This is a genomic window from Flavobacterium sp., assembly GCF_044357305.1.
GTDB lineage: Bacteria > Bacteroidota > Bacteroidia > Flavobacteriales > Flavobacteriaceae > Flavobacterium.
On record NZ_JBIKPS010000019.1, the window covers coordinates 1 to 57,671 of the forward strand.

At 32.7% G+C, this 57,671-nt stretch carries 54 protein-coding genes (1 of these 54 running past the window's edge); 34 read left to right on the plus strand and 20 right to left on the minus strand.

Features of this window, described 5'->3' with window-relative positions:
- From ACIQ2J_RS11130 to ACIQ2J_RS11175, 10 genes are all read left to right on the plus strand, one after another.
- On the plus strand, positions 1-909 hold a 909-nt coding region (locus ACIQ2J_RS11130), incomplete at its 5' end, for a gliding motility-associated C-terminal domain-containing protein (protein WP_396169728.1).
- A 58-nt stretch (positions 910-967) separates the two neighbouring features.
- Positions 968-1,876, plus strand: a complete 909-nt coding sequence (locus ACIQ2J_RS11135) for a type IX secretion system membrane protein PorP/SprF (protein WP_396169730.1) — start codon at positions 968-970, stop codon at positions 1,874-1,876.
- Positions 1,877-1,932: 56 nt separating this feature from the next.
- On the plus strand, positions 1,933-3,879 hold the full coding sequence (locus tag ACIQ2J_RS11140) for an OmpA family protein (RefSeq protein WP_396169733.1): 1,947 nt from the start codon (positions 1,933-1,935) through the stop codon (positions 3,877-3,879).
- 148 nt (positions 3,880-4,027) lie between these two features.
- Positions 4,028-5,035 carry a 3-oxoacyl-ACP synthase III family protein gene (locus tag ACIQ2J_RS11145; protein ID WP_396169735.1) on the plus strand — a complete coding sequence of 336 codons (1,008 nt, stop codon included), beginning with the start codon at positions 4,028-4,030 and terminating at the stop codon, positions 5,033-5,035.
- A 130-nt stretch (positions 5,036-5,165) separates the two neighbouring features.
- A complete protein-coding gene (argS, locus tag ACIQ2J_RS11150) occupies positions 5,166-6,968 on the plus strand; it encodes an arginine--tRNA ligase (RefSeq protein WP_396169737.1) in 1,803 nt (600 codons plus the stop codon).
- A gap of 195 nt (positions 6,969-7,163) precedes the next feature.
- Positions 7,164-7,625 (plus strand): hypothetical protein, encoded by a 462-nt coding sequence (locus ACIQ2J_RS11155; protein ID WP_396169739.1) that lies wholly within the window; start codon positions 7,164-7,166, stop codon positions 7,623-7,625.
- 126 nt (positions 7,626-7,751) lie between these two features.
- The gene (gene ffh, locus ACIQ2J_RS11160; RefSeq protein ID WP_396169741.1) at positions 7,752-9,098 is read left to right on the plus strand and encodes a signal recognition particle protein; all 1,347 of its coding nucleotides are present in this window, start codon (positions 7,752-7,754) and stop codon (positions 9,096-9,098) included.
- Positions 9,099-9,159: 61 nt separating this feature from the next.
- Positions 9,160-9,600 (plus strand): DUF4844 domain-containing protein, encoded by a 441-nt coding sequence (locus ACIQ2J_RS11165; RefSeq protein WP_396169744.1) that lies wholly within the window; start codon positions 9,160-9,162, stop codon positions 9,598-9,600.
- Between the two features lie 179 nt (positions 9,601-9,779).
- Positions 9,780-10,664 carry a bifunctional 5,10-methylenetetrahydrofolate dehydrogenase/5,10-methenyltetrahydrofolate cyclohydrolase gene (locus ACIQ2J_RS11170; RefSeq protein ID WP_396169746.1) on the plus strand — a complete coding sequence of 295 codons (885 nt, stop codon included), beginning with the start codon at positions 9,780-9,782 and terminating at the stop codon, positions 10,662-10,664.
- Between the two features lies 1 nt (position 10,665).
- Positions 10,666-11,157 carry a GNAT family N-acetyltransferase gene (locus ACIQ2J_RS11175; RefSeq protein WP_396169748.1) on the plus strand — a complete coding sequence of 164 codons (492 nt, stop codon included), beginning with the start codon at positions 10,666-10,668 and terminating at the stop codon, positions 11,155-11,157.
- A gap of 147 nt (positions 11,158-11,304) precedes the next feature.
- Here ACIQ2J_RS11175 and ACIQ2J_RS11180 read toward each other — a convergent pair whose 3' ends face one another.
- The 6 genes from ACIQ2J_RS11180 to ACIQ2J_RS11205 form a co-directional block, all read right to left on the minus strand.
- Positions 11,305-11,838, minus strand: a complete 534-nt coding sequence (locus tag ACIQ2J_RS11180) for a hypothetical protein (RefSeq protein ID WP_396169750.1) — start codon at positions 11,836-11,838, stop codon at positions 11,305-11,307.
- 6 nt (positions 11,839-11,844) lie between these two features.
- Entirely contained in the window at positions 11,845-12,633 is a 789-nt protein-coding gene (gene rluF / locus ACIQ2J_RS11185) for a 23S rRNA pseudouridine(2604) synthase RluF (protein WP_396169752.1), read from the minus strand.
- A gap of 78 nt (positions 12,634-12,711) precedes the next feature.
- Entirely contained in the window at positions 12,712-13,551 is an 840-nt protein-coding gene (locus ACIQ2J_RS11190; protein ID WP_396169754.1) for an alpha/beta fold hydrolase, read from the minus strand.
- A 33-nt stretch (positions 13,552-13,584) separates the two neighbouring features.
- Positions 13,585-14,364 (minus strand): zinc ribbon domain-containing protein, encoded by a 780-nt coding sequence (locus ACIQ2J_RS11195; RefSeq protein ID WP_396169756.1) that lies wholly within the window; start codon positions 14,362-14,364, stop codon positions 13,585-13,587.
- A 3-nt stretch (positions 14,365-14,367) separates the two neighbouring features.
- Positions 14,368-15,462, minus strand: coding sequence for a Nif3-like dinuclear metal center hexameric protein (locus tag ACIQ2J_RS11200; protein WP_396169758.1), 1,095 nt, complete (start codon positions 15,460-15,462; stop codon positions 14,368-14,370).
- A 57-nt stretch (positions 15,463-15,519) separates the two neighbouring features.
- Positions 15,520-16,083 carry a hypothetical protein gene (locus ACIQ2J_RS11205; protein ID WP_396169761.1) on the minus strand — a complete coding sequence of 188 codons (564 nt, stop codon included), beginning with the start codon at positions 16,081-16,083 and terminating at the stop codon, positions 15,520-15,522.
- 113 nt (positions 16,084-16,196) lie between these two features.
- On the opposite strand from ACIQ2J_RS11205, the gene ACIQ2J_RS11210 reads away from it, so the two are divergent.
- The 7 genes from ACIQ2J_RS11210 (at position 16,197) to ACIQ2J_RS11240 (ending at position 20,072) form a co-directional block, all read left to right on the plus strand.
- Positions 16,197-16,442: a DUF2683 family protein gene (locus ACIQ2J_RS11210; protein WP_396169763.1), complete on the plus strand. Its 246-nt coding sequence runs from the start codon at positions 16,197-16,199 to the stop codon at positions 16,440-16,442.
- On the plus strand, positions 16,424-16,705 hold the full coding sequence (locus ACIQ2J_RS11215; protein WP_396169765.1) for a Txe/YoeB family addiction module toxin: 282 nt from the start codon (positions 16,424-16,426) through the stop codon (positions 16,703-16,705). The genes ACIQ2J_RS11210 and ACIQ2J_RS11215 overlap by 19 nt, the downstream gene beginning before the upstream one ends.
- 70 nt (positions 16,706-16,775) lie before the next feature.
- On the plus strand, positions 16,776-17,015 hold the full coding sequence (locus tag ACIQ2J_RS11220; protein WP_396169767.1) for a DUF2683 family protein: 240 nt from the start codon (positions 16,776-16,778) through the stop codon (positions 17,013-17,015).
- A complete protein-coding gene (locus ACIQ2J_RS11225) occupies positions 17,000-17,281 on the plus strand; it encodes a Txe/YoeB family addiction module toxin (protein WP_396169769.1) in 282 nt (93 codons plus the stop codon). Before ACIQ2J_RS11220 ends, ACIQ2J_RS11225 begins: the two co-directional genes overlap by 16 nt.
- A 3-nt stretch (positions 17,282-17,284) precedes the next feature.
- Complete coding sequence (gene lpxK, locus ACIQ2J_RS11230; protein WP_396169771.1) at positions 17,285-18,283, plus strand: tetraacyldisaccharide 4'-kinase; 999 nt, start codon at positions 17,285-17,287, stop codon at positions 18,281-18,283.
- Positions 18,284-18,409: 126 nt separating this feature from the next.
- Positions 18,410-19,024: a hypothetical protein gene (locus ACIQ2J_RS11235; RefSeq protein ID WP_396169773.1), complete on the plus strand. Its 615-nt coding sequence runs from the start codon at positions 18,410-18,412 to the stop codon at positions 19,022-19,024.
- Between the two features lie 235 nt (positions 19,025-19,259).
- Positions 19,260-20,072, plus strand: coding sequence for a purine-nucleoside phosphorylase (locus ACIQ2J_RS11240; RefSeq protein ID WP_396169775.1), 813 nt, complete (start codon positions 19,260-19,262; stop codon positions 20,070-20,072).
- A gap of 157 nt (positions 20,073-20,229) precedes the next feature.
- Here the strand turns inward: ACIQ2J_RS11240 and gap (ACIQ2J_RS11245) are convergent, their stop codons facing one another.
- From gap (ACIQ2J_RS11245) to hutI, 8 genes are all read right to left on the minus strand, one after another.
- Positions 20,230-21,219 (minus strand): type I glyceraldehyde-3-phosphate dehydrogenase, encoded by a 990-nt coding sequence (gap, locus tag ACIQ2J_RS11245; RefSeq protein WP_396169777.1) that lies wholly within the window; start codon positions 21,217-21,219, stop codon positions 20,230-20,232.
- 12 nt (positions 21,220-21,231) lie between these two features.
- Positions 21,232-22,101, minus strand: a complete 870-nt coding sequence (lipA, locus tag ACIQ2J_RS11250; RefSeq protein ID WP_396169780.1) for a lipoyl synthase — start codon at positions 22,099-22,101, stop codon at positions 21,232-21,234.
- A gap of 154 nt (positions 22,102-22,255) precedes the next feature.
- Positions 22,256-23,056 carry an energy transducer TonB gene (locus ACIQ2J_RS11255; RefSeq protein WP_396169782.1) on the minus strand — a complete coding sequence of 267 codons (801 nt, stop codon included), beginning with the start codon at positions 23,054-23,056 and terminating at the stop codon, positions 22,256-22,258.
- A 408-nt stretch (positions 23,057-23,464) separates the two neighbouring features.
- Entirely contained in the window at positions 23,465-24,016 is a 552-nt protein-coding gene (locus ACIQ2J_RS11260) for an RNA polymerase sigma factor (protein WP_396169784.1), read from the minus strand.
- Positions 24,007-25,113 (minus strand): glycosyltransferase, encoded by a 1,107-nt coding sequence (locus ACIQ2J_RS11265; RefSeq protein WP_396169786.1) that lies wholly within the window; start codon positions 25,111-25,113, stop codon positions 24,007-24,009. The genes ACIQ2J_RS11260 and ACIQ2J_RS11265 overlap by 10 nt, the downstream gene beginning before the upstream one ends.
- A gap of 125 nt (positions 25,114-25,238) precedes the next feature.
- Complete coding sequence (locus tag ACIQ2J_RS11270) at positions 25,239-26,468, minus strand: ATP-binding protein (RefSeq protein ID WP_396169788.1); 1,230 nt, start codon at positions 26,466-26,468, stop codon at positions 25,239-25,241.
- A gap of 157 nt (positions 26,469-26,625) precedes the next feature.
- Positions 26,626-27,639 (minus strand): UDP-N-acetylmuramate dehydrogenase, encoded by a 1,014-nt coding sequence (gene murB, locus ACIQ2J_RS11275; RefSeq protein WP_396169790.1) that lies wholly within the window; start codon positions 27,637-27,639, stop codon positions 26,626-26,628.
- 64 nt (positions 27,640-27,703) lie between these two features.
- On the minus strand, positions 27,704-28,942 hold the full coding sequence (hutI, locus tag ACIQ2J_RS11280; protein ID WP_396169794.1) for an imidazolonepropionase: 1,239 nt from the start codon (positions 28,940-28,942) through the stop codon (positions 27,704-27,706).
- A 68-nt stretch (positions 28,943-29,010) separates the two neighbouring features.
- Between hutI and corA the strand changes: the two genes are divergently transcribed.
- Together corA and ACIQ2J_RS11290 are read left to right on the plus strand one after the other, a co-directional pair.
- The gene (gene corA, locus ACIQ2J_RS11285; protein WP_396169796.1) at positions 29,011-30,081 is read left to right on the plus strand and encodes a magnesium/cobalt transporter CorA; all 1,071 of its coding nucleotides are present in this window, start codon (positions 29,011-29,013) and stop codon (positions 30,079-30,081) included.
- A gap of 99 nt (positions 30,082-30,180) precedes the next feature.
- Positions 30,181-30,348 (plus strand): hypothetical protein, encoded by a 168-nt coding sequence (locus tag ACIQ2J_RS11290; protein ID WP_396169798.1) that lies wholly within the window; start codon positions 30,181-30,183, stop codon positions 30,346-30,348.
- 76 nt (positions 30,349-30,424) lie between these two features.
- Here the strand turns inward: ACIQ2J_RS11290 and pheT are convergent, their stop codons facing one another.
- Positions 30,425-32,845, minus strand: a complete 2,421-nt coding sequence (gene pheT / locus ACIQ2J_RS11295) for a phenylalanine--tRNA ligase subunit beta (protein ID WP_396169800.1) — start codon at positions 32,843-32,845, stop codon at positions 30,425-30,427.
- 250 nt (positions 32,846-33,095) lie between these two features.
- Here pheT and ACIQ2J_RS11300 point away from each other — a divergent pair, with 250 nt between their 5' ends.
- Positions 33,096-34,601, plus strand: coding sequence for an aldehyde dehydrogenase family protein (locus ACIQ2J_RS11300; protein ID WP_396169802.1), 1,506 nt, complete (start codon positions 33,096-33,098; stop codon positions 34,599-34,601).
- A 190-nt stretch (positions 34,602-34,791) separates the two neighbouring features.
- On the opposite strand, the gene lpxD (ACIQ2J_RS11305) is transcribed toward ACIQ2J_RS11300, so the two are convergent.
- Entirely contained in the window at positions 34,792-35,781 is a 990-nt protein-coding gene (lpxD, locus tag ACIQ2J_RS11305; RefSeq protein WP_396169804.1) for a UDP-3-O-(3-hydroxymyristoyl)glucosamine N-acyltransferase, read from the minus strand.
- Between the two features lie 400 nt (positions 35,782-36,181).
- Between lpxD (ACIQ2J_RS11305) and ACIQ2J_RS11310 the strand changes: the two genes are divergently transcribed.
- From ACIQ2J_RS11310 to sucD, 8 genes are all read left to right on the plus strand, one after another.
- Positions 36,182-37,417: an HD domain-containing protein gene (locus ACIQ2J_RS11310; RefSeq protein ID WP_396169807.1), complete on the plus strand. Its 1,236-nt coding sequence runs from the start codon at positions 36,182-36,184 to the stop codon at positions 37,415-37,417.
- 110 nt (positions 37,418-37,527) lie between these two features.
- A complete protein-coding gene (lpxD, locus tag ACIQ2J_RS11315; RefSeq protein WP_396169809.1) occupies positions 37,528-38,547 on the plus strand; it encodes a UDP-3-O-(3-hydroxymyristoyl)glucosamine N-acyltransferase in 1,020 nt (339 codons plus the stop codon).
- Positions 38,548-38,570: 23 nt separating this feature from the next.
- A complete protein-coding gene (locus ACIQ2J_RS11320) occupies positions 38,571-39,959 on the plus strand; it encodes a bifunctional UDP-3-O-[3-hydroxymyristoyl] N-acetylglucosamine deacetylase/3-hydroxyacyl-ACP dehydratase (RefSeq protein ID WP_396169811.1) in 1,389 nt (462 codons plus the stop codon).
- Between the two features lie 75 nt (positions 39,960-40,034).
- Positions 40,035-40,820 carry an acyl-ACP--UDP-N-acetylglucosamine O-acyltransferase gene (gene lpxA, locus ACIQ2J_RS11325; protein ID WP_396169814.1) on the plus strand — a complete coding sequence of 262 codons (786 nt, stop codon included), beginning with the start codon at positions 40,035-40,037 and terminating at the stop codon, positions 40,818-40,820.
- Between the two features lie 109 nt (positions 40,821-40,929).
- Positions 40,930-41,496, plus strand: coding sequence for an elongation factor P (gene efp / locus ACIQ2J_RS11330; protein ID WP_396169816.1), 567 nt, complete (start codon positions 40,930-40,932; stop codon positions 41,494-41,496).
- Between the two features lie 62 nt (positions 41,497-41,558).
- A complete protein-coding gene (locus ACIQ2J_RS11335) occupies positions 41,559-42,488 on the plus strand; it encodes a UDP-3-O-(3-hydroxymyristoyl)glucosamine N-acyltransferase (RefSeq protein ID WP_396169818.1) in 930 nt (309 codons plus the stop codon).
- Positions 42,488-42,850 (plus strand): nuclear transport factor 2 family protein, encoded by a 363-nt coding sequence (locus ACIQ2J_RS11340; protein WP_396169820.1) that lies wholly within the window; start codon positions 42,488-42,490, stop codon positions 42,848-42,850. The genes ACIQ2J_RS11335 and ACIQ2J_RS11340 overlap by 1 nt, the downstream gene beginning before the upstream one ends.
- Before the next feature lie 119 nt (positions 42,851-42,969).
- A complete protein-coding gene (sucD, locus tag ACIQ2J_RS11345; protein ID WP_396169823.1) occupies positions 42,970-43,842 on the plus strand; it encodes a succinate--CoA ligase subunit alpha in 873 nt (290 codons plus the stop codon).
- An 81-nt stretch (positions 43,843-43,923) separates the two neighbouring features.
- Here sucD and ACIQ2J_RS11350 read toward each other — a convergent pair whose 3' ends face one another.
- The 4 genes from ACIQ2J_RS11350 to ACIQ2J_RS11365 form a co-directional block, all read right to left on the minus strand.
- Complete coding sequence (locus ACIQ2J_RS11350) at positions 43,924-44,775, minus strand: BadF/BadG/BcrA/BcrD ATPase family protein (protein WP_396169825.1); 852 nt, start codon at positions 44,773-44,775, stop codon at positions 43,924-43,926.
- A 75-nt stretch (positions 44,776-44,850) separates the two neighbouring features.
- Complete coding sequence (gene gap / locus ACIQ2J_RS11355) at positions 44,851-45,852, minus strand: type I glyceraldehyde-3-phosphate dehydrogenase (RefSeq protein ID WP_396169827.1); 1,002 nt, start codon at positions 45,850-45,852, stop codon at positions 44,851-44,853.
- 154 nt (positions 45,853-46,006) lie between these two features.
- Positions 46,007-46,993, minus strand: a complete 987-nt coding sequence (pfkA, locus tag ACIQ2J_RS11360; RefSeq protein WP_396169829.1) for a 6-phosphofructokinase — start codon at positions 46,991-46,993, stop codon at positions 46,007-46,009.
- Between the two features lie 152 nt (positions 46,994-47,145).
- The gene (locus ACIQ2J_RS11365; protein WP_396169831.1) at positions 47,146-51,672 is read right to left on the minus strand and encodes a translocation/assembly module TamB domain-containing protein; all 4,527 of its coding nucleotides are present in this window, start codon (positions 51,670-51,672) and stop codon (positions 47,146-47,148) included.
- Between the two features lie 198 nt (positions 51,673-51,870).
- On the opposite strand from ACIQ2J_RS11365, the gene tsaD reads away from it, so the two are divergent.
- The 6 genes in view from tsaD to ACIQ2J_RS11395 are tightly spaced (at most 4 nt apart) and all read left to right on the plus strand, a layout consistent with a single transcriptional unit that may run on beyond the window.
- Complete coding sequence (gene tsaD, locus ACIQ2J_RS11370) at positions 51,871-52,893, plus strand: tRNA (adenosine(37)-N6)-threonylcarbamoyltransferase complex transferase subunit TsaD (protein ID WP_396169834.1); 1,023 nt, start codon at positions 51,871-51,873, stop codon at positions 52,891-52,893.
- A 1-nt stretch (position 52,894) separates the two neighbouring features.
- Complete coding sequence (locus ACIQ2J_RS11375; RefSeq protein ID WP_396169837.1) at positions 52,895-53,599, plus strand: 16S rRNA (uracil(1498)-N(3))-methyltransferase; 705 nt, start codon at positions 52,895-52,897, stop codon at positions 53,597-53,599.
- A 2-nt stretch (positions 53,600-53,601) separates the two neighbouring features.
- On the plus strand, positions 53,602-54,789 hold the full coding sequence (locus ACIQ2J_RS11380) for a thioredoxin family protein (protein ID WP_396169841.1): 1,188 nt from the start codon (positions 53,602-53,604) through the stop codon (positions 54,787-54,789).
- Between the two features lie 4 nt (positions 54,790-54,793).
- Positions 54,794-55,435 carry a DUF4159 domain-containing protein gene (locus ACIQ2J_RS11385; protein ID WP_396169843.1) on the plus strand — a complete coding sequence of 214 codons (642 nt, stop codon included), beginning with the start codon at positions 54,794-54,796 and terminating at the stop codon, positions 55,433-55,435.
- Between the two features lie 4 nt (positions 55,436-55,439).
- The gene (locus ACIQ2J_RS11390; RefSeq protein ID WP_396169845.1) at positions 55,440-56,528 is read left to right on the plus strand and encodes an AI-2E family transporter; all 1,089 of its coding nucleotides are present in this window, start codon (positions 55,440-55,442) and stop codon (positions 56,526-56,528) included.
- Positions 56,529-57,671 carry the 5' portion of a class I SAM-dependent methyltransferase gene (locus ACIQ2J_RS11395; protein ID WP_396169847.1) on the plus strand. 60 nt of this gene lie beyond the right edge of the window, so only the first 1,143 of its 1,203 coding nucleotides appear in the window; the start codon lies at positions 56,529-56,531; its stop codon lies beyond the right edge, outside the window. It abuts the gene before it with no gap.

Genomic DNA, 57,671 nt, shown 5'->3' on the forward strand with positions numbered 1-57,671 from the left:
ACATTGAGTGTTGTAACCCAACCGACATGTAGTGTTGCTTCAGGAAGTTTCACAATTACTAATTACAATGTAGCTAATACCTATAATGTGACTCCAACAACAGGAGTAACAATAGTTGGTAATACAGTAACAGCACCATCAGGAATTTACACAGTAAATGCTTCATCAGGTGCTTGTACTTCTCCAGCATCTGCACCAGCAGTTATTAATTTATTTAATAATACTTCTTGCGCAAGTATTGCATTAATCAAAACAGCACATCACGATGATTTTAATCATGATGGATTTGCCCAAGCAGGGGAGAATATTATTTATACATTTGTAATTACAAATACAGGTTTGGTTCCATTAACTAATATTACAATTAATGATCCATTACCAGGGGTCATTATGTCAGGTGGTCCAATTTCTTTAGGTGTAGGTGGAGTTGATTCAACTTCTTTCACAGGAGTTTATACAATAACTACACAAGATGTAATTAATGAAAGTGTAACTAATCAAGCTACAGTTTACGGAACTTCTCCAACAGGAGGTATTGTAAATGACTTGTCTGATAGTACTAGTATAACTGGAGATAATGGAACTGTATTGCCTATTAAAGCATGTAAAGTGGATGTTTTTAATGCTGTAACTCCAAATAATGACGGAAATAACGATTATTTGTTTATTAAAGGTTTAGATTGTTATACTGATAATTCAATTGAAATATACAATCGTTGGGGAGTAAAAGTATATGAAACTCAAGGTTATGATAATAGTATTAGAGTATTTAGAGGTTATTCTGAAGGCAGAGTTACAATAAACAAATCAGAGCCTTTGCCAAATGGAACTTACTATTATGTTCTAAAATATAAAGACTTTAATGGAAATGGTTTAACTAAAACGGGATTCCTTTATTTAACTCTATAAGATAATTATTAAAATATCTGAGTAGTTATAAAAAACTACTCAGATTAAAATAAACAATATGAAAACAAAATTTTTTATTTTCGCTTTAATGTTAGCGGGTTTGGTGAGTTATTCGCAACAAGATGCACAATACACGCAATACATGTACAACACTATTAACGTGAATCCTGCTTATGCAGGCTCCAGAGGAGTGATGAGTATTTTTGGATTGCATAGAAACCAATGGGTAGGCTTAGATGGAGCTCCAGTAACTAATACTGTCTCTATTAATACTCCCATAGAAAATACAAATTTAGGTATTGGTTTGTCTTTTATAAATGATCGACTAGGACCTACTGATGAGAATAATATTTCCATGGATTTATCCTATACAATTAAAATATCAGAAACGTATAAATTATCTTTTGGAGTTAAAGGTTCTGCTGATTTATTTAGTTTTGATTCAACAAAACTGAATATTTATAGCCCAGATAATTCATTACAAAGTTATACTAATAAATTTTCTCCAAATATTGGGGCCGGTGCTTATTTACATTCTGATAATTCTTATTTTGGTCTTTCTGTGCCTAATTTTTTTGAAACAAAACGCTATAGTGATAATGACTACGCTGTTTATAAAGAAAAAATGAATTTTTATTTAATTGGAGGTCACGTTTTTGATTTAAGTACTAATTTAAAATTTAAACCTGCATTTCTAGGAAAAATGGTACAAGGCGCACCTTTACAATTAGATGTTTCAGCAAATTTCTTATTTAATGATAAATTTGTTTTAGGAGCAGCTTGGAGATGGAGTGCAGCAGGAAGTTTAATGGCTGGATTTCAAGTTAATGATGGACTTTATATTGGTTATGGATATGATTTAGATTCAACCAAACTAGCACATTATAATTCAGGTTCACATGAAATATTTTTACGTTTTGAATTGTTTAAGAGACAAAGCAGGATAGTATCTCCAAGATTTTTCTAAATACAGTCAACATGATGAAATTAAATATTATTAAATTTTTTAAAAATAATAAAGTTGTGAGAAATTATAAAAAAATATCCTTAGTAATTGTGTGCATTGCTTCATTAAGCATGTTTTCACAAAAAGTAAAAGAAGCTAAAGCAGATAAGTCTTATGATAAGTTTGCTTATGTAGATGCTATAAAAACCTATGAACGTGTCGTTGCTAAAGGATACAAATCACAAGATTTATTACAAAAGCTTGGTAATGCATATTATTTTAAAGCAGATTTAGTTAAAGCAGCAAAATGGTATGGCGAATTATTTACTTTTAGCCAAAATATTGAGCCAGAGTATTACTATAGATATTCACAATCGCTTAAGGAAGTTAATGATTATGCTAAAGCAGATGATATGATGGCTAAGTTTAAGGAATTAAAAGGAACTGATTTAAGAGCTATATTGGCTATTAATCAAAAAGATTATTTAGCACGCATTAAGAAAAACTCAGGACGTTACAAGGTTGAAAATGCAGGAATAAATTCAAAATATTCTGATTTTGGAAGTGCTTTTTTAAATAACAAAATTGTTTTCGCTTCTGCCCGTGATACCGGTAGTTTTTCAAATAGACGTCACTCTTGGACTGGAGAAGGATTTACAAATTTATACAAAGCAGATATTATAGCTGAAGGTACTTTATATAAAGCAGAAAAATTTAGTTCGGATATTAACTCCAAAGTAAATGAGTCTTCACCAGTTTTTACTAAAGATGGCAAAACCGTTTATTTTACTAGAAATAATTTTATTAATGGTAAATTAGGGAAAGACACAGAAAAAACTACTTTACTTAAATTATATAAAGCAACTTTAGAGGGTGAAAAATGGACCAATATTAAAGAGATGCCTTTCAATAGTAATAATTATAGTGTTGCACATCCAGCTTTAAGTGCTGATGAGAGTACCTTATATTTTGCATCCGACATGCCAGGAACTTTAGGACAATCCGATTTATATAAAATTGCAATAAATTTGGATGGTTCTTTCGGGGCGCCAACGAATCTTGGGAATAAAATAAATACAGAAGGGAGAGAAACATTTCCAATGGTAACTTCAGATGGAGAATTGTATTTTGCATCCGATGGTCATCCAGGGCTTGGAGGTTTAGATATTTTTGTTTCCAAAATGGATAAAGAAGGCCATTTTGGTGAAGTAGTAAACGTTGGAGAACCAGTAAATAGTTCTTATGATGATTTTGCTTTTTTAATTAATGATAAAACTCGATATGGCTATTTTACGTCTAATAGATTAGGTGGAAAAGGTGGAGATGATATATATAAATTGAAAGAAACTCAAAAATTAATAACTAAATGTGAACAAAATTTATCTGGATTAGTTACTGATAAAGAAACAGGATTGCCTCTAGCAGATGCTAAAGTTACTTTGTTAGATGCGGATTTTAAAACTCTAAAAGAAGTAATGTCCGACAAAGACGGAAAATTTGATTTTGGATTAAAAGGGTGTAAAACTGTTTTTTATATTAAAGTTGAAAAACAAGAATTCGCTCCAACCCAAACAAAAGCTATAACAATTAAGGAGGATGAGTCAAGTTATGTTGAAATTCCGTTAGAAAAACCTGCCCAAATAATTAAGAAAGGCGATGATTTAATGAAAAAATTTAATATTACTTTAATACATTTTGATTTAGGAAAATACAATATTCGTCCTGATGCTGAAATAGAATTAGCGAAAATATTAGATGTTTTAGAACAATATCCTCAAATGGAAATTGATATTCGTTCTCATACGGATAGTCGTCAATCTGCAGAAAAAAACAGAATACTTTCTCAAAATAGAGCATCTTCAACTATGGAGTGGTTGATTAAAAAAGGAATTACTCAAAACAGATTAACTGCTAAAGGGTATGGAGAATCACAGTTACTTAATAAATGTGCAGATGGTGTAAAATGCTCAGAAGAAGAACATCAAGCCAATAGACGAAGTGAATTTATTGTTACTAAAATCTAAATCAAGATAGTTTTTTATAAATCCATTTTAAATAAAGCAGTTACAAGTAATTATTGTAACTGCTTTTTTATTTTATTTAAATGTTTTGTTGATTCAAGATGAATATTTATTAATTTTATAGCATCAATTTTGCTAAAAAAAATAAGAAATGTTTCAAACTAAAATAAGTGGGTTAGGTTATTTTGTTCCTGAAAATATTGTCACCAACGATGATCTTTCAAAAATCATGGATACTTCCGATGAATGGATTCAAGAACGAACGGGAATAAAAGAAAGGCGTCATATAATAAAAGGAGAAGACACCACAACTTCCATGGGAGTTAAAGCCGCTAAAATTGCTATAGAACGATCAGGGGTAGCAAATCAAGATATTGATTTTATAGTTTTTGCAACCATTTCACCAGATTACTATTTTCCGGGTCCAGGAGTTGCATTGCAACACGAACTTGGTTTGAAAACTGTGGGAGCTTTAGATATTAGAAATCAATGTTCCGGTTTTGTTTATGCTTTGTCAGTGGCAGATCAATTTATTAAAACGGGTATGTATAAAAACATACTTGTAGTGGCTTCCGAAGTGCAATCGTTAGGTTTAGATATGACTAATCGAGGTCGTGGAGTTTCTGTTATTTTTGGAGATGGAGCTGGAGCAGCCGTTTTAAGCAGAGAAGAAAATAGTACCAAAGGAATACTTTCTACCCATTTACATTCCGAGGGAGAACATGCCAAACAGTTGGCCGTTTTGGCTCCTGGTATGGGGGGGAGATGGATTACCGATATCTTAGCAGATAATAATCCAGAAGATGAAAGTTATTTTCCACACATGAACGGGCAATTTGTATTTAAAAATGCTGTAGTTCGATTTACTGAAGTTATTAACGAAGCTTTGCAAGCCAATAATCTGCAAGTTTCCGATATTGACATGTTAATTCCGCATCAGGCCAATTTAAGAATCTCTCAATTCATTCAGAAAAAATTTGGATTGGAAGATCACCAGGTATTTAATAATATTCAAAAATATGGTAATACCACAGCAGCATCTATTCCGATTGCTTTGACTGAAGCATGGGAATTAGGTAAAATCAAAGAAGGAGATACCATCGTTTTAGCCGCTTTTGGTAGTGGTTTCACTTGGGCAAGTGCCATTATAAAGTGGTAATTTTGTAATCCTAATTATTATTAAAACTCGAAAATTTTCTTTCGAGTTTTTTTTATACCTTTTTTGATTCGAAGGAAAGGTGCAGTTTTCCTAATAAAATTCTATCTTTGCATCTTTAAAAATCACTACAATGACTTTACAAGAAATCTTATCTCCAGCCATTTTTGAAGCAATTCAACAGCAATTCAGTACAACCATAGATAAAATTGAATTTCAGGCAACTAGGAAAGATTTTGAAGGAGATATTACCGTAGTAATTTTCCCTTTATTGAAAGTTATTAAAGGAAACCCTGTAGATATTGGAACTAAAATTGGAAACTTTTTAGTAGAAAATGTAAAAGAAGTAGAAAAATTCAATGTTGTTGCAGGATTTTTAAACATTGTAATTTCAGATAGTTATTATATTAATTTTTTCAATTCTATAAAAGACAACGCTACTTTTGGCTTTGTTTCTGCTTCCGCAAATGATACTCAAGTTGAAAAAAAGGCGGTTATGGTGGAATATTCTTCTCCAAATACTAATAAACCCTTGCACCTTGGGCATGTCCGAAATAATCTATTAGGTTATTCGGTTGCAGAAATCATAAAGGCTTCTGGTAAAAAAGTATATAAAACCCAAATCATCAACGACAGAGGAATTCATATTTGTAAGTCGATGTTGGCTTGGCAGAAATTTGGTGAAGGACAAACTCCTGAAAGTACGGGTTTGAAAGGAGATAAATTGGTTGGAAATTTCTACGTTCAATTTGATAAAGTTTATAAATCGGAAATTGCCACTCTAATGGCACAAGGAAAAACCGAAGATGAAGCAAAAAAACAGGCGCCAATTATCCTTGAAGCACAACAAATGCTTCTCGATTGGGAAGCCGGAAAACCAGAAGTTATGCAACTTTGGAAGACCATGAACCAATGGGTGTACGATGGTTTTGAACAAACGTATAAAAATTTAGGAGTTAATTTTGATTCCTATTATTACGAATCCAATACCTATTTATTAGGAAAAGAAGTAGTTCAATTAGGTTTGGAAAAAGGAATTTTTGAAAAAGATCCCGATGGTTCTGTTTGGATTGACTTAACGCCGGATGGTTTAGATAGAAAAATTGTTCTCCGTTCGGATGGAACTGCGGTTTACATGACGCAAGATATCGGAACCGCAATTCAACGTGTTAAAGATTTTCCGGATGTTGGTGGAATGGTTTACACGGTCGGTAACGAACAAGATTACCACTTTAAAGTATTGTTCTTAATTCTGAAAAAATTAGGTTTTGAATGGGCTGCCAATTTATATCATTTATCTTACGGAATGGTTGAATTGCCTACTGGAAAAATGAAATCCCGTGAAGGAACTGTGGTGGATGCTGATGATTTGATGGAAGAAATGACCACAACGGCAAAAACTATTTCTGAAGAATTAGGGAAATTAGAAGGTTATTCGGATGCCGAAAAAGCCAAATTATACAAAACAATCGGACTTGGAGCATTGAAATATTATATGCTAAAAGTAGATCCTAAAAAATCAATGATGTTCAATCCAGAGGAGTCCGTAGATTTTGCTGGAAATACAGGCCCATTCATTCAATATACTTACGCCAGAATTCAATCCATTTTGCGTAAAGCAGATTTTGATTTTAAATCTGTAATTTTTAACGCTATCGAAGAGACGTTGCATCCTAAAGAAAAAGAACTTTTAAAACAAGTTGCTCTTTTTCCAGAAATCATTCAAGATGCTGCTCGCAATCATAGTCCCGCTTTAGTTGCCAATTATACTTATGAATTAGTAAAAGAATACAATTCGTTTTACCAAACGGTTTCTATTCTTGGAGAAGAAAATCAAACTAAAAAAATATTCCGAGTGCAATTGTCTCAAAAAGTAGCCGACACTATAAAATTAGCATTTCAACTTTTAGGAATTGAAGTTCCTGAAAGAATGTAATAATAAATCTAAATTAGAAATTATTAATCTGTCATTTTTAAAGTTATAAAATATTCAATTTAATTGTGCTAAAAACAGTTGGCATTTATTAAATTTTGATTTTTAGTAGGTTATAAAAAAAATAGCAATACTTTTATAAAATTTTTTTTTACAAATTGTTTGCATATTATCCCAAATCTAATAAAAACCTAATCAATGAAAAACCTAAAATTAATTCCAATTTTACTTTGCATATTCATGCTAAATGTAGCTTCTATGTGTAGTTCAGATGATGACAATTCATCAACTAATGTGTCACAAACAGAAGTATTTAATACTGTTTCATCTGGAACTTGGCGAATTACACTTTATAACGATTCTGGCACAATAAAAACATCAAATTTTACAGGATATAACTTTACTTTTTCAGCAAGTGGTATTTTGACAGCAGCAAATGTTGCAAATACTTATTCTGGTACTTGGTCAATTTCAGATTCAAATAGTAATGATGATACAATAAATGATTTGAATTTCAATATTGCTTTTAGTACTCCAGCTATTTTTGTCGATTTGACAGATGATTGGCATATTCAATCTAGAACAGCTACTAAAGTTGAATTTATTGATGTAAGTGGGGGGAATGGTGGAACGGATTATTTAACTTTTGAAAAAAATTAAGTAACCTAAATTTTATATATTATTAAACCATTCGACATTCGAGTGGTTTTTTTTCTATATAATACTATCGTACTTCAAATTCAAATGCTTAAATTTGCATTTCATTTTTAGAAAACTCCAATAATTATGTTCAATAATTTAAGCGAAAAATTAGATAAAGCTTTCCATATACTAAAAGGACACGGAAAAATCACTGAAGTAAACGTTGCCGATACTCTAAAAGAGGTGCGTCGTGCTTTGTTGGATGCCGATGTTAACTTTAAAATTGCTAAAGATTTTACTACCAAAGTAAAAGAAAAAGCAATGGGACAAAACGTATTAACTACTTTAGAACCAGGACAATTATTGGTGAAATTGGTTAAAGACGAATTGACCGAATTAATGGGTGGAGATGCAGCAGGAATCAATCTTTCTGGAAATCCAACTGTGATTTTAATGTCGGGTTTACAAGGATCTGGTAAAACTACTTTCTCTGGGAAACTTGCTAATTATCTTAAAACAAAAAAGAACAAAAAACCACTTTTAGTCGCTTGTGATATCTACCGTCCTGCAGCAATCAATCAGTTGCACGTGGTTGGAGATCAAATAGGTGTAGAAGTATATTCAGAACCGGAAAATAAAAATCCTGTTGACATTTCACTTAAAGCAATTGCTTATGCTAAAGCAAATGGGTTTAATGTGGTGATTGTCGACACCGCTGGTCGTTTGGCTGTGGATGAAGAAATGATGACCGAAATTGCTAACGTTCATAAAGCAATTCAGCCTCAAGAAACTTTGTTTGTTGTAGATGCAATGACAGGTCAAGATGCGGTTAATACAGCAAAAGCCTTTAATGATCTTTTGAATTTTGACGGGGTTATTCTTACAAAATTAGATGGAGATACTCGTGGTGGAGCCGCTATTACTATTAAGTCCGTAGTAAACAAACCAATTAAGTTTGTTGGAACTGGTGAAAAAATGGACGCTATTGATGTGTTCTATCCTTCTCGTATGGCCGATCGTATCCTTGGAATGGGAGATGTTGTGTCTTTGGTAGAAAGAGCGCAAGAGCAATACGACGAAGAAGAAGCCAGAAAATTACAAAAGAAAATTGCGAAAAATGAATTCGGTTTTGATGATTTCTTGTCACAAATACAACAAATCAAAAAAATGGGAAGCATGAAAGATTTGATTGGAATGATTCCGGGTGCTGGAAAAGCAATGAAAGATGTTGAAATTGAAGACGATGCTTTCAAACACATTGAAGCCATCATCCATTCGATGACCCCAATAGAAAGAAGCAGACCTTCTTTAATTGACATAAAACGTAAAACTAGAATTGCAAAAGGTTCTGGTAGAAAAATAGAAGAAGTAAATCAATTGATGAAACAATTCGAACAGATGAGCAAAATGATGAAGATGATGCAAGGGCCAGGCGGGAAAAACATGATGCGCATGATGGGCGGAATGAAAGGCGGAATGCCACAAATGTAATGTAGAGACGTGATTTATCACGTCTTTTTTTTGAGTGGTAGTATGTTTTAAAAGAGGTAAAATGAAACAGATAAAAAAAATATTTTCAGTATTTACAATTCTCTTGTTTACAGCTTGTGGACAAGGGCAAATTAAGATACCAAACGATGCTATGGACAAGTTTGAGAAATTCAAAAACAAAGAAAAATTTGTCAAAGAGGAAAAACTCCATTATCCTGGAATTGGTAATGAAAAATTGAAACCAATTTTGACTAAAAAAATCAATTTAGTGGCAGAATATTTTGAAAAAGTTTCACAATTAAAAAACGCAACAGGCAAAGATTATCAGGATGCTATTAAGAAAGGATTGCAAAGTTTCTCTGATATTTATCTTGACATAGACACAGAAAATCGAGAGAGAATTTGTGGTTACTTTGAGGAGCTAATGGATATTGTGGGGCTTGAGAGTTCTGATGGGCAATTGAATAACTTTATGTATGGTTTTGACCCTACTGAAAAATAAAGAATTGAATTAAAAGCTCTATAATACTCTATAATAGATTTGACCAGTGGTTTTAATGGAAAGTAGGTTTTATTTGGGATGACGTGGCAAATCCGAAAATAGAACTTAATTTAGTTCCAAACCTGCTATAGCACCGAAACAACAACAACAACAACAACAACACACAAAATAACTACACAATGACAATTTTAGACGGAAAAAAAGTATCGGAAGATATCAAAAATGAAATTGCTGCCGAAGTCCAAAAAATGAAAGACAACGGTGAAAAAGTGCCACATCTTGCTGCAATAATTGTAGGAAGCGATGGTGCAAGTTTGACCTATGTTGGCAGTAAAGTTAAGGCCTGCGAACGAGTAGGATTCGAATCTACTTTGGTAAAAATGCCAAGTACTACATCGGAAACCGAATTGCTAAAAAAAATCAAAGAACTGAATCAAAACGACGACATTGATGGTTTTATAGTGCAATTACCGTTGCCAAAACAAATTGATACCCAACAAATAATTAACGCAATTGACCCAAGCAAGGACGTGGATGGTTTCCACCCGGAGAATTTTGGTAAAATGGCGTTAGACATGAGTACCTTTATTCCTGCAACACCATTTGGAATTTTGGAATTACTAGAGCGTTACAATGTTCCAACCGATGGAAAGCATACCGTAATTATCGGAAGGAGTCATATTGTAGGAAGACCAATGAGTATCTTGATGGGAAGAAACCAGTTCCCTGGGAATTCTACCGTTACTTTAACCCACAGCCATACCAAAAACATCAACCAAATCACTTCGCAAGCAGATATTATCATCACGGCACTAGGGGTTCCGAATTATCTTAAAGCCGAAATGGTAAAAGATGACGTAGTGGTTATTGACGTTGGTATTACTCGTGTTGCCGATGAAACTTCCGAAAAAGGATATAAAATTGTTGGAGACGTTGATTTTGAAAATGTATCTAAAAAAGCATCTTTTATTACCCCAGTACCAGGTGGAGTAGGACCAATGACAATTGCTATGTTGTTGAAAAATACGCTTTTAGCAAGAGAACAAAAAAAGGCCAAAAAATAAAATGACTTTTTCTGTTGCAACTAATTCCCAACTTGAAATTATTCAAGATTTAGCCAAAGCAATTTGGCCAGATGCCTATGGCGCAATCCTATCGCAAGAGCAATTGGAGTTCATGATGGATATGATGTACAGTTTGGATTCTTTAGAAAATCAACTAAAAAATAACATCGTTTTTTTGTTAGCAAAAGAGGAAAATGATTTTATTGGATTTGCATCCTATGAGCTTAATTTTCAGAAATCTAACAAAACTAAGATTCATAAATTATATGTTTTGCCAACCATTCAAGGCAAAGGAGTTGGGAAAAATTTGATTTTTCATATCCAAGAAATTGCAAAGAAAAATTCCAATGCAGCATTAATTCTTAATGTAAATAAATACAATAAAGCCAAAGATTTTTATTTGCATAACCAATTTAAAATTGCCGATTCCCTCGTGGTAGATATTGGAAATGGTTATGTAATGGATGATTTTGTTATGGTGAAAAAGATTTAAAAAATTATCCCAAGATTCGCTTCTTGGGTTAATTTTTTCAAAATAAAATTTAAAACTATGCACTTTCAGTGCCTTTCGATTAAGCTTCTAATTTTTTTGCCACAGATTCACAGATTTCTAAATCATTTCTAATCTGTGAATCTGTGGCTAATTTTTAAGGCTAATATATTTGGATGCGATTTCCTTATACATTTTATAACATCCTCTAAAAGTTAAAAGATGCAAAATAATTATCCCAACTTTTGAGAAAATACTCAAGGAAAATCCAAATTCATCTTTTTGCGGAACTACAAAGAAAAGGTAACTATAATATAGTGCCGAAATCAATAGTAGTGCTGCAGTCGCGATAATAAACTTAGGTTTGTTTTTGCTAAAACCAATAGTTGTATAAACCAAAATTACAACTAAAAGAATGTTTCCTACTTTTTGGAAGGTATCTTCTGCTGAATAAAAGCGACCCAAAGCAGCCAGAATAGTGAGGATTAAAAACAATAATGCAGGCAGAAAATGCAGCGCATTATTAAAATAATTAGAATCTACTTTGTTGAAAATTGTAATGTTTTCAGCAATTTCGGCATCACTAAAACCATCTCTTTTTAAATACTTCATTACATCCTTTTTGGAATAATTGTATTTAAGGTATCTTTCAATTTCTATTTTGATGTCATTTTCCGCTGCCATAATTTTTTATCTATTTCTAAAATCTCTTCGAGGTTGTATCGAAATTTTAGGAGTTACTTTCGGGAAACTTGCTTCTTCTGTTTTGCTTGAGGGCTCTATTAATTGGTTGAGTTCGGTTACTTCCTCCTCCGTTAAATTGCGGTACCTTCCAAGCGGAACATCCAATGTAATGTTGATAATTCGAGTTCTTTTTAAGGCAGTAACTTCATAATCGAGATGCTCACACATTCTTCGAATTTGTCGGTTCAATCCTTGAGTTAACACAATTCGAAAGACATATTTGCTAATCTGCTCCACTTTGCATTTTCGGGTAATAGTTTCCAAAATTGGAATTCCATTCGCCATTCTATCTATAAATCGATCGGTAATTGGTCTGTTTACAGTTACTATATATTCTTTCTCGTGGTTGTTTCTAGCACGTAGGATTTTATTTACAATATCGCCATCGTTGGTCATGAAAATCAATCCCTCACTGGCTTTATCCAATCTTCCAATCGGAAAAATACGTTCTGGATAATTGATGTAATCAACTATATTGTCTCTTACATCCAAGTTGGTAGTACATTCAATTCCAGCAGGTTTATTAAAAGCAAGATAAATTCGTTTTTGTCTGTTTTCTCTTACTAATTTCCCATCCACACGAACTTCATCATCGGGAGTGATTTTAGTACCCATTTCTGGAACGACTCCATTAATGGTAACTTTCCCTTGTTCTATTAGTTTATCGGCTTCCCTGCGGGAGCAAAAGCCAGTTTCCGATAAAAATTTATTAATTCGTGTAAGATTTTCTTCCATTTGACAAAAGTAATCAATTTGAAAAGGAGATAATTTGAAATTATAAAAATCTTTGCAACTAATTAGTGTATTTTAGATTTAAGAATCTATAAAATCGACTATAGTTTGGTACAAATCGGCATCGTGCATGCTGTGCCCAAGTCCTTTAGTTTCTATAAATTTTGCAGTTTTCCAAGCAGAGGCAATTTTAGTTCCTTCTTTCAATAACACCACTAAATCCTCTTGATCGTGAGCAATAATTCCGGAAATAGTAGTTTCTTCTAAGAATTTGGAAGCAGAAAAATCTTCAATTACAATCTTAAATCTACTTTGAACATAATTTTTGAATTGCTCTTGCACCTTTTTATTCAAACTTAGCAACCTAAAATAATTCTCCATGATGATTTTAAAATCACTCGGAGCACCAAGCAAAACCATCTTTTCTAGTTGGTGCGGATAATGATTTTGATAATAGGCCAAAGCATTGCCGCCTATAGAATGACCGATTGCTATTTTAGGATGGTATTTTTGCACCACTTCGTTAATAAATTCCGAATAGATAAGAACATTAAATTCTTTATCCGTATTAAATCCGTGCGCTGGAGCATCTATTGCTATAATTGTTTTTCCTGTTTTCTTCAAATAAGGAAGAATTTTTTTCCATCTGGAAGCATTGCTTTCCCAACCATGAACCAATAAAATAACCTCTTCATTTCCTTCCCAATGGTAGGTGTGAAATTCTTGCTCGTTTAATCTGTGTTTTTGGTGAATTGCTTTTTGTAATGTTTTCGGAATTCTATCCTGCTTGATTTTCCCTTTTCTAGGTTCACTAAAAAGTTTATAGGCTAACGTCAACGATTGTTTAGGTGCTATATAACTTAACAAGTTAATATAACTCCCAATGCTTTTTGCAACAATTTTTTGAATAGTTTTTTCCATAAAAAAATCCCGATTTAATCGGGATTTAAGATATTACATTTTTGCGAATAATTTATCCATTTTTTCTCTTTCTTCATCTGCCAAAGCAGCATCTACTAAAATTCTTCCAGAATGCTCATCGGTGATGATTTTTTTTCTGGCAGCAATTTCAACTTGTGTTTGCGGAGGAATAGTAAAGAAAGAACCTGCAGATGCACCTCTTTCGATAGAAACAACTGCTAAACCATTTCTTACACTAGAACGAATTCTTTTGTAAGCGGCCAACAATCTTTCTTCTATAGAACCTTCAAATTCAGCAGATTTTTGAGTTAAAAAACTTTCTTCTTTCTCAGTTTCTGACATAATATCGCTTAATTCCGCTTTTTTATGTTTTAAGTGGGTAGTTTTTTGTTCTAATTTATCTTTAGAATTTGCAACTACTTCTTTTTTGTGTTCTGTAGAAGCCTTAAGTTCTTTAATTTGCTTTTCAGCCAATTGAATTTCTAATTCTTGAAATTCAACTTCTTTAGTTAAAGCATTGAATTCTCTATTGTTACGAACGTCTTTTTGTTGTTCGGCATATTTTTTTATTGCCAAATGATGGTTATCAATTGCCACTTTTTTAGATTTGATGCTATCTTCAATAGAAACCAAGTCAGATTGTAATTTCTCTAAACGAGTAGTTAAACCCGCTACTTCATCTTCAAGATCTTCCACTTCTAAAGGCAATTCCCCTCTTACGTTTCTAATTTCGTCAATTCTAGTGTCGATAATTTGTAAATCGTAAAGCGCTCTTAATTTTTCTTCAACGCTTAATTCTTTTGTAGTAGCCATTTTCTATAAGTACTTAACTGGATTAGTATTTTCTTCCGATAAAACGAATGCAAAATTAGTAATTTTTTCTTTAAGATAGTCAACAATATAATTTTTTGTATACCTTTCGCTCTCAAAATGTCCAATATCGGCTAAAACTATCTGATTTTCAGACTCGTAAAAGTTGTGGTATTTCAAATCGGCGGTTAAAAAAACATCGGCTCCAGCCTGAATTGCGTTTTTTATGGCAAAACTTCCAGAACCTCCAAGAACGGCAACCTTTTTTATCGATTTTCCTAACAAAGAAGAATGTCTAATTCCTCCACATTGCATTTTGGTTTTTACTAATTGCAAAAATTCCACTTCGGATAGTGGCTTCTCTAATTCGCCGATCATTCCTAGACCTATATTTTGATGCAAATTTTGCAAATCATAAATTTCATAAGCAACTTCTTCGTAAACATGATTTTTTAATAACGCTTTCAGAATTTTACTTTGCAAATGTTTTTCAAAAGTTACTTCAATTTTTATTTCTTGTGCTTCGACAAATTCATAACGTTCTCCAATTTCAGGATTGCTGTTTTCGTTTCCCATATACGTTCCAATTCCTTGCGAAGTAAAACTGCAATCATCATAATTGCCAATTTTCCCTGCACCTGCATCAAATAACGCATTGCGAACTTGCTCCACATTTTCGGGTATAGTATAAGTTACCAACTTCTGAATAAAATTAGGCTTCGGAACCAATATTTTAGTATTTATCAAACCTAAAGCATCACAAAAAATCTTGTTCACTCCGTTTTTATGATTGTCTAAAGCCGTATGCACAGCATAAATAGCAATATCATTTTTGATGGCTTTTAGTAACGAACGTTCCACATAATTTTTTCCAGTAATTTTCTTAATTCCAGAAAATAAAATAGGGTGGAAGCAAACCACAAGATTACACTTTTTAGCAATTGCTTCCTCAATTACGCTCTCCAAAGCATCATGGCAAACTAAAACTCCAGTGGCCTCCTCGTCTTGATTTCCTACTAATAATCCTACGTTGTCAAAATCCTCGGCATACGCCAAAGGTGCCATTTCTTCAAGGACCGTAATTATTTCTTTTATCTTCATAGAATTCTGATTATTTCTTTATTTTTCCAAAACCCAAAACCCAAAACCCAAAATTAATCAAGTTGCCCATTCGTTTAATAATTCCTTAATAACCCATGTGCTATTTATATTTTCCAATAATAAAAAACAACCATTATTGTGTTCAATATTTCTATAAAAAGCCACTTTTACCAAGCAATATTTCACTCCAAAATACATTGGCTTACTCACAATCATTAAACGTTGGTTGTTTTCATTGGCTTTTATGGATATTTTTTGATACTCTTCTAAAGATAAACAATTATTTACTTTACTTTTAAGATATTGATTTTGATTATTGAAAATGACACCCATTTCTTTCACCCAATCTTCGGTAACTAATGTATTTACTTGCTTTTTTATTTCTAATGAATTCTTTTTTAATAGGTCATTTTTTTTAATAACTTCAAAAGTTTCTTCATTATTAGGTGCTTTCAGACAATAGAAATTCAAATATTGCATTCTGTTTTTTACAATAACTTTTTCATTTTGATAGTATTTACTCAACAAAATTTTAAGTATAGCAGCATCTTGGTTTTCTTGTGCAAACCCAAATTGAAAGCAAAATACAAAGGCAATAAAAAGTTTAAAAGTCAATTTCATTTCTATTTTTTTTCCATTCCAAAGATAAAAAATGTTATATTAGTAGAGGAATTATTTTAAAGAAAATAAAATAGGCCGATTTTTGTATCTTTGTAATTCAAAATTGCCATATTATGACGACGTTTACTATAAAAATTAACAAGCGAACTAAAGCCGGAAAAGCATTTATGGCTATGTCCGAAACTTTTTTTAAAGGGGTTGAAGGAATTGAAATTATTGAAAATAAGTCAGTAATAACTAAGGAAGATCCTATTTATAGTAAGGAGTTTATTGCAAAAGTAAAAAAGGCGGAAGCAGAAATTAAAAAAGGTAATACAATACGACTTAATCCTAACGATATATGGGGAAGTATTTTGTAGAATTTGATTTGGTTGCTCGTAATGACCTAAGAGCGCATTATAAATCGGGTAACAAAGCAACTATAAAAAAAATCGAAAAAATTCTTTTGGAACTTACCGAGAATCCCTACCAAGGAGAAGGGCAGCCAGAAGAATTAAAACATAATTTTAAAGGATATTGGTCGAGACGAATCAATAAAAAAGACCGAATAATTTATAGAGTTCATGAAGATATTGTGACTGTTTACGTTATTTCGGCAATGGGTCATTATTCGGATAAATAGCGTTTCAATAGTTTTAAAGAAAATAAAATAGCCCGATTTTCGTATATTTGTAATTCAAAATTGCCATATTATGACCACATTTACTATAAAAATTAACAAGCAAACTAAAGCCGGAAAAGCATTTATGGCTATGTCCGAAACTTTTTTTAAAGGGGTTGAAGGAATTGAAATTATTCAAAATGTTTCGGAAAAAAAATCTGAAATGAAAGAAATTCAGTACAATCCAGAATTTGTTACTATGGTTTTAGAATCGGCTAAGAGTAAAAACAGAACTACTGTAAACTCCAAAGACTTATGGCAAAGTATATAATTGAGTTAACCGACTTGGCCAAAGAACAACTTCAAAAACATAAAAAATCGGGTAATAAATCCAATTTGAATAAAATTTCAAAAATATTTGAAGATTTAGAAAACCATCCTTTTACAGGAATTGGAAATCCGGAACAATTAAAATACAGTTTATCTGGCTTTTGGTCCAGAAAAATAAATCAAAAGGACAGAATAATTTACTCTGTAAATGACACATTAGTTTTGGTAGAGGTTATTTCGGCAATGGGTCATTATTCGGATAAATAGCGTATGAATTTCCTTCGAAAAATACTTTTTCCATTTTCCATTTTATATGGATGTATTACCTCTTTCAGAAACTTCCTTTTTGATAAAGGGATTTTGCAATCCTATTCTTTTGAAGTTCCAATCATTGCCGTTGGAAATTTAAGTGTTGGCGGCACTGGGAAAACGCCGCAAATAGAATATTTAATTCGTTTGCTTGCGCCAAATTATAAAATCGCAACTTTAAGTAGAGGTTACAAACGAAAATCAGAAGGTTTTGTTTTAGCAGATGCCAATTCTACTGCTGAGATTCTTGGCGATGAGCCTTTTCAGATCCATCAAAAGTTTCCTCAAATAAAGGTTGCTGTGGATGCCGACAGAAAAAATGGAATTGAAAAATTACTATCAATAAAAGATAAACCAGAAGTTATTTTATTGGACGATGCGTTCCAACACCGACGCGTAAAAGCAGGATTTTATATTTTGCTTTCTGCTTATGGTGATTTGTTTTGCGATGATTTCCTGCTTCCAACAGGCAATCTTCGCGAAAGCAGAAAAGGAGCAAAACGTGCCGATGTGATAATTATCACCAAATGTCCGAAAGATTTATCGGAGATTGCACAACAAAATATTAAGAATAAAATAGGGTTGGAGGTTCCAATTTATTTTAGTTATATTGATTACGATGACTTGGTTTATAATTCAAAGGAAAGTAAAAAAGTTAGCGAAATTAAATTGTTAAACAAATTGGTAATTGCTGGAATAGCAAAGCCAGAGCCATTTTTTGCTTATTTAGAAGTTTCCAAAGACGATTGTTTGGTGTACCCTGATCATCATTTTTTTACAGAAAAAGATTTAAATCAAATAGAAAACAAAGCCAATAATAAGGTAATTATTACGACCGAAAAAGACTTCGTTCGTTTGATGCAGCATCCTTGGAAAAAGCCAATTTATTATTTGCCAATAAAAAGTAGTTTTATTTTAAACAGAGAAGAATTAAATAATAAAATTTTAAACAATATTTAAACAATCTTATTTATTAAAAAAACACCCTTTTAATATTTTATTTAATCATAAAATTACTTAGTGTATTTTATAAAATCTAATTAATAAAACTATCATTTCAATTATTTTATTTTAAAAAAAATATATTTGCAAAAAAAAATAGAAAAAATGAAAAAGTTGTTTGCCAGATTATGTTTTATTTTAGGTATATATAAAATAGAAAAAGAAGATTTTTTTTTAAAACTAAAAGATTTAACTCTAGATTGTTCTTCTTGTATTGCTAAAGCAAACAAAGTGGAAGAAGAGACTTTTAATAAATCAGTATTTGAAATAAACCTATTATTATTTGTCATTTGCTCAAGAATTTTAAAAGAAAAATTTAAAGAAAAACAATATGATGAAATCATAAATTTTTATACTAACCAAATTATTGTTAATTCAACTATTCATAAATTAATTGGAAATAATAACATAAAAGCATTTTATGAAGAAAGATTTCTTTTTCATCAAGAAGGCTTAATAAAACTAAAAAACAGACCTAAATATTATACTCCAGTACCAAAAGATTACACTCAATCATTATATTCAGTTTTTTTTGAAAGACCTTTGGAGAAAATTGATGAAATTTATTTATATTTTGATATATTTGATATGGATAGTCACATGAAAAATGAAATATGTATTAATGCAATGTTTAAATTTTTCGTTGATGATTATATTGATAAAATACAGACACTTTTAATTCTTACCAAAAAATGGTAACCATTATAAAATAAATCAAAATTGTCTTCGTAAGAAGTTAGAACTTCGTTTGTATTGCTAATTGCAATTGAAGATATATACAATAAGTAAGAGAGGTCCTAAACAAGAAAGGTTCTTCACCTCCTTAACATTTTTTGATAATGTAATACTCTCAGATTTCACTATTGTATTCTTGATAAATATATCCTATATTTGAATAATTCAGAATTATAATTTAATTAAAAACATATTTTAAATGTGGGAACAAGTTCAAGAAACCGTTAGTTATATTAAAGAAAAAATAGGTTTTACACCAGAATATGGTGTGATTTTAGGTTCGGGATTAGGAAGTTTTACAGATGATATCGCGGTAGAATGCACCTTGCCCTATTCGGAAATTCCAAATTTTCCAGTATCTACAGTTCAGGGTCATAAAGGCGCTTTGGTTTTTGGAACTATCGGGACCAAAAGAGTCGTTGCCATGCAAGGCCGTTTTCATTTTTATGAAGGCTATGATATGAGACAAGTTACTTTCCCTGTTCGGGTGATGAAGTTTTTGGGAGTAACTAAATTGGTAGTTTCAAATGCTTCGGGTGGTGTTAATCCTAACTACGAAGTGGGTTCTATAGTGCTTATTAAAGACCATATTAACATGATGCCCGAGCATCCGTTACGCGGAAAAAATGACGAACGTTTTGGTCCTCGTTTTGTAAACATGAGTGAACCTTATAGTCGAGCCATGTTGCTTAAAGCAAAAGAAGTTGCGGCGTCCTTAAATATTGAAGTACAAGACGGAGTATATATGGGCTTGCAAGGACCAACTTTTGAAACCTTGGCAGAATACCGAATGGTAAAAAATATTGGTGCCGATTGCGTAGGAATGTCTACCGTTCCAGAAGTTATCGTGGCACGACACATGGAGATGGAAGTTTTCGGACTTTCCGTTATTACCGATATGGGGGATGAAGAAAATATTGAAGAAGTAAACCATGCCGAAGTCTTGAAAGCGGCTGAAAAAGCAGAGCCTTCCGTTCGGAAATTAATTAAAGAATTGATTATTCAATATTAGTTTATTACACGAATTTTTACAAATTATATTTTGAATTTTTATGTTTATCCTGCAAGGTTTCCAAAACCTTGTAGGTATATAATTCACATCCACAAGGTTTTGGAAACCTTACAGGACTTTAAACTTATAAAAAATAATTTGTGAAAATTCGTGTTAACTACTTATTCATAAATTGGATTAAATCGATAATTCGGGAAGAATACCCTACTTCATTATCGTACCAACCTACCACTTTAACCATTTTATCGATTACCGAGGTTAGTTGGGAATCAAAAACACAAGAGTTTTTGTTTCCAATAATATCCACTGAAACAATTGGGTCTTCGGTGTAGTCTAGAATTCCTTTTAGGTTGGTTTCTGCGGCTTTTTTAAATGCCAAGTTAATTTCTTCTATGGTGACTTCCCTAGTTACATTAAAGGTAATATCGGTTAAGGAACCATCAGGGACAGGAACTCGAATGCCACAACCTCCAATTTTTCCTTCCAAATCCGGAAATATTTTAGTCAATGCTTTGGCTGCTCCAGTAGTGGTTGGAACTATCGATTGGCTTGCACCTCTCGCCCGACGTAAATCTTTATGTGGTTGGTCGTGAAGACTTTGGTCTGTGGTGTACGAATGCACGGTGGTAATATACGCCTGTTCTATACCGCACAATTCTTTAATGACTTGCATCATTGGCGCTGCATTATTTGTGGTGCAACTTGCATTAGAAACTATCGTTTCCGATCCGTCTAAAATGTGTTCATTCACACCAAGCACCACGGTTTTTATTTCGGGAACTTCAGATGGTGCTGATAGAATTACTTTTTTTGCACCTGCTAAAATATGGGCATTAATTTCTTCAAAGGTTTTGTATTTCCCAGTAGATTCAATTACCATATCGATAGAATCCCAATTAAGATTGGAGATTTCTTTTTCGTGAAAAAACAAATAGGATTTTCCATCTACAATAATTGCATTTTCGTCATACGAAACAACGCAAGGTAAAACTCCATGAATGCTGTCGTATTTTATCAAATGTGCCATCGTTCGATTATCGGCAATGTCGTTAATAGCGACTACTTCAATAGTGGGATGGTTAAGCAATAACCGAAAGAGATTTCTTCCAATTCTTCCAAAACCGTTAATGGCAATTCTTGTTTTCAATTTGTATTTAATTTAAAGAATGTGTTTGGCAGCATGGTAAGAAGAACGCACTAAAGCACCACTTTCTACATGACGGAAACCCATTTCTTTGCCTATTTTTTCGTATTTTTCAAATTGTTCTGGGGTGATGTATTCTTTTACCGGAAGGTGTTTTTTACTAGGTTGTAAATATTGCCCAATGGTAATTATATCTACATTTTGATTGCGAATGTCTTGCATGGTTTCCAAAACTTCTGCTTCGGTTTCACCAAGTCCCAACATGATTCCCGATTTGGTTCTTTTGATTCCTTGTTCTTTTAAATAACGTAAAACCTCCAGACTTTTATCGTATTTGGCTTGAATTCTAACCTCACGAGTCAATCTGCGAACGGTTTCCATATTGTGGGAAACTACTTCCGGATTGGCTTCTACTATTCGGTCGATATTTCTAGTATTCCCTTGAAAATCGGGAATTAATGTTTCAAGAGTAGTTTCAGGGTTCATTCTGCGAATGGCTTGAACAGTTTCCAACCAAATAATAGAGCCCATGTCTTTTAAATCATCCCTGTCTACGCTAGTAATTACTGCGTGTTTGATGTTCATGATTTTAATAGAACGTGCTACTTTTTCGGGTTCGTCCCAATCTACCGTTTCAGGACGGCCTGTTTTTACACCGCAAAATCCGCAAGAACGCGTGCATATATTTCCAAGGATCATGAACGTTGCGGTTCCTTCTCCCCAACATTCGCCCATGTTTGGGCAACTGCCCGAGGTGCAGATGGTGTTCAGTTTGTATTTGTCAACCAAACCTCGTAGTTCGGTATATTTTTGTCCAATTGGTAATTTTACCTTTAACCATTTTGGTTTTCCGATGGGTAATGTATTTTCCGTAATTGATTCCATGCCTTAATTTTTTCAGTAGCAAAGATAAGTATATTGGAATTAGAAAAAGAGAAAAGAAAATGGAAAAATAAAGGTTAATTTGGCAAAGTTATTTCAAGAAAAATCCCTGTTGGATATTTCACGCAACAGGGATAAAAAAATATATAACCAACAATTACAGTTGCACTACAATAGGTAAAGTGTATCGGGTTCTTACGGCTTGGTTGTCTTTGTAGCCAGGTTCCCATTTGGTTTTTAAAGATTTCAAAACTCGAACGGCTTCTTTACTTACGGCTTGGTTTGTATTTTGAGTTACTTCTATATCGGTCATGTTGCCGTTTTTTTCTATAACAAAAGAAACTAAAACGCGGATGGTTTCTCCTTCTTCCTCTAATTCTTGTTTTTCAAAATTACGCCCAACATATTCATAAAAATTTTTCATTCCGCCAGGAAACGAAGGCTGTCTATCTAATTCCGATAGTTTTACTGGGCCAGTATTAGTAATTGTTGGGGTAACCGCTGTGCCTGTTCCTGAAATTGTTGCAATACCCGCAGTTCCTGTTCCTGTTGGGGAAGTTGGACTGTTAATAATAGGAGCCTCTGCAGTTGTAGTAACTGGAATTACTGCCTGTTCTTTAGGAGCAACTTGGTAGTGGTGATTGTCCTCAGGGGCTTTAACCGAAGCAGTTTCTGGTTTAGTAGTTTTTGCTTTTGGTATAATTTCTTCTGTTGGAGGATGGATTTCTACTACGTGAATAGTTGGATCTGTAGGGATAACAGGAGGAATTACTTCGGGCGCAGCGCTAAAAGAACTTAATAAAAAAGTTCCTCCTACTAAAAAACTGATTCCGAATAGGAATGCAAAGAAAGTTGTTCTTTCACTATTCAAGCGTAATTGGTACGCTCCATACTTTTGGTTTTTGTCTTGAAATACAAGATCTAACCACTTTTTTTCAAAGATACTAACGTTGGACATAATTTATTGTTTTAAAGGTTAAGTATCGGTGTTACATATGCGAAGTGTTTTTATTTTAATAACGCAACGTTTTATCTAATATTGTGTGATTGTAGTAATAAATATAATAAAATGTTAAACTATTGTTTTTAATAGTTCTATTTTATTGCATATTTCTTTTGGAATTTTGCATTTATTCAAGACCATCACCGACTAACCCTGATGGGAGCAAGCTACCTTGTAGCGCGGACAGCAGGAATAGGGTTTACTAAAATGCCAACCGATTCGTTTCTAATAATTCGGAAGAGAAAATTAAAAACAATTATAAAAATAAAATAGTTTGTTTAATCTATCCTCACCCCAACCCTCTCCAAAGGAGAGGGAGAAATATAGGATTATTTTATGTTTATAATTGTGAAAAAATGAGGTTTAACGCTTGGATTGGATGATTTCGGCCAGTAGTTTTTTGGCGCGAAGGAGTTTGATTTTCACATTGCTCAAGGGCTCTTGGAGTTGCTCGGCAATTTCTTGGTAACTCATTTCTTGGAAGTAACGCAGTTGGATGACTTCTTGGTAATGCGGTTTCAATTCTTTGATAAAATGAAGGAGTTGCGCGAGGTTTTGCTCGGTTATGAGTTCGTCTTCGGCAGATGGGGAACTATCGGCAATGTTGTGGGCTTGTTGGTCTTCTTCGTCGGTGATTTCTACAAAAAGACTCGATTTTTTCTTGCGAAGTAGGTCGATGTGCACGTTTTTGGCGATGGCAATTAACCAAGTATTGAATTGAAATTCAGGGTTGTAGGTGGTTAATTTGTCGAATGCTTTGGAGAAGGTTTCGATGGTAATATCTTCGGAATCGGTTTCGTTTTCGGTGCGTTTTAACATGAATCCATAGACTTCGTTCCAATAATGGTCGAGCAAATAAGTGAATGCCACTTGGTCGCCATTTTTAGCCTTTTCGATGTAGGAAATTATTTCCACTGCACTGGTTTTGAAAACGTGTTAGTTAGGAAGATGTTGAATTGCGAAACTACTAAAATTATTTCAATTATTGGAAACCAATACATTACGTCTTTTTCTTTTAGTTTTCCGGCTGCAAATCCTAAGGAAATCCAAGCAAAAATATAACGAAAAACGATTATGCTTAAAACGATAATCCATTGGAATTGAAATGCTAACAGAATTGTTGGCAGTATAAAAAACAATAATTGGGTTGCGTAGAAAAGGGCTAATTGGCTGCGATCAAATGATTTATAATGTTTGGCAGTGGCAACGTGTCTTCTTTTTTGGGTAAACCATTCTTTGAAAGTGGTTTTTGGTTTGGAAAATGTAAAACTATCGGTAGTATAGCAAATGGTGGTATTCTTGGCAGTTGCTGCTTCGTTAATAAACAAATCGTCGTCTCCCGAACGGATTTTCATGTGCTCGATAAATCCATTAGTTTTAAAGAATTCTTCGCGTTTGTAAGCCATGTTGCGGCCAACGCCCATATAAGGTTTTCCTAATTTTGCCCATGAAAAATATTGGGTAGCCGTTAGCAAAGTTTCAAAACGGATGATTTTATTTAGGAACGAATTTTTGATTTTTTCATAAGCGCCATAACCTAAAACAATGGTTTTTTCTTTGGTAAATTGGGCACTCATTTCCTTGACCCACTCGGTTGTTTTAGGATAACAATCGGCATCGGTGAATAATAGATATTCGTTTTTTGCCGCTTTGATTCCAAGGGTTAAAGCGAATTTTTTATTTCCCCAAAACGCTTCGTTATTTTGCACTTTTACCAATTTCACATTGGAATATTGTTTTTCAAATGCTTCAAAAACTTCTAGTGTTTCATCGCTGGAAGCATCATCAATTAAGACAATTTCGTAATCGGGATAGTTTTGTTGTGCTAATAAAGGGATGAAGTTTTTTACGTTTTCTTCTTCGTTTTTAGCGCATACAATGATAGAGATAGGGACTCTTTTTGGCGTAGAGATTTGCGGTTTAGCAAATGAAAATTTACCAAAAAACACTATATAATATAGAAATTGAACAACTACAACGGCAATAAATAAACAAAGTAAAATTAGTAGCATAATGGCTTTATTGTCTTTTTTTTAACGTGTGCAAAAGTACGGAATTCAATTTTGAAATACGAATTATGGTTGTGAAATTTTATTTCAAGATTATATCAAATTGGCTTCAGTAGTTATTCTTGCTATTAGTTTGTTTCGAGCAACCATCTAAAAACATTTAAGTGTTTTATTCCACTTCTGTTTTGGGTAAAAGAGTCAGTCGTTAGTAAAAATTTGGGGTAGTTATCGTTGATTTTTTCTAATGCGCCAAATTCCCGTTCAACTGTACTTTCATTTACCATTTGCCATGCTACTTGATAGTATTCGATTTCTCCTGTTGGGGATTTGCATACAAAATCTACTTCAGTATTACGTGTTGTGCCTGTCCAAATTTTGTTTCCTCTTCTTAGCAGTTCTAGGTAGACAACGTTTTCTAGTAAGTGTCCTCTATCGGTGTTTCGTTCTTTACCTGCTAAAATATTCAACAAACCTACATCTACTAAATAGTATTTTTCTTGTGTTGCGAGTTGCTTTTTTCCTTTTAAATCAAATCGATTCACTTTATAAAATACAAAACTTTCCACTAAATATTCTAAATACTTTTCTACAGTGGCGTGATGGATGCTTTGATTGTCTTGCTTTAAGGTAGTTGAGATATTGCTTGGTGAAAGCGAATTGCCAATATTTGAGGCTATAAATTTCACAATGTTTCCAAATGCCCTTTTATCATTTATTTGGTGGCGTTGTGTAATATCTTTTTCGATTATTGTTGTGTAAATAGCCTCCAAATATTCATAAATTTTATCGAAACCTTCTTCACGTAATTCTACGCCTTTGGGCAATGATGTTTCGTTTACAAAATCAAAAAATAAGGCTTCGTAATTAAGGTATTTGTTGCTCGTGTCAATGTCACGTGCCGTTAAGTATTCTTTAAATGAAAAAGGTAAAATAGAAATTTCGATGTAGCGACCGCTTAATAAAGTAGCCAATTCACTACTTAATAAAAAGGCATTAGAACCTGTTATGTAAACGTCTGTGTTTTCTGTAGCAAAAAGACCATCTACTAATTTTTCAAAAAGTGGAATATTTTGCACTTCATCTAAAAAAATATAGTTAGGCTTGTCGGGTTGCAGTTTCTTTTTTATTTCAAAGTAAATGTCGTCCCACGATTTGTTTAAATAATTTTCAGGCAACTCAAAGTTGTAGAACTGAATTTGCCGTTTACCAATACCTTGTTTTAGTAATAGTTTTCGAAAAAGTTCCAGCAATGTGCTTTTGCCGGACCTGCGTAATCCACTAACTACTTTTATAAGATCTTTGTCTTTGTAAGCAATTAGTTTTTCAATGTATTCTTTACGATTTGTATAGTGGTTCATAAGTCAAAGATATAAAATAAATTATCAAAAACAACAAAAAATGCAAGTTTTGATAATTTAAGCCTATCTAAGTAGTTCTACAAATAGAAGTGCAATTTATATAAATAGCAAGAAAAAAATGCACATTAGTCCTGTAAAATATAGATAAAATCGATTTTTAAATCACATTAACCTCTGCTTCAATAGTAATTCCAAATTTATTTAACACCGTATTTTGAATGTCTTTGGAAACATTTAAAATTTCTTGACCCGTTGCGTTGCCATAATTTACTAACACTAGCGCTTGGTTTTTATGGATTCCAGCATCGCCAAAACGTTTTCCTTTAAAGCCTGCTTGCTCAATTAACCATCCAGCAGGAACTTTAACTTCGGTTTTGGAAATTACATAATGTGGCATTTCTGGATGTAAAGCGTGTACTTTTTCAAATGCTTCTTTGGAAATAATTGGGTTTTTAAAGAAACTTCCGCTGTTTCCTAACTCTTTAGGGTCTGGTAATTTACTTTGGCGAATGGCAATCACGGCATTGGAAACCTCCTTTAAAGTAGGGGTAACAATGTTTTGTTTTTCTAATTCTTTAGTAATATCGCCATACGAAGTATTAATTTTATGGTTGCGTTTGGTAAGTTTATAAACCACTGAAGTAATGATATATTGGTCTTTTACTTCGTGTTTGAAAATACTTTCTCGGTAACCAAAATTACATTCGTCTTTAAGAAAAGTTCTCCTTTCTTGGGTGGCAATATGCATGGCTTCACAAGAAACAAAAGTGTCTTTAATTTCGGTCCCGTAAGCGCCAATGTTTTGTACTGGAGTAGTTCCAACGTTCCCGGGAATTAGCGACATGTTTTCTAGTCCACCAAAATTTTGATCGATGGTCCACAAAACTAATTCATGCCATGCTTCCCCAGCCTGACTTTCTACCCAAACCGAATCTTCGTCTTCTTTAAGGATTTTCTTCCCTTTTAAATCAATATGAATTACCAAAGCATCAATATCTTGGGTCAATAACATATTGCTTCCACCTCCCAAAATGAATTTTTTATCCGCTTTATGATTTTCTAAAACCGATTGCAATTCCTCCTTAGAATGAACGCTAACGAATTGTTTAGCCTTGGCTTCAATGCCAAAAGTGTTGTATTTTTTTAAAGAAAAGTTATCTTGAATTTGCATTTTGAAATGAAATTTAACCGCAAAGTTCGCAAAGTTTATCGCAAAGTTTACTATTTTATATAGATTATTGTATTCTTTTACCTTCAATAAATACTTCTTCAATCAAGTTAGTGCCAAAAGCGTAAGGTAATTGGTAATAAGAGGTAATTGGTTTGCTAATAATAATATTGGCTTTTTTGCCTATTGTTATACTTCCGTGGGTATCGGAAATTCCCATGGCATAAGCACCATTGATGGTTGCTGCATTGATGGCTTCTTCAGGAGTCATTTTCATTTTGATGCAAGCAGTTGCTACTACAAAATTCATGTTTCCAGAAGGAGTTGTGCCAGGGTTAAAATCAGTTGCCAAGGCCAAAGGTAATCCTGCATCGAGCATTTTTCGAGCTGGGGTGTACGGAATGCTAATAAAGTAGGAGCAAGAGGGCAAAGCCACCGGCATGGTTTCGGAATTTTTCAACACATCTATATCTTCGTCGGTTACTACTTCCAGATGGTCTACCGATAAGGCGTTGTATTTTACACAAGCTGCAATTCCGTTAATGGCATTAAATTGGTTAACATGGATTTTGGCAATCAAGCTGTGATTTTTTCCGGCTTCCATAATACGTTCGGTTTCCTCAACCGAAAAATAACCCATTTCGCAAAAAACATCAATGTAATCTGCTAGGTTTTCGGCAGCAATTTTCGGCAACATTTCGTTTACGATTAAATCTATGTACCCCGAATGGTTGTCTTTATATTCTGCAGGGAAAGCATGAGCTCCAAGAAAAGTTGCTTTAATTTTAATAGGATAGTTTTGGGATAGTCTTTTAATAACCCGAAGCATTTTTAGTTCACCTTCTACCGTCAATCCGTAACCCGATTTTATTTCGACAGCTCCTGTGCCTAGTTGCATTACTTCTTCCAAACGCACTTTCGATTGTTGGTAGAGTTCTTCCTCGGAAGTTTCGTTTAGGTTTTTAGCCGAATTCAAAATTCCGCCACCGCGATTGGCAATTTCTTCGTAACTCAATCCGTTAATTCGATCTACAAATTCCAACACTCTGTTGCCCGCATAGACAATATGAGTATGGCTGTCGCACCAAGTTGGAAGCACTACTTTGCCTGTGGCGTCTATAATAACATCTGCTGTAATGCTTGGACAATTTTCCATAGAACCAAAGTCGACAATATGATTGTCTTCTATAACTAAATAAGCATTTTTTATAGAAGGCAATACAGCCATTTCTGCTCCAGAAACTTTTTTTATAGAGGCATCTCGAATTTGCAGGAGTTCTTGAATGTTGGTGATTAATGTTTTCATCAAATGATTTTGCGTAAAATTACTTTTTAAAAAATAATTATTTATAAATTTAGACAAAATTATAATCGGTGCGAAAAATAAAATACAAAAAAGGGAAAAAAGTACATCCAACGCTTTTAGAATATACGGGTGTTCATAAATACACTCAAACGGAAGTTCAGTTGTTTGTTTACAATGATGTGGATTTGGCAGAGTTTCATGAATTTGATGTAAATCAAATACAGAAGCATGTTGACTATACCAAGGTCAATTGGCTTAACGTTCATGGCTTGAACAATCCTGATTATATTGTGAAAATTGGGGATTATCTTGGCGTAGATAATTTTATGTTGTCGGATATTTTAAATACTACCAAGCGAACCAAACTAGATGAATACCATGACACTTTGTTTTTCAATATTAAATCGTTGTTGCCCGATGAAGATTCCGATAATATTATGGCGGAGCAAATTAGTTTCTTGCTGAAGAACGGAATTTTAGTATCTTTTCAGGAAAAGCGAAGTGATTTCTTTACACATATCCGAGAACGTATTCGCACCCATTCGGGGATAGTTCGAACCAAGCAAGCCGATTATTTGTTGTTTTTGTTATTGGATGCGATTATGGAAAATTTCTATATTACCATTGAAAACGAAGAAGATAAAGTTGAAGAATTGATTAATTTGTCTAAGAAAAGTACTGAACTTTCTATTCTGGAACAAATAGAAAAACACCGAGATAATTATAATTTTTTGAAGCGTTCCATCATTCCGTTACGAGATTCTTTGTATTCTATAAAAAGTATCAAAGATGATAATGTTTTTGACGCTATTGATGCTAATAATTATACCTTTTTTGAACGACTACACCAAAAATGTTTGGAACTTTTGGAACAAATTGAATACGATTTAACTACTTTAGATAGTGCTTCCAATTTCTATTTTTCTACTCAAAGTCATAAAATGAATGAGGTAATGAAAACACTTACAGTGGTTTCGGTATTTTTTATGCCTTTGACTTTTATTGTTGGAATATATGGAATGAATTTTAAGTACATGCCCGAACTAGAGTGGGAGTATGGCTATTTTGTAATATTAGGAATTATGTTTTTGTTACTCCTTGGGATGGTCTATTATTTTAAAAAGAAGAAATGGTATTAAATGTTTAAAAATCTGTTGATAATTTGCTGTAATTTATTTGTAGAATAAAATATATGAATTATCTTTGACCTATATTTATTAAGAAAAATTCCAAAAGACATGTTTACATTTGCTCAATACTTAGGTTTCTTATTGTTCTTAACTATATTAACCATTGGATTTTGGTTGATGATGTTCTTGATTAACTTTGTATTCTATTGGATATTTGGTGCGACAAGAGAGTTGTTAAAAGAAAGAAAAGAAAAAAGAGAATTAGAGCAAGCTTAATATAAGTTTGCATTAAATACAAAAGAGGCTGACTCATTTATTTGAGATAGCCTCTTTTATTTTTTTTATGTTTTTATTATCGCAATTGCGCTCCTAATTCACTCTCAAAATTAGATTGTAATTTCCCCATAATTTTATCAATCTGTACATCAGTAAGGGTTTTCGAAGTATCTTGAATGGTAAAACTCACAGCATACGATTTTTTCCCTTCCGGTAAATTTTTCCCTTCATAAACATCAAATAAATTAATGTCTTTTAAAAGTGATTTTTCGGTTTGACGCGCTACTTTATAGATTGATTCAAAAGCTACGTTAGTGTCTACTAGTAAAGCAAAATCCCGACGTACTTCTGGATATTTCGCAATCGGAGTGAACTTCATTTTATTGGATAATAATTTAAGTACTAATTCCCAATGGAACTCGGCATAAAACACTTCTTGTTTAATATCAAAATGTTTTACAATTGATTTTTTAACTGTTCCCATTTCAACCAAAATATCGTTTCCAATAGCAAAGGCAATTCCTTCAGCAAAAACATCATTGCTAACAGGAACATTCTGAGTTTTGTCTAGTCCTAAACGAGATAAAATGGCGTTAATATATCCTTTAAATAAAAAGAAATCGGAAGGTTTTTGTGGGTTAGTCCAGCTTTCTGCAATTCGGTTTCCAGAAGTAAAAAGGGTTAAATGTTTCTTTTCGCTGAATCCAGAAGGTAATTTTCGGTAGCTTTTGCCAAATTCAAATAATTTTAAATCGCTACTTCTTCGGTTAATGTTATAGGATATTGCTTCAAGTCCAGAAAACAACATCGATTGGCGCATTGCCGATAAATCATTACTCAATGGATTCAATATGGTAACATTATGTTCTTCTTTCAATTGTTCGGAAAGGCTAACATAATCAGGTGTAGTCAACGAATTTGCCATCATTTCATTAAATCCTAAAGAATTCAATTGGTTTCCAATGATATTTTGAACTTTATAATCTTCGGTTCTAGGAGCATTAGAGATGGTTGCACTTAGTTTATTCGAAAAATTAATATTGTTATATCCATAAACTCTAAGGATTTCTTCAATAACATCTACTTCTCTTTGAACATCCACACGATAAGCAGGAATTATTAATCCTAAACCTGCATCCGAAGAACTGTTTACTTTAATATCTAAAGAAGCAACAATTTTTTTGATGGTTTCTTTCGGTAATTCTTGTCCGATTAATTTGAACGCTTTTTCGTAATTTAAGAAAACAGCAAAATCTTCTATTTTCTTTGGGTAAAGATCTATAATGTCGGAAGTAATTTCGCCACCAGCAACTTCTTGAATCAATATTGCTGCGCGTTTTAAAGCATATTGGGTAATTTCGGGATCAATTCCTCTTTCAAATCGGAAAGAAGCATCGGTACTCAAGCCATGTCTTTTGGCTGTTTTACGAATAGCAACTGGATTAAAATAGGCACTTTCTAAAAAGATACTTGTAGTACTTTCAGAAACTCCAGATTTTTGACCTCCAAAAACACCTCCAATACATAAAGGCTCTTGATCGTCACAAATCATAATGTCTTCTTCGTGCAAGATTCGTTCAATTCCGTCTAATGTAGTGAATTTAGTTCCTGCAGCTACAGTTTTAACCGTGATTTTTCCTGTAATTTGAGATGCATCAAATGCGTGTAAAGGTTGTCCTAATTCGTGTAATACATAATTTGTAACATCAATTACATTATTTTTTGGAGTTAATCCAATAGCTTTGAGTCGGTTTTGTAGCCAACTTGGAGATTCTTTTATAGTGATTCCAGAAATAGTTACTCCACAGTAGCGGGGTACTAATTTAGAATCGGTAACATTAATATCTATCTTTAAAATTCGTTTGTCAACTTTAAATTTAGATACCGAAGGGGTAATCAATTCTAAAGTGGCATTTTTTTGCAACAATCCAGCTCTTAAATCTCTTGCAACTCCCATGTGGGACATGGCATCGGCACGATTTGGAGTTAATCCAATTTCAAAAACCTCGTCATTTTCTATATTAAAAACTTTAGCAGCTGGAGTACCAGGAACTATATTCTCGTCTAAAATCATAATTCCGTCGTGACTGGTTCCTAAGCCCAATTCATCTTCGGCACAAATCATTCCGTGACTCTCTTGACCACGAATTTTTCCTTTTTTTATTTCAAATGCTACGCCTTCTTTATCAAAAAGTTTAGTGCCAATAGTTGCAACAGGAACTTTTTGTCCAGCAGCTACATTACTAGCACCACATACAATCTGAACAGGAGTACCAGTGCCAAGATCTACTGTGGTTACTTTTAATCTATCGGCATCCGGATGTTTTTCGCAAGTCAAAACATGGCCAACTACAACGCCTTCAAGTTCGCCTTTTACCGATTGGTATTTTTCCACCATTTCTACTTCCAAACCTAAATCGGTAAGGATATTAGAGATATCTTCCGATGGAGCGTCTATTTTTAAAAATTGTTTTAACCAGTTGTATGAAATCTTCATGGTATTGAATAATATTTTGAGTCGTCAAAGATAAGTATTGTAGCTTTTACATTAAAATATATTTACATCAAAAAACTATTTCTTTTATTTTGTTAATTTTATTAAAAATCATGCTATTTTTTTGGATATATTCAAATATATGGGATATTAATTTCACTCTTAACAATTTTGTGCTATAATATGGTTTTTTTGTGCTACTTTTTATTAAATAAGGTAACTACTTTTGAATGAATCAAAAAAAACTAAAAATATGAGCAATTTAATTCAAAGACCACAATTAAGAGAAAAGTATGATAATTACATCAACGGAACTTGGACTGCACCTGCTACAGGATTGTATTTCGAAGTAGTTTCACCTATTGATGGAAAATTATTGGCCAAAGCAGCACATTCAACTAAATTAGATGTTGAAATGGCTGTAAATGCTGCACACGAAGCATTTAAAACATGGAGTCAAACTTCGGCAACCGAAAGAAGTATTATATTAAATAAAATTGCAGATAGAATAGAGGCAAATTTAGAACTTATTGCAACTGTAGAAACTCTAGATAACGGAAAAGCTATTAGAGAAACTATTAATGCAGATATTCCGTTAGCAGTAGATCATTTCCGTTATTTTGCTAGCGTTATCCGTGCAGAAGAAGGTTCAATTAATGAATTAGACAAAGACACGGTTTCAATAATTATCAACGAGCCTCTTGGTGTTATTGCACAAATCATTCCTTGGAATTTCCCTATTTTAATGGCAGTTTGGAAACTTGCTCCGGCTCTTGCAGCAGGAAACTGTGTGGTTCTTAAACCAGCCGAAAGCACTCCAATTTCTATTATGGTATTGATGGAAATCATAGGCGATTTACTTCCTCCAGGAGTAATCAATGTAGTCAACGGTTTTGGAGCTGAATTAGGAAGAACTTTGGTAACAAATCCTAAAGTATCGAAAGCGGCCTTTACAGGATCAACAGCTACAGGTAGAATGGTAATGCAATATGCTACTGAAAATATTATTCCAGTAACTTTAGAGTTAGGCGGAAAATCTCCAAATATTTTCTTCAAATCGGTTATGGATGAAGACGATGCCTTTTTAGATAAAGCGATTGAAGGTGCTGTTCTTTTTGCTTTTAATCAAGGAGAAGTTTGTACTTGTCCATCCAGATTGTTAATTCATGAAGATATTTACGATAAATTTATCGAAAGAGTATTAGAAAGAGTAAAAGCAATTAAAGTTGGAAGTCCGTTAGATACAACAGTGATGATGGGAGCGCAAGCATCTCAAATTCAAAAAGATAAAATTCTTTCGTATATTAAGTTAGGGAAAGAAGAAGGAGCAGAGTTACTTTGTGGTGGTGATGTAAACCATTTAGGCGGTGATTTAGAGGGTGGTTTTTACATTCAACCAACACTTTTTAAAGGACACAACAAAATGAGAATTTTTCAAGAAGAAATTTTCGGACCAGTATTAGCCGTTACTACTTTTAAAACTACTGAAGAAGCTTTGGAAATTGCTAACGATACTATGTATGGTTTGGGTGCAGGAGTTTGGACACGTGATGCCCATGAGTTATACCAAGTACCAAGAGCGATTCAAGCGGGTAGAGTTTGGGTAAACCAATACCATGCCTATCCAGCAGGAGCTCCATTTGGAGGATACAAACAATCGGGTATTGGAAGAGAAAATCACAAAATGATGTTAGACCATTACCGTCAAACTAAAAACATGTTGATTTCTTACAACAAAAATAAATTAGGTTTCTTTTAGTAGATTGAAATTTTAGTATTTAACCGCAAATTCGCAAATGCTATATTTGATGAATTTGCGGTTATTAATTTAAGATATTATGCAAAAAAAACGATTGGAATTTACTCCGGAAGTATTTGTGGTGGTAAATTGGCTTCTAGTATTCCAACAGAAGCGAGTTATTAAGATAGATTTAGTTAACTTTCATAACTTATTGTGCCGCCATGCGTTTTAATATAGCCCATTGTTTTAAAGCAGTTCGAGCTTCTACCGCCGGATAACCAAGCATTGTTTTGCCTGCTGGAACATCAGCAGCAACCCCTGAGCCAGCTCCAATAATTACGCCGTCACCTAAAGTTAAATGGTCTTTTATAGAAGCACTACCTCCAATAATTACACCATTTCCAAGGGTAACTGAACCTGCAAGACCACTATTACCGGCCATTATGCAATATTTACCTAAGATGCTATTGTGACCTATTTGTACAAGATTATCTATTTTGCAACCATCGCCTAATATTGTAGAACTAAATTTACCTCTATCTACAGATGAATTGGCTCCAATTTCTACATTGTTTCCCAAAATCACATTTCCAATTTGAGGGATTTTTACCAATCCTCTTTCTGGACATGGTCTAAATCCGAATCCATCAGCCCCAATAGTGCAGTTTGGATGCAAAATACAATAAGCACCAACATGACATCGCTCACGAACTACAACTCCTGACCAAATAATCGTATTTTTACCTATAGTACATTCGTCTAAAATGGTTGCGTTAGGGTAAATGGTTACATTTTCTCCTAACACTACATTGGAACCAATATAAACATTAGCACCAATTCTAGTTCCAACCCCAATTTTTGCAGAAGCATCTACTACAGCTGTTGGGTGAATATCAAAGGCAAATTGAGGTGGGGCAGGGGCAAACAATTCTAAAACTAATGACATTGCCAAATCGGCATTTTTCACTTTTATAAAGACCTTGTTATCACCAGGTTCAATAGAAATGTCTTCGTTTACAATTGCTGCACATGCTTTAGAATTTTGCCAAAGTTTTTCGTATTTTTTATTTCCAATAAAAGAAATTTCAGTTTCTTTCGCCAATTCTAATTGTTCGGGAGCAGTTATTGAAAAGGTAGTTTGTCCAATAATTGTTCCTTTTACAATGTTCTTTATGTATTCTATAGAGTAATTTTTCATTTGATTTGGGGTAATTAATAAAATTCAAATTAAGTTAATTATTTTTAAACAGTAGCATTTATTAATTTTCATCTTAACAACAAGTTAATGACTTCTAATAAAAGGATAATTTGCTTAAAAAATAAAATAACAATAAGCAAAAATAGGTTATTTTCAAATAATTAGGTTTTAGAATTGTTAATTCTTTACTTAAATGGATAGGAATGTTAAACTAATAGCTAAATTTTATTTATATAGCTTTTATCTAAAGGCCATTTCACCATAAATTGACTCAATTTTAATTAAGTTGGAATTTAAATTTTTAATTTTTTGAAATATAAATCAATAGTTCTGCCTAAATCATTCATTTTTTTATTTTTTAAAAAATGACTATATTTGTGTAAACTAAAATAGTTAATTTGTGAGTGCTACTAATAAACTTAAGATTTTTAACGACCCCATTTATGGTTTCATTACCATTCCAAATACTTTAATTTACGATTTAATACAACACCCTTATTTTCAGCGTTTACGGCGAATTTCCCAAATGGGAATGTCGTATTTGGTTTATCCTGGAGCACACCATACAAGATTTCATCACGCTGTAGGTTGCATGCACATTATGCAAAAAGCAGTTCAAACGCTACGTTTTAAAGGAGTTACTATTTCTAACGATGAAGAAAACGCTCTTTACGTTGCTATCTTGTTGCACGATATTGGTCATGGTCCTTTTAGTCATGCTATGGAACACAGTATAGTTGAAGAGGTGCACCACGAAGAAATTTCCCTAAAATTCATGAATGCTTTGAACGAGGAATTTGAAGGAAAATTAGATTTAGCCATTCAAATTTTTAAAGGCGAATACCATAGGAAATTCATGCTGCAATTGATTTCTAGTCAATTAGATATGGACAGGATGGATTATTTAAAACGGGATAGTTTTTATAGTGGCGTTGCCGAAGGAAACATCAACAGTGATCGATTGATTCAGATGATGAATGTACAAGACGATGCATTAGTGGTGGAAGAAAAAGGAATTTACTCGGTAGAAAAATTCTTAGTTTCCAGGAGGTTAATGTATTGGCAAGCCTATCTTCACAAGACTTCGGTGGTTGCCGAAATGACCTTAACTAAAATTTTAAAAAGAGCCAAAGAGTTAACTCAAAAAGGAATTGTTTTACCTTGTAGTGAGCCGCTTTCGTTCTTTTTAAATAATAAAATAACAATGGTTTCCTTTGATGAAGATGTGTTACGAATCTTTGCATTACTTGACGATTATGATGTTTTGGGTGCCATAAAATCGTGGCAATTCCATTCGGATTTTGTATTGAGTTCTTTAAGCAAAATGATTATTAATCGCGATTTATTAAAAATTATTCTGTTGGATGAAAAAGCCGATAACGAAAAATTAGCCGATTATAAAAATAAATTAATGGCTTTGTACACTATTTCCGACAAAGAAGCTGCCTATTTTGTATTTAAAGGAAAACTAAAAAACCAAGCCTATAACAAAGAAAGTGAGCCCATAAGTATCTTAAAAAAAGATGGTACTATTGAAAATTTAGTAGATTCTTCGGATCAATTACAGGTAAGAGCTCTATCTAAAGCAGTTACCAAATATTTCATCTGTTTTCCAAAAGTACTATTAGATACCTAGTGTTTAAATTTAATTTTATATTTTTGCATCTAGTTAAAAAAGCAATTTTGCAGAAAAGATAAATAATACGAGTTCCATTGAATCTAGGATGGGAAATATAATTTAAGTAAATGAAATTCACAGCAGAGCAAATTGCGGGGATATTAGACGGAGAAGTAGTGGGTAACCCTAATGCAGAAGTTTATAAATTATCAAAAATTGAAGAAGGGTCACTTGGCTCGCTTACATTTTTGTCCAACCCAAAATACCAAAATTATATCTATTCTACTCAAGCAACCATAACTATTGTTAATAAAAGTTTTGAGCCAGAACAACCTATATTAACTACTTTGATTAAAGTAGAAGATGCCTACCAATCTTTTTCCAAACTTTTAGAATATTACAATCAAGTTAAATTGATGAAATCTGGAATCGAGCAACCCTCGGTACTTTCAGAAAATGTAACCTATGGTGAGGACTTATATTTAGGCAGTTTTTGTTATGTGGGTAAGAATGTTACAATCGGTAAGAATGTAAAAATTTACCCAAATACCTTTATTGGTGACAATGTAATAATTGGAGATAATTGTGTATTCTTTGCCGGCGTTCGAATTTATTCGGAAACCGAAATAGGAAATAATTGCGTAATTCATTCGGGTGTTATTGTAGGTTCTGACGGATTTGGATTTGCACCTTTAGAAGATGGAAGTTACAGCAAAATTCCACAAATTGGAAATGTTATTTTAGAAGACGATGTTGAAATTGGTTCTTGTACGACTATTGATAGAGCCACTATGGGGTCTACCATAATTAGAAAAGGAGTGAAATTAGACAATCAAATACAAATTGCGCACAATGTAGAAATTGGCGAAAACACCGTGATTGCTGCTCAAACAGGTGTAGCAGGATCTTCCAAAATAGGTAAAAACTGTATGATTGGTGGGCAAGTAGGAGTTGCCGGACATATTACAATTGGTGATAATGTGAGAATTCAAGCGCAATCAGGTATAGGTAAATCCCTCAAAGATGGTGAGATTGTTCAAGGATCACCAGCATTTAATTACGGAGATTTTAGTAAATCATTCGTTCATTTTAGAAACTTGCCTAAAATTGTAAATGATTTAGACGCATTAAAAAAGAAATTAGAATAAAAATATAATAATAGTTTAAAATTATGGTAAAGCAAAAAACCATCCAAAGTGAAATTTCACTTATAGGTGTTGGATTACATACTGGAAAAGAAGTGAAAATGACTTTTAAGCCAGCTCCAATTAACAACGGTTTTACTTTTGTAAGAGTGGATCTTGAAGGAAGTCCTATTATAGAAGCAGATGCTAATTATGTAGTGAATACCCAACGTGGAACAAACTTAGAGAAACTAGGTGTTAAAATTCAAACTTCGGAACACGTTTTGGCCGCATTTGTTGGTCTTGACGTAGATAATGTTATCATCGAATTAAACGAATCCGAACCACCTATTATGGATGGATCTTCTAAATTCTTTGTAGAAGCTATCGAAAAAGTAGGCGTTATAGAACAAGAAGCCGAACGTAAATATTATGTTGTAAAAGAAGTTATTTCTTTTGTTGACGAAGCTACAGGAAGCGAAATTATTGTTATGCCATCCGATGATTATCAGGTAACTGCAATGGTAGATTTTGGTACTAAAGTATTAGGGACTCAAAATGCTACTCTTAAAAATATTGCTGATTTCAAAAAAGAAATATCCGATGCTAGAACTTTTAGTTTCCTGCATGAATTAGAAAGTTTATTAAATGATGGTTTAATAAAAGGTGGTGATTTAAACAATGCAATAGTTTATGTAGATAAAGAGATTTCACCAGAAACTATGGAGAATCTTAAAAAAGCATTTGGAAAAGACCATATATCCGTTAAAGAAAATGGTATTTTAGATAACCTTACTTTGCATTATCCTAATGAAGCCGCACGTCATAAATTGCTAGATGTTATTGGCGATTTAGCTTTAATAGGAATACGAATCAAAGGAAAAGTAATTGCCAATAAACCAGGACATTATGTAAACACGCAGTTTGCTAAAAAAATGGCTAAGATTATTAAAATTGAGCAGAAGAATCACATTCCAGTTTATGATTTAAATTTGCCTCCATTGATGGATATTCACCAAATTATGAATATCTTGCCACACCGACCACCATTTTTATTGATTGATAGAATCATTGAAATGTCAAGCACACACGTTGTAGGGATGAAAAATGTAACCATGAATGAAAATTTCTTTGTGGGACATTTTCCAGATGCACCAGTAATGCCGGGGGTTTTAATTGTAGAAGCAATGGCACAATCGGGAGGGATATTAGTTTTGAGTACCGTTCCAGATCCAGAGAATTATTTAACTTATTTCATGAAAATTGATAATGTTAAATTCAAACATAAAGTATTGCCAGGCGATACCTTAATATTTAAATGCGATTTAATTACTCCTATTCGAAGAGGAATTTGTCACATGCAAGCCAATGCTTACGCAAATGGAAAATTAGTTGCCGAAGCCGAATTGATGGCTCAAATTGCTAAAAAACAATAAGAAAAAGTTTATTGTTTGTAGTTTATTGTTGCTTTAACAATAAACTATAAACCACAAACTATAAACAAAAAATATATGAATCAACCGTTAGCATATGTTCATCCAGGCGCAAAAATCGCTAAAAATGTTGTAATTGAACCTTTTACAACCATTCATAACAATGTAGAAATTGGAGAAGGAACTTGGATAGGTTCTAATGTAACCATAATGGAAGGCGCTCGAATAGGTAAAAATTGTAATATTTTTCCTGGAGCCGTAATCTCTGCTGTACCACAAGATTTAAAATTTGGAGGAGAAGATTCTCTAGCTATTATTGGAGATAATACCACCGTTAGAGAATGTGTTACTATCAATAGAGGAACTATAGCTTCTGGTCAAACTAAAATAGGAAGTAATTGTCTTATCATGGCAACAGCACATATTGCGCACGATTGCCATATTGGAGATTATGCCATTATTGTAAATGGTGTCGCTTTAGCCGGACACGTAATTGTAGGAAATTATGCCATCATTGGCGGATTGGCTGCTTTGCACCAATTTATTCATGTAGGCGATCATGCTATGATTTCTGGTGGATCTTTGGTTCGTAAAGACGTTCCGCCATATACTAAAGCAGCAAAAGAGCCTTTATCCTATGTAGGAATTAACTCGGTTGGATTAAGAAGAAGAGGTTTTACTTCTGAAAAAATTAGAGAAATTCAAGATATATACAGAATCTTATACCAAAAAAACTACAATACATCCCAAGCAATTGGAATTATTGAAGGTGAAATGGCAATTTCTCCAGAACGTGATGAAATATTAGATTTTATTCGTAATTCTTCTCGTGGTATCATGAAAGGATATTCAGGGGGGTATTAGAATGTTTAGAGTTTGTTGTTTATAGTTTAGTGTTAATATACTGCTAACGATAAACTACAAACCATAAACCACAAACAAAAAACTATAAACAATAAAAAAACATAAAAAAATGGCATCAACTTCAGATATTAGAAACGGATTATGTATTAAATTCAATCACGATATTTATAAAATCATCGAATTCCTTCACGTAAAACCAGGGAAAGGTCCTGCTTTTGTAAGAACCAAATTAAAAAGTTTAACTAACGGAAAAGTTTTGGATAATACTTTTTCTGCAGGACACAAAATAGAAGATATTCGTGTAGAAACTCAAACTTTTCAGTATTTATATGCTGAAGGAGATCAGTTTCATTTCATGAATACCGAATCGTACGAACAAATAACTTTAGAAAAGAAAATACTAGATGCTCCAGATTTATTAAAAGAAGGAACAATAGTTATGGTTCAAATTAATACAGAGAATGACATGCCAATTTCGGTAGATATGCCAGCATCAATTGTATTAGAAGTTACTTATGCAGAGCCAGGTGTAAAAGGAAATACAGCAACTAATGCTACAAAACCTGCAAAAGTAGAAACCGGAGCTTCTGTAAACGTACCTTTATTTATTAATGAAGGAGATAAAATCAAAATTGATACGGCTAGTGGAAATTATATGGAACGCGTTAAAGAATAGTTTTAGTGAACATTATTCAGATAATACTGAACGCTGAGCACTGATTACTGAACACTAAAATTATGAAATTCAACAAAACCCACACTTTAAAAGAAATTGCAGCAATAATTGGTTGTCCTTATATTGGTGCAGATGATTTTCCTGTTATTGGTATGAATGAAATTCATTTAGTTACAGCTGGAGATATTGTTTTTGTAGACCATCCAAAATACTACGATAAAGCATTGCAATCTGCCGCGACTGTAGTTTTAATCAACAAAGAAGTAGATTGCCCAGAAGGAAAAGCATTGCTTATTTCAGACGATCCGTTTAGAGATTTCAACAAACTTACCAATCATTTTAGACCTTTTACTGCTGCTAATGTTTCCGTTTCGGAATCGGCCGTAATAGGAGTGGGTACCGTTATTCAACCCAATTGTTTTATAGGACATAATGTAACTATCGGAAGCAATTGTATTATTCATTCTAATGTTTCCATTTATGATAATTGTGTAATTGGAGATAATGTAGTCATTCAAGCCGGAACTATTCTTGGTGCTGATGCTTTTTATTACAAAAAAAGAGCAGAAGGTTTTGATCAACTCCTTTCGGGGGGAAGAGTAGTTATTGAAAATAATGTTGGAATTGGAGCGCTTTGTACCATTGATAAAGGGGTTACAGGCGATACAACTATTGGTGAAGGAACCAAAATTGACAACCAAGTGCATGTTGGTCATGATACGATTATTGGTAAAAAATGCCTAATTGCTGCACAAACGGGTATTGCTGGTTGCGTAATTATTGAAGACGAAGTTACTCTTTGGGGGCAAGTAGGAACTACAAGTGGCATTACTATTGGTGCCAAAGCAGTAATTTTGGGTCAAACTGGAGTTACAAAATCAGTGGAAGGAGGTAAATCTTATTTTGGAACTCCCATTGAAGAATCTCGCGAAAAGTTAAAACAATTGGCTTATATCAAACGTATTCCAGAACTAATAAAAAATCTTAAGTAATGACACCAAAAGAATTAGTTTTAGATTTCTATAAAAATGATGTGATTTTAAATCAATCGGAAGTAAATGAATTTTTGCATCCCGATTTAATTATAGAATGGAATAGTAGTAAAGGTTTTGTTCAAATGGACCGCCAAGATGTTTTAAATCTAACATTAGATTTAAAAAAAGCTTATGTTCGTTCCAAAATGCGAATAACCCATGTTATTGAAGAAGGTTCCATGGTTTCTATTCGTTATTCTCATTTTGTAAAAACATTTGAAAACCCAAGAGAGGAAATGCTATTGGCACATTTTTTTGTTATTTGGGAAGTAAAAGACAATAAATTGTACCGAGGTTACCAAATGAGTCAATTCAATTAAAAACATATATAGAAATTTAGCAAGATTTAGTTAAAAAACTAATTACTAATGGCTAATTACTAATTACTATTTTATACTTTTGCAACACGAAAATTTAAACACAATATAATATACATATCATGAGCGTTTTAGTTAATAAAGATTCAAAAATAATAGTTCAAGGATTTACTGGAAGCGAAGGAACTTTCCACGCACAGCAAATGATTGAATACGGAACTAACGTAGTAGGTGGAGTAACACCAGGAAAAGGTGGTTCAACGCACCTTGATCGTCCTGTTTTTAATACCGTTAAAGATGCTGTTGAACTAGCAGGTGCAGATACTACTATCATTTTTGTACCACCAGCTTTTGCAGCCGATGCAATTATGGAAGCTGCCGATGCAGGTATCAAAGTAATCATCTGTATTACAGAAGGTATTCCGGTTGCCGATATGATTAAAGCGTATGCTTACATTAAAGATAGAGAATGTAGATTAATAGGACCTAACTGTCCTGGAGTAATTACTCCAGGTGAAGCCAAAGTTGGTATCATGCCAGGTTTTGTTTTCGAAAAAGGAACTGTTGGAATTGTTTCTAAATCAGGAACATTAACTTATGAAGCTGCAGACCAAGTAGTAAAACAAGGCTTAGGAATTACTACAGCAATTGGTATTGGTGGAGATCCAATTATTGGAACTACTACTAAAGAAGCAGTAGAATTGTTAATGAATGATCCAGAAACTAATTGTATTGTTATGATTGGAGAAATTGGAGGTCAACTAGAAGCAGATGCTGCTAAATGGATTAAAGCCGATGGTAATCGTAAACCAGTAATTGGTTTTATTGCAGGTGAAACAGCTCCTAAAGGACGTACAATGGGGCATGCTGGTGCTATTGTTGGTGGTGCGGACGATACTGCAGAAGCTAAAAAACGTATCATGAGAGAATGTGGTATTCACGTTGTGGATTCTCCAGCTGAAATTGGTAAAAAAGTAAAAGAAGTACTTGGATAGTTAGACGTTATTCTGACAAGACGCATAAAGAAAAACCTCCTCAAGAAATTGAGGAGGTTTTTCTTTATCGTCTTGTTTTTATTATTTATTCATCACGTGGTAGGCAATTAAACCATCAATAGGTCTTCGAAGCACATTACCAACTTTTATATTGTGTTTATTTAATACTTCTATTAATTCTTCTTTTAAATAAAAAGCTATAGATCCAACAAAATGAACCGGAATTTCAGTACAATTATCAAACTGTTTTACATAATTTTCTACAAATTCTTCTAATTCTTCATAAATAAATTTTTTGCAAAATTCGGTATCTTTATGTTTAATTAAAAACTTAGCAAAAGTTGCCAAATAAGCATTTGGATTAGGTTCTTTATAAAGATTATTCTTAATGTAATCGGCATCTAAATTGTATTCTTCTTCAAATTCGGAAGCCAAATCTTTAGGCATTTTATTAAAATAATATCCGCGAATTAAATGTCGACCAAAACGATTGCCAGAACAATCATCCATAGCTATATATCCAAGCGATTGTACTTTTTGATGTAAAATTTTGCCGTCAAAATAGCTGCAATTAGAACCAGTTCCTAAAATACAAACAATTGCTTCATCGTCTTTTGGAGTGGTAGCATATACTGCTGCATAAGTATCTTCATGAACGGAAATTGATGCATTGGTAAAATATTCTTGAAAAACTATTGTAAGAAAATTTTTCATTCTATCCGTGCCACATCCAGCTCCATAAAAGAATAAATTGGTTGCTTTATATTTATTATGAGATATGTCAAATTTATCTTCCAATCGGGAGATAATTTGTTCTTTATCTAAAACTTCAGGATTTAATCCTAGGGTTTGTGTAGTGAAAAGTACTTTGCCATTTTCATCTATAGCAATCCAATCGGCCTTGGTAGAGCCGCTATCGACTAATAATTTCATTTGTTTGTTTGGTATTTTGGGTTAATGAAAAATTCCCATTACAAATAAATATGCAATGGGAATTCCTTTTTGTTATTACAAACTAGAAATATGTACTGATAAATCAATTAATTTACTAGAATATCCATATTCATTATCGTACCAAGAAATAATTTTAAAGAAAGTAGAATTTAATCCAATTCCAGCTTTAGCATCAATGATAGAAGTTCTTGAATCAGATACGAAATCTTGAGAAACAACATCGTCTTCTGTATATCCTAAAACACCTTTTAATTCGTTTTCAGAAGCCTTTTTAAGCACTGCCATAATTTCTTCGTAAGAAGTTTCTTTAGCAACTTTTACAGTTAAATCAACTGCAGAAACGTCAGCTGTTGGAACACGCATTGACATCCCAGTAAGTTTTCCGTTTAATTCTGGAATTACTTTCCCTACTGCTTTAGCAGCACCGGTAGAAGATGGAATCATGTTTAATAATGCCGATCTTCCTCCACGGAAATCTTTACGAGACGGACCATCAACGGTTAATTGAGTAGCTGTAGTAGCGTGAACGGTTGTCATTAATGCTTCTACAATTCCGAAATTATCATTAATTACTTTAGCTAAAGGAGCTAAACAATTAGTAGTGCAAGATGCATTAGAAACAATTGTATCTGCAGCAGTAGCTTTAGTATGGTTTACTCCCATAACAAACATTGGTGCATCTGCAGATGGAGCAGAAATAACTACTTTTTTAGCGCCACCTTTAATGTGTGCTTGAGCAGTTTCTAAAGTTGTGAAAATACCTGTACATTCGGCAACTACGTCTACACCTACTTCATCCCATTTTAGAGTAGAAGGGTCTCTTTCTGCAGTAATTCTAATGTGTTTATCGTTTACAAAAAGTTTACCGTCTTTAACTTCCACTTTTCCAGCAAAACGACCATGAACGGAATCGTATTTTAGTAAATAAGCTAAATGATCTACATCTAACAAATCGTTAATAGCTACTACTTCAACATTATCTCTATTGAAAGATTCTCTAAAAACGATTCTTCCAATTCTTCCGAATCCATTTATTCCTAATTTTACTTTTGACATTTTATATTTTGTTTATTGTTATTTTATTCTTGTTTATTGTTTATTGTTTATGGTTTGTTGTTTATGGTTTATAGTTTATAGTTTATGGTTTATTGTTTATGGTTTATGGTTTATGATCTGAACAACAAACTATAAACCCTAAACAACAAACTTTTTATGTAGTCATTATATCCGATACTCGAAGTAAATCTCTATCAATTTCAGAATGCCCTTTAATGGCTTGTTCTAAGGGGGTTAGTGCAACTTTGTCATTTAACATTCCAACCATGTAATTAGATTTTCCTTCCAAGATAGATTCTACTGCTTTTACACCTAGTCTACTAGCAAGAACTCTATCAAAGCAGGATGGAGAACCACCACGTTGCATGTGTCCTAATACCGAAACTCGAATGTCGTATTCTGGAAAATTTTCTTCGATATAATCTTTTAATTCAAATACGTTTTTACCAATTTTATCCCCTTCAGCAATTACTACTATACTGGAAGATTTTCCAGAAGCTTTACTTTTGCGCAAAGATTCTAAAAGACGATCTAATCCTAAATTTTCTTCTGGAATAAGAATTTCTTCTGCTCCAGCTCCAATTCCAGCGTTAAGAGCAATATGGCCAGCATCTCTACCCATAACCTCTACAAGAAATAAACGGTTGTGGGAACTTGCAGTATCTCGTATTTTATCAATACAATCTACAACAGTATTTAGAGCAGTATCAAATCCTAAAGTATGGCTTGTGCCAAATATATCATTATCTATTGTTCCTGGAATTCCAATAACGGGAAAGTCATATTCACTATTGAAAATTTCAGCTCCAGTAAAACTTCCATCCCCACCAATTACTACAAAGGCATCAATACCTGCTTTAGTTAAACTATCAAAAGCTTTTTTTCTACCTTCTGTAGTCATAAATTCTTTAGAACGCGCCGATTTTAAAATAGTTCCACCTTTATTAATTATATTATTAACAGAACGTGGCCCCATCTCTTTAAAATCACCCTCAATCATTCCTTGGTATCCTCTATAAATACCAACACATTCAATGTTATGGTAAGCACAGGTTCTAACAACAGATCGGATAGCAGCATTCATTCCTGGAGAATCACCTCCTGAAGTAAGCACCCCTATTTTTTTTATCGTTTTTGACATTTTTTTGTTTTAAAATGTAAAATTAACAAAGAATAAGTATATAAAATACGACATTGATAAATACTTCCTTGATATTAACAATTTAAAACGTTTTCGTTGATAAGTTTTATTTTGCTAATACGATAATTAAGAAATTTCTTGGGGAATAATTACTAATCTAGTTTTCCTTCTTTATTGTGAAGGTTGATTTCGGTAGTTTTTTTAGGAATGGAATTGTTGTTTTCCATATTGATATAACTAGGAAGCATTTTAGTTGCTTCGGTAGGATTTTCAGTTTTAACTTTTTTCTCTCTATCGATTTTAGTTTTCTTGAAAATCTTGTTAACTAATTCTTTAAAAGTATCAAAATCTACTTCATATGAAACCCCAGCGCCCTGGGTATAACCAATGCCTTGGCCTATATAGTTAATATCGTTTTCTTTATTGAAAACCCTTAAGTTTAATGTTCCATCTTCATTAACACGATATTGCATTTCAAAGTTTCCTACAATGGCAGTTTCCGAAACGCCACCTGTAGGTACCCCAACTTTTCCATTTATAGTAATTCGTTCGTTTATTTGAGTTGAAATAGAAGCAACTACTCTTCCATCTGTTGGTCGTAAAGCAGTTTTTTCGGCAGCGGTATAAATGACTTCTACATTCATTTTGCTATCTTTATTATTAAAGATATCGCCAAACAATGCCGATGCTTTTTCATAAAAACTATTGGTAACTTGCGATTGACTAAGCCCTTCCTGACTTAAAAAACCTCCTGTAGATAATAAATATAATGCTTGAGTTTGTCGGATGTCTTTATCGCCTAATTTAGTTTCAATTTCCGATTTAATTACCGAACTAACATTTGGAAAATTAATGTTAAAATCGGGCTCCGGATTGGTAATAGTTCCTTTTAAACCTATTATCACTTCCACCGGAATTTTTTTATTAAAAGAAGCATTATCAATTAAAACCGCTGGATTGGCAGTAATGTTTTTAGAAACAGCTTCCAAATTTAAAATTGCTTTGTATGGATTACCATCCCAAACGATGGATCCGTATTTTTTTACAGTAAATTGTTTGTCAATTAGACCTCCATATTTAAAATTGTAAGAACCTTCCCAAACAGTATAGTCACCATACATTTCAAATTTTCCTAGTGTATTAATATTCATATATAAGGTACCTACTCCTTTTCCTTTCATACCATGTCCCGAATCTCTATCTAAAATTACCTCAATACTGGCAACGGGAGTAATATTAAATTCAAAATTCATTTGGAGGCCATTATAATTTCGAATAAATTCGGCATCTTTAGTTCCTGAGCCGTATTTTTCTCCTTTGGTTAAAAAATGGAGGTAATTATTATCACTAATAGAACTTGCATCGTTTATTGGGATTTTAATATCGGTTCCTTTTCCAGATTCGGCATTTACATTAATTGATAATCCGTTGGTTGGACCTTTAATGGTAGCGCTACCTTTAATAAATGCGGTTCCAAAATAAGCTACATCTTCATGGTCTTTGGTATTTAAAGCCAAAATTCTATCGGAATCTATAGCCAAATCCAATTCCCAATCGCCAAATTGTTTGTGTTTGATAAAGCCTTCGATGTTTCCAGAAGTATTGAATTTAGTGTCGTATAATTGTGTTTTTTCTACAATAAATTTATTTTGGGTAATGTCTACTGCCGAGTGGTCTTTAATTTTATAATCAACATTTAAGTAGGGTATAGAAAGTCCTGCATCATCTACAAATAATTTACCGGAATAATTAATATCATTAACATTTCCATTAATTCGGGCATTTCCAGAGGCAAATCCTCTAATATTGGAAAGAACTTCTCCACCTAAATTACTTAAAATTCCTAAATTGAATCTTTGAAAATTCAGATTTAAATCTAATAAAGTTTCATTATTTACAATTTCTAAATCCCCATCGGCACTGAAAGACTTGATATTTTCATTCTCAATTTTAGAGACAATATCAAATCTTGAAAATTCATTATTTCCAGTAATATCTAATTTTAAATCGCCTAAAGCATTTTCATTTATTTGTAAATCTTCGATTTCTAAATTTGCCGTAGGTTGGTAAATAGCTTCGTTTTGTTTAATAAACACTTCCCCATTTAAGTTACCATCAAACTTAAATTGATTTACTGTGGGAGTCACTTTATTAAGGTTAACATTTTGAAATGTTAATTGTAAATCTTTATTTTTGGTTCCGCCTATCAATCCTTTTAATTGCATGGATTGGTTTTCATGGGAAACAATAATATCTTCAAAAGAAAAATTCTTGAAATCTTTATCAAATACTATTTTATTTTTGTCGTTTTCTTTCTCGTTTATGTACCAAAGAAAATCCTTAAACATCATTTCCGATTTACTAAAGCCAATGATGTTTTTATTGTTTTTATCAATAGTATGATAAAGATTTAAATTATAAAAATCATTTCCTTTATCACCTCCTTTAAATTCGGTTCTAAAGGATAAAGTATCTTTAGAAGTAGCATTAATCAACGAAAAATCTCTAACTTTATATTGCTTGGTTACTATGCTGTCCATTTGAACATAAGTGTTGTACAATGGGTTTTTATTATCAATTTCTAATTGAACGTTATCCAAATGAACATTGAAGGCATCTATAGTTTTAGTTGAAAATTTTAATTTAAAATCATTGTCATCTCCCTTTATTTGTCCATTTAATACGGCGCTAACATCAAGTGATATTTTAGGGTTCAGTATTTCTATAAACTTATTAAATTGAGAAAAATCAAATTTTAAATATTGCCCTTTTTTCAACACATTGGGTTTGTAGTTGGTGTATAGACTTCCGAGAGAGTTTTGTACCATCTTTTGAATTTGAGAAAACTCAAACTTTCCTTGAATTTTCCCATTCATTTCATTTGGAGAAAATAAGGAAATAGTATGTACATTATTGCTGTCAAAACTAGAGTTAACAGACAAATTATCAAAGAAATAAATATCTTTAGAATTTTGATATGAAGCATTGCTAACTTCCACATCGCCTTTCATAGTGTCCAAAGAATTGCCAGAAACCTTCATGACAACATCCCCTTTAAAAACAGAAATAGAATCTTTAAGAAAATTCAATCTTTTTAAATTGGCATAATCTACTTTGGCATGAAAATCATAAATTTTTTCTTTTTTACTTAAGTCTACAACACCATCAAAATCTAGAAATAAATTAGGATCGTTTACATTAACTTTACCTTTAAAAATTGGTTTTTTAAAGGCACCATCTGCCAAAATATTTTTATAATTGTAACCATTATAATCTACATTTTGAATTGCTCCCGAAAACTTGGTGTCAAGATATTTTTCGGTAAATCCTTTTCCATCCACATCAATATTTAGTGTTGCAAAACCTACATCTTTTCTACCTAAAAAACTTCCTAAATTAAATTGATTTAAAATAATATTCCCCGAATAGGAAGCGTTGTCAATAGTATTTAGATTGGTCATTACCAATTTAGAAGCAATTGTTCCAAGTTTAGTGTGCAATGTAAAATCGGCATCTACGCTAGTCTTGGTAACTTCGGCTTTTCCGTTTAAATTAAATTGTCCAAGTTTTTTTAAGGAAGATGGTAAATTTTTCCCTAAAACATTTGGCAATAGAGTTACTAAATTTGTATAACTAGAACTCACTTTTGAAAAGGAACCTTTCATGTAGAAATCGCCTTTTCCTTTCTTTGCAAAAAGGTTTTTAAAATTCACAGTTCCGGAAATAACGGAATTTTTAGTGTCTTTTAAATACAAATGTTTGGCTGTGAAGTCATTTAAAGTACCATCAATTTTTCCGCTTAACGCAAATTGTTGGTTTTTACCTAATTCATTATAAAAATAACGAATATCATTACTTGATAAAGAAGCTTCTTTAGTGGTAATATCAAAAATAACTTTATTATTAAAATCTTTAAAATCTTTTCTGTCGTATTTAAGAATTACTGCACCTTTTAGAGTAGATTCGGCCGTTTTAAAATCAAGATTTTCCAAACGGATGTTCTGTTTGGTATAGGTAAATTTAGAAGTTACGTTTTCTACGAATAATCCTCTATGATCCATAAAAGACATTGCGTCAATATTAGTATAAACATTTGGACCTTCTATTTTAAAATCAGATACTACTGCATTTAACTTTGTAAAATCAACATCTAGAGGTACTTCTCTGTTGTAATCTATCTCTCGAAACCTACAGTTTTTAAGAGTCATTTTATCAGAAGTCATTAAAAATTTTCCAGATGCAGGTTTACCGTCATCAAAAGCAGCAATAAATTTATCTAAATTAGTGTCGGTATCTCCTTTGTAGGTTTTTACATTTACAGTCAAGGCATCTGCAGTAAGACTTCCAAAAATTAAATTTCCGTCTAACAACTTTTTTGTATCCAGAATACTTGTTATTAATCTTTTAGCAAAGATTAAAGTATCTTTCTTTTCGTCTTTTACTACTACTTTTTTAAGCTGAACTCCACCAAAAATGGTCACTTCTACTTGATCTACATAAATGTTGGTTCCGAATTTTTTATTAAGATTTTCAGTAACATAATGGGCAATTTTTGTTTGAACTACAGGAAGTGAAAGCGCAATACCAATAGACAATAAAAGCAATAACAGCACAACAACTGTGCGCAGTATTATTTTTTTAAAGGTCTTAAAACGTGTGTTGTTTTTTTTTTCTTCCAAAATTTAATTTGCTTTGCAATATCCATCAGTAACAAATATATACAATAATTCTTACTTTTCCTAGGTATCCCTATTCTCTCCAAAACAAATAATCCCTAGCTATTTGGTGCATTACCTCTAAAATAGTTACTTTTGTAATCGATGTAAAAATAATCGTTTTATGCCGTTTATTCAAATATAATTCAAAAATTGTGCCTAATGCTTAACAAAGAGGTTTTTATTCTTGCTATAGAAAGTTCCTGCGACGATACTGCTGCTGCAGTTTTAAAAAACAATATCGTTTTATCTAATGTTGTAGCAGGTCAAAAAATACATGAAGAATATGGTGGTGTGGTGCCTGAACTGGCGTCAAGAGCCCACCAACAAAATATCGTTCCTGTTATTGATATGGCATTAAAGAAAGCGGGAATTCCGATGGACTATCTTACAGCAATTGCTTTCACACAAGGTCCAGGGTTGATGGGTTCTTTATTAGTTGGAACTTCTTTTGCAAAATCATTGGCTTTAGCCTTAAATATTCCGTTAATTGCTGTGAACCACATGCACGCGCACATCTTGGCACATTTTATTGAGGAAGAAGGATTTGACAAACCAGAGTTTCCTTTTTTGGCTTTAACTATTTCAGGAGGTCATACCCAAATTGTAAAAGTTTCTAGTTTTTTTGATATGGAAATCATTGGCGAAACAACCGATGATGCTGTTGGTGAAGCCTTTGATAAATCGGCCAAAATCATGGGACTTCCATACCCCGGCGGACCTTTAATAGATAAGTTTGCTAAAGAAGGAGACCCTAAAAAGTTTGTCTTTACCAAGCCAAAAGTACCTGGATTGAATTTTAGTTTCTCTGGATTAAAAACCCAAATTTTATATTTTATTCAAAAAAATGTAGTGCTAAATGCAAATTTTATTGAAGAAAATAAATGTGATATTTGTGCTTCCATTCAACATACTATCATTGAAATTTTGATGGATAAATTAAAATTGGCTGTTGCCGAAACAGGAATAACTCAAATTGCCATTGGCGGAGGAGTTTCTGCCAATTCCGGGATTAGAGCAACCCTAAAAGCAGCAGAACCAAAATACGGATGGAAAACATTCGTTCCAAAATTCGAATATACCACCGATAATGCTGCCATGATTGGAATTGTTGGCTATCAAAAATATTTAGAAAATAAGTTTAACGATGCTGGAGTTGTTTCGAAAGCACGAATTGAGTTTTAATATGCAATTATTCTATAGCCCTACAATTAACGAAACGCTAACTTCTTTTATTTTTGATAAAGAAGAAAGTAAACATATAATTAAAGTTTTAAGAAAACAAGAAAGAGATATTCTTTATGTTACTAATGGTTTAGGTTTTTTATTTAAAACGGAAATTGCTTTGGCTTCCGATTCTAAATGCACGGTAAATGTTCTTTCATTCACCAAACAAGAAACACCAAAATTTCATATGCATCTTGCCGTTGCTCCTACCAAAATGAACGAACGTTACGAGTGGTTTTTAGAAAAAGCAACCGAAATTGGCATTCAAGAAATCACACCAATTATTTGCGATCATTCGGAAAGAAAAGTAATAAAAATGGATCGTTATCAAAAGATAATCGAATCGGCAATGAAGCAATCGTTACACTACTATTTGCCAAAATTAAACGAACCAATTCTTTTAAAAGACTTCTTGAAAATAGAATTAAAAGGCCAAAAATATATTGCACATTGCGAAGAAACGAATAAAAAATCATTAAAATCACAATTGCTTCCTAATGAAGATGTAACCTTATTGATTGGTCCGGAAGGGGATTTTTCTGTTAAAGAAATTGAAATGGCTTTGAACAATAAATATATTCCAATATCTTTGGGTGAAACTAGATTGCGAACCGAAACAGCAGCGATAGTAGCTTGCCATAGTGTAGTATTTATAAACAATTGATTATGAGTAAATTATTTTTAAATTTATTTTTTTTTCTTGTCTTAAGCACGAGTGCTTTTGCTCAAAAACAAACTTTATTTTTAGATACCAATTACGATACTGCTTTGGCACAATCTAAGAAGGAAAACAAGCCAATTGCAATAATGTTTTATGCCAATTGGTGTGCGCATTGCAAAAAAATGAAAGAAGAAATTTTCATGGATGCCGATGTAATAAAATTTTATAGCACTTCCTATATTTGCATTGCTGTAGATGCAGAATCTGCTGAAGGAATTGCTTTAAAAAACAAACTTCAATCTAAGTTTTTAGTAAAATCGTATCCAACTTTTGCTTTTATTGATAGTAATGAAAATTTATTATACTGTATTGCTGGAGAATTTAAAAAAGATATTTTTATTTTGGAAGGAACTAAAGCGTTAGTTCCAGAGAATCAATTTACTTTTATAAAAGAAAAATTCAATGCCGACAATTCAAATGCAGAGAACTGTTTGCGATACATCATTGTAACCAGAAAAGCGGGATTTGACGCTACCTCAATTACTCAGAACTATTTAAAAACAAAATCGGAAGCCGAATTGTTTACCGAACTAAACTGGAAAATTCTCGCCAACGGAATCAACAATATTCAAGCTAAAGAAGTGCCCTTTATTGTTGCCAAAAAAGAGGAATTTGCTAAAGTCGTTACTCTGTCTAGAATAGAAAAAAAGTTAGTTTATATGGTTTCCGATAATCTAAAACCATTGGCAGATCTTGGAGATACTTTACGTTATAATAAGGTCAGACCAATTGCAGCCTCTTTTCAGATTCGAAAAGTAGATTCTTTATTGTTTAGATACGATTTGACTATAAATGAATATTCACAAAATTGGAAAAATTACAAAAAAACTTCGGAAACTTTAGTAGAAAAATTTGCTTGGAAAGATTCTAATGCTTTGGTAGAAATTTGCAATAATTATTTAACCCATATAGAAGATAAAAAAAGTTTAGACTTTGCAATTACTTGCGCCAAACAAGCCTTAACATTAGGAGAATCCTTAGATAAATACCTTTTAATTGTTAAATTATACACTAAAGAAAAAGATTATACCAATGCTTTGCTTTATGCCAACAATGCTAAAACCATTGCAACTAATTTTGGTTGGAAAACAGAAAATTTAGACAAATTATTAGTCGATTTAAAAAAACATTAAATTCATGAAAATTAAAATAATATTACTAATTTTATTTACTTCACTAATTGGTTATTCGCAAGAAATTGCCTTGTTAAAATACAATGGTGGCGGTGATTGGTATGCCAATCCAACCTCGTTGCTCAATTTGATAAAATTTAGCAATCAAAATATTAATACCACTATTAAGGTTAAACCTGCAACGGTCGAGCCTGGAAGTCCAGATGTTTTTTCCTATCCTTTCATTCATGCTACAGGCCATGGAAATATCCTTTTTAGCGATAGCGAAATCCTTAATTTGAGAAACTATATGCTGTCCGGTGGATTTATGCATTTTGATGATAATTTTGGTTTGGACGAATATCTTAGAAGAGAAATTAAACGGATATTCCCTAATTCTAATTTGGTTGAAATTCCAGCATCGCATCCTATATTCCAAAAACCATTTGCATTCCCAGCGGGTTTGCCAAAAATTCACGAACACGATGGTAAACGCCCTCAAGCATTTGGAATATTTCAAGATAATCGTTTGGTGTTGCTTTACACCTTCGAATGTGATTTGGGAGACGGTTGGGAAGATGCCGAAGTGCACAACGACCCTAAAGAAGTTCGTGACAAAGCACTAAAAATGGGTGCAAACATATTAAATTACATATTTAATAATTAAAAATATGACTTCTAAAAACATTGCAAGCGGAATATTACGAGCTATAGGAATTCTATCACTTGTTTGTTTATTATTTTATTTTATTTATCAAATTCAAAATGTAATTATTTATGTAATAATTGCTGTCATAACTTCATTAATAGCAAATCCAGTAGTTGAGTTTTTAAAAAAAAGATTAAAGTTCTCTAATGCGCTTTCTGTATCAGTTACCTTGTTTTTATTTTTATTATTGTTGTTGGGTTTAATTTCATTATTTGTGCCATTAATTATATCCCAAAGTGATAATTTATCTTTGCTAGATACAAAATCTATTGAAAATAAATTAGTGCATTTATACGCACAACTAGACACATATTTAGGTAGTCATAAAATAGACATCGACCGAATCATTAAAGAAAGTGATTTGACTTCCAAATTAAAATTTAATTATTTAACCGATTTCTTCAATTCAATAATTGGTACCATTAGTAGTTTTGGTATCGGATTGGTAACAGTATTTTTTATAAGTTTTTATTTTTTGCTAGATAAAGTGCAATTCATAATTGGAATGAAAAAAATTCTTCCAAGTGAAAGTGAAGACAGAATATTAAATTCTATTGATAAAATAAGACATTTATTAACTCGATATTTCATTGGTTTATTAATTCAATTAACTGTGGTTAGTATTTTATACCTAATTGTATTGTTAATTTTTGGTGTAGAAAATGCATTTGTAATTGCTTTTCTATGTGCTGTTTTAAATGTCATCCCTTACATCGGACCATTTATAGCGTCTATTCTAGCAGGCTTGTTAACCATGTTAACCACAATTAATCAAGATTTTCAAACCGTTACGTTGCCTACCACCATATATGTAACTATAGGATTCTTCATCGTGCAACTTATTGATAACAATATAACTTCTCCTTTTATCTTTTCTAAAAGTGTAAATTCCCACCCTTTGGAAATATTTTTAGTGATATTAATCATCGGAACTTTATTTGGAATCACCGGAATGATTATCGCAATTCCATTATATACCATTTTAAAAGTCATCGCCAAAGAGTTAATTCCTGAAAACAGAATAATACAACTATTAACGAAAAATCTATAATTGGAAACTGTTTTAACGAATCTTAATGCACTTTTACAACCTGAAGTTCAGGAATATATAATTGAAAAAACAGGGCAAGATGGATCAAAGCTAGCTCTATCTAAAAATCCGTTTCCAGATTTAGATTTTAAAATCATTGTAAATCAAATAGCAGCACGAACCAAAAGTAAAACCAAACTTCCTACATGGTTTAATTGCCTAAATTGTATATATCCAAGTAAAATTTCCATAGAACAAACCTCTTCCGAAATTACGGCACAATACAAATCGGAACTCATAGATGGAACTTCCTTAATTGACTTATCTGGAGGTTTTGGGGTAGATGATTACTACTTTTCTAAAAAAGTTTCCCAAGTAATTCATTGTGAAATAAATGCGGAACTTTCTTCAATAGTAAGTCATAATTTTAAGCAATTAGAAAGGACTAATATCCAATGTGTCGTTGGAGATAGTACCGAAACATTAAAAAATAGAAACCAAAAATTCGATTGGATTTATGTGGATCCTTCACGAAGAAATGAAACCAAAGGTAAAGTCTTTATGCTTCAAGATTGTTTGCCAAATGTGCCCGATTTACAAGAATTCTATTACCAATATGCATCCAAAATTCTGATTAAAACAGCACCATTGTTAGATATTACCGCAGGATTAACCGAATTGCAAAACGTAAAAACCATCCATATTTTGGCGATAGAAAATGAAGTAAAAGAATTGTTGTGGGAATTGCACCAAGGATATACTGATTCCATTACCATAAAGACTACAAATTTCAATAAAAATAAAAGAGAAAGCTTTCAATTTCAGTCGAATTCCGATAGGGATTACAATTTTGGTTTGCCTAAAAAATATCTTTACGAACCCAATAGTGCTATTTTAAAGTCAGGTGGATTTAAGGAAGTTGCAGCCCAATTTTCATTAGATAAACTCCACCAACATTCGCATTTGTATACATCAAATGATTTACTAGAATTTCCGGGAAGAGTTTTTGAAATAAACAATGTAATTCCTTTTTCAAAAAAAGAAATGACTTTGCATTTAGAAAATAATAAAATGAATATTACTTTGCGAAACTTTCCCGACACGGTAGAAAACCTTAGAAAAAAATGGAAAATAAAAGATGGAGGAAACCAGTATTGTTTTTTT

What these genes read in the sequence shown, in the direction of transcription:
- ACIQ2J_RS11135 (WP_396169730.1), top strand. Translation starts at nt 968, where the DNA reads ATGAAAACAAAATTTTTTATTTTCGCTTTAATGTTAGCGGGTTTGGTG.
- ACIQ2J_RS11145 (WP_396169735.1), top strand. Translation starts at nt 4,028, where the DNA reads ATGTTTCAAACTAAAATAAGTGGGTTAGGTTATTTTGTTCCTGAAAAT.
- argS (WP_396169737.1), top strand. Translation starts at nt 5,166, where the DNA reads ATGACTTTACAAGAAATCTTATCTCCAGCCATTTTTGAAGCAATTCAA.
- ACIQ2J_RS11155 (WP_396169739.1), top strand. Translation starts at nt 7,164, where the DNA reads ATGAAAAACCTAAAATTAATTCCAATTTTACTTTGCATATTCATGCTA.
- ffh (WP_396169741.1), top strand. Translation starts at nt 7,752, where the DNA reads ATGTTCAATAATTTAAGCGAAAAATTAGATAAAGCTTTCCATATACTA.
- ACIQ2J_RS11165 (WP_396169744.1), top strand. Translation starts at nt 9,160, where the DNA reads ATGAAACAGATAAAAAAAATATTTTCAGTATTTACAATTCTCTTGTTT.
- ACIQ2J_RS11170 (WP_396169746.1), top strand. Translation starts at nt 9,780, where the DNA reads ATGACAATTTTAGACGGAAAAAAAGTATCGGAAGATATCAAAAATGAA.
- ACIQ2J_RS11175 (WP_396169748.1), top strand. Translation starts at nt 10,666, where the DNA reads ATGACTTTTTCTGTTGCAACTAATTCCCAACTTGAAATTATTCAAGAT.
- ACIQ2J_RS11180 (WP_396169750.1), bottom strand. Translation starts at nt 11,838, where the DNA reads ATGGCAGCGGAAAATGACATCAAAATAGAAATTGAAAGATACCTTAAA.
- rluF (WP_396169752.1), bottom strand. Translation starts at nt 12,633, where the DNA reads ATGGAAGAAAATCTTACACGAATTAATAAATTTTTATCGGAAACTGGC.
- ACIQ2J_RS11190 (WP_396169754.1), bottom strand. Translation starts at nt 13,551, where the DNA reads ATGGAAAAAACTATTCAAAAAATTGTTGCAAAAAGCATTGGGAGTTAT.
- ACIQ2J_RS11195 (WP_396169756.1), bottom strand. Translation starts at nt 14,364, where the DNA reads ATGGCTACTACAAAAGAATTAAGCGTTGAAGAAAAATTAAGAGCGCTT.
- ACIQ2J_RS11200 (WP_396169758.1), bottom strand. Translation starts at nt 15,462, where the DNA reads ATGAAGATAAAAGAAATAATTACGGTCCTTGAAGAAATGGCACCTTTG.
- ACIQ2J_RS11205 (WP_396169761.1), bottom strand. Translation starts at nt 16,083, where the DNA reads ATGAAATTGACTTTTAAACTTTTTATTGCCTTTGTATTTTGCTTTCAA.
- ACIQ2J_RS11210 (WP_396169763.1), top strand. Translation starts at nt 16,197, where the DNA reads ATGACGACGTTTACTATAAAAATTAACAAGCGAACTAAAGCCGGAAAA.
- ACIQ2J_RS11215 (WP_396169765.1), top strand. Translation starts at nt 16,424, where the DNA reads ATGGGGAAGTATTTTGTAGAATTTGATTTGGTTGCTCGTAATGACCTA.
- ACIQ2J_RS11220 (WP_396169767.1), top strand. Translation starts at nt 16,776, where the DNA reads ATGACCACATTTACTATAAAAATTAACAAGCAAACTAAAGCCGGAAAA.
- ACIQ2J_RS11225 (WP_396169769.1), top strand. Translation starts at nt 17,000, where the DNA reads ATGGCAAAGTATATAATTGAGTTAACCGACTTGGCCAAAGAACAACTT.
- lpxK (WP_396169771.1), top strand. Translation starts at nt 17,285, where the DNA reads ATGAATTTCCTTCGAAAAATACTTTTTCCATTTTCCATTTTATATGGA.
- ACIQ2J_RS11240 (WP_396169775.1), top strand. Translation starts at nt 19,260, where the DNA reads ATGTGGGAACAAGTTCAAGAAACCGTTAGTTATATTAAAGAAAAAATA.
- lipA (WP_396169780.1), bottom strand. Translation starts at nt 22,101, where the DNA reads ATGGAATCAATTACGGAAAATACATTACCCATCGGAAAACCAAAATGG.
- ACIQ2J_RS11255 (WP_396169782.1), bottom strand. Translation starts at nt 23,056, where the DNA reads ATGTCCAACGTTAGTATCTTTGAAAAAAAGTGGTTAGATCTTGTATTT.
- ACIQ2J_RS11265 (WP_396169786.1), bottom strand. Translation starts at nt 25,113, where the DNA reads ATGCTACTAATTTTACTTTGTTTATTTATTGCCGTTGTAGTTGTTCAA.
- ACIQ2J_RS11270 (WP_396169788.1), bottom strand. Translation starts at nt 26,468, where the DNA reads ATGAACCACTATACAAATCGTAAAGAATACATTGAAAAACTAATTGCT.
- murB (WP_396169790.1), bottom strand. Translation starts at nt 27,639, where the DNA reads ATGCAAATTCAAGATAACTTTTCTTTAAAAAAATACAACACTTTTGGC.
- hutI (WP_396169794.1), bottom strand. Translation starts at nt 28,942, where the DNA reads ATGAAAACATTAATCACCAACATTCAAGAACTCCTGCAAATTCGAGAT.
- ACIQ2J_RS11290 (WP_396169798.1), top strand. Translation starts at nt 30,181, where the DNA reads ATGTTTACATTTGCTCAATACTTAGGTTTCTTATTGTTCTTAACTATA.
- pheT (WP_396169800.1), bottom strand. Translation starts at nt 32,845, where the DNA reads ATGAAGATTTCATACAACTGGTTAAAACAATTTTTAAAAATAGACGCT.
- ACIQ2J_RS11300 (WP_396169802.1), top strand. Translation starts at nt 33,096, where the DNA reads ATGAGCAATTTAATTCAAAGACCACAATTAAGAGAAAAGTATGATAAT.
- lpxD (WP_396169804.1), bottom strand. Translation starts at nt 35,781, where the DNA reads ATGAAAAATTACTCTATAGAATACATAAAGAACATTGTAAAAGGAACA.
- lpxD (WP_396169809.1), top strand. Translation starts at nt 37,528, where the DNA reads ATGAAATTCACAGCAGAGCAAATTGCGGGGATATTAGACGGAGAAGTA.
- ACIQ2J_RS11320 (WP_396169811.1), top strand. Translation starts at nt 38,571, where the DNA reads ATGGTAAAGCAAAAAACCATCCAAAGTGAAATTTCACTTATAGGTGTT.
- lpxA (WP_396169814.1), top strand. Translation starts at nt 40,035, where the DNA reads ATGAATCAACCGTTAGCATATGTTCATCCAGGCGCAAAAATCGCTAAA.
- efp (WP_396169816.1), top strand. Translation starts at nt 40,930, where the DNA reads ATGGCATCAACTTCAGATATTAGAAACGGATTATGTATTAAATTCAAT.
- ACIQ2J_RS11335 (WP_396169818.1), top strand. Translation starts at nt 41,559, where the DNA reads ATGAAATTCAACAAAACCCACACTTTAAAAGAAATTGCAGCAATAATT.
- ACIQ2J_RS11340 (WP_396169820.1), top strand. Translation starts at nt 42,488, where the DNA reads ATGACACCAAAAGAATTAGTTTTAGATTTCTATAAAAATGATGTGATT.
- sucD (WP_396169823.1), top strand. Translation starts at nt 42,970, where the DNA reads ATGAGCGTTTTAGTTAATAAAGATTCAAAAATAATAGTTCAAGGATTT.
- ACIQ2J_RS11350 (WP_396169825.1), bottom strand. Translation starts at nt 44,775, where the DNA reads ATGAAATTATTAGTCGATAGCGGCTCTACCAAGGCCGATTGGATTGCT.
- gap (WP_396169827.1), bottom strand. Translation starts at nt 45,852, where the DNA reads ATGTCAAAAGTAAAATTAGGAATAAATGGATTCGGAAGAATTGGAAGA.
- pfkA (WP_396169829.1), bottom strand. Translation starts at nt 46,993, where the DNA reads ATGTCAAAAACGATAAAAAAAATAGGGGTGCTTACTTCAGGAGGTGAT.
- tsaD (WP_396169834.1), top strand. Translation starts at nt 51,871, where the DNA reads ATGCTTAACAAAGAGGTTTTTATTCTTGCTATAGAAAGTTCCTGCGAC.
- ACIQ2J_RS11375 (WP_396169837.1), top strand. Translation starts at nt 52,895, where the DNA reads ATGCAATTATTCTATAGCCCTACAATTAACGAAACGCTAACTTCTTTT.
- ACIQ2J_RS11380 (WP_396169841.1), top strand. Translation starts at nt 53,602, where the DNA reads ATGAGTAAATTATTTTTAAATTTATTTTTTTTTCTTGTCTTAAGCACG.
- ACIQ2J_RS11385 (WP_396169843.1), top strand. Translation starts at nt 54,794, where the DNA reads ATGAAAATTAAAATAATATTACTAATTTTATTTACTTCACTAATTGGT.
- ACIQ2J_RS11390 (WP_396169845.1), top strand. Translation starts at nt 55,440, where the DNA reads ATGACTTCTAAAAACATTGCAAGCGGAATATTACGAGCTATAGGAATT.